The organism is Vibrio sp. Vb0349 (genome assembly GCF_033338975.1).
The window spans coordinates 108,724-166,394 of record NZ_JAWOTS010000007.1 but is presented as its reverse complement, the minus strand read 5'-3'; the positions used below and the strand labels follow the sequence as shown (position 1 = coordinate 166,394).

Here is a 57,671-nt window from a genome sequence, read left to right as displayed (position 1 = left end):
GAATAAGGATGTTAACTCTCAGCTAACTGGTATCAATAACGACATGAACAAAAACCAAGCTGAAACAAAATCCGCTCTAGATGCTCTCAAGGCTTCAGTTGATTTGAATACCGATACCGTTGTCGATAATGCAAACCATGTGGCTAATGCAATTAATGGTCAGTCCGATATGCTGTCTGATATTGGCAATAACACAAATCGCTTATTAACTTCTGCAAACAACCTTTTAAACAACGGCTTTGGTCAGCTATCTAATGACCTTGGCGACTTGGAATCAACTAACCAAAAGGGCTTTGGTGATGTTGTCGATGCTATTGAGGGGTTAGGTAAGCCTATGGTTGACGGTGGCGGCGGTGGTGATGCTGTATCTCTTTATTCGGCTACGCAATTACATAACTTAAATGCTGAAGTTAGTGCTCTTAGAAATGAGTATCAGGATTTATTAAACCAGTACCGCGCTTATTTTAATTTTACGTCTGATGTAAACGGCGGTGATTACAACGCTCATAACATCGAACTTACGGTTCGCGGCAATGTAGTTCGTCAACAGAATGCAGTTATGGCAGCGTTACAAGATAACGCCGGAATCATCGGAGCGGTGGTTTTGTTTGTATTTGGCTTGCTAGGGATAAGAGCAATCGGAGGGGCTTTCTAATGTATGAGTTTTTTCAATACATCACCAACATGGGCGACACCATTCTTAATTATTTTAATAACGCAGGTAGTTATTTTGATGCGGCTTTTGTGTGGCTCCAAGCATGGTGGATAAAAATGAAATTCATGGTGATGATTGAGTTTCTGCGTATCTCTTACTTGGTGGCGACAACATTATTAGATGAGATTGGTTTTAGCTCCCTATTCTCTGATTTGTTTAACTTGCTCCCCTCTGAGCTTCGTTATTGGGGGATATTATTTAAAGTGCCTGATGGAATGGCTATTTATGCGAATTGCGCCACTACTGCACTTGTAATGAGAATGTCGAGGTAGCAACAATGGCAATTAGTATTAGAACGGGTGGCAATGGCTCTTATAAATCCGCTTACACGGCATGGTTTGTTATTCTCCCTGCTCTCAAGGCTGGTCGTGTGGTTGTGACCAACTTTGAGGGTATGCAGCCATTAGAAGAAATTGAAAAGCGCTTGAATATTAAATTCCCTTCATCTGCTAAGTTGATTCGTATTTTCTCGCGCTCTGAAATTGGTATTGAACTTTGGCAGCATTTCTTCTGTTGGTGCCCTCTTAACGCTCTCATTGTTATTGATGAGTGTCAGGATATCTTTTCTAAAAACATCGGCTTTGATGGTCGAAAAATAAAATATCGCCCTTTAGAAGAATTTCTTCCAAACCTACCTAAAGGCTATAAGGAGTTTTTCGATTCTCGCCACGTTCCTGTCGATTTGAGTACGTTGCAATCGTGCGAGATAGACGATTTAGGCGTGGCTGAATACGACGAAAATGGTCGCATAATCTACCCGTTAACTTATAACGAGGGCTTTATGCGTCATCGAAAATACAACTGGGATATTGAGTTGCTCTCTCCCGACTGGCAACAGATAGATAGCTCAATCAAGGCGTGTGCTGAGCAAGCTTTCTTTCATAAAAATAGGGATGGTTTTTTCTTTGCTAAGCGTAAACCGTGGATATACAAACACCCTACCAATGTTACTAAGCCAGTTATTCCGCAAAAGAAAGACGCAAACTTATTCCCTCAAAAAATCCCTTTGGAAGCGCATCTACTTTATAAATCTACGGGTACGGGTGCGGCTACTAAATCAGGTGGCTTGAATACGCTGTTTCGCTCTCCGAAATTCTTTCTAGCCTTGTTCTTAATGATTGCTTGTCCGGTGTATTTTATTTATGGCGCTATGGATTTACTTATTGAAGATGAAAGTCAGGTTTCAACAGATGAACTTGAGACGAAAACTAACAGCCAAAATTTGGAATCTGTTCCGGCTGGACGGGCTTCGACGTCTGTTCAAGGGGATTCTGTTTTACCTAGCGGTGGGACTGCTAATTCGAGTAGTCAGCAAGGCGGCTCTCCTTTTGTTCCTGTAACGGATGTTCTCTATTTTGACGGGCTTCAATCTGCCTATCTGTCTGGTTTCCATAAGAAGACGATCATTAAACAGAAAAACGGAATCAACTTGAGAACGGCTAACTTTGATGTGGTGATTAACGCTTATACCGACGATGGGCTTTATTCAATTAATAAGCGCTATCTCGATGCTGTGGATGTCCAGTTTGAGCTCTTGGACGAATGCTTAATGGTTCTCAAACAAGGTGAGCTTAAAAGCCTTATAACGTGCGAACCATCTACTAATGACCGTGGTGGTCGTGATGTAGATTCCATTCAGACGGATGTCGCCAGTATTGGCTCTCTACGTGGTCAAGCGATGACTGAAAACTCTTTTTTGATGTGAGGTAAGGCTGTATGAATTTTATAGACAAGTTGCAAGGGATAAGCGCTGGATTCTTCGTGGTGGCTATGACTTCGCTGATTTGTATTACTGGGTTTGTCAGTTGGGCTACAGTGAGTTTAAAGGGGGCTGAGTTGCTCTTTTGGGTTTCTGCTTCCTTGGAGTTCTTAGATTTGCTTTGGATATTCTCTTTGGGGATTTTTCTCGGTTGGTATTTGTCTCCACAAAAACAGCCCCGCAGGGATAAGGAGTTGCGGAGCGACGACGGAGCACCAAGCCGCCCACTTAACTAAAGATAGCCTCCCCATCTAATCGGCGCGGTTAGCAACCCAAAATCACTTGGGTTCTGCCGCCCTCCTTTCCTGCTAGACCATTCAAAACGCCCAGGGCACTCCCAAGTGTCGGCTCTATCTCATCTCTCCCATAGTTCTCTAAATCAATCGAGTGTCGAGATTGATTTTCCTATTTGGCGGTTGCCCGACAATAAGTGACGACGACGAAGACTGAGGAGGAGGAGCGCAGCGGAGGGCAAACCCCCGTTCTGTATCACGGGGGTAAATTCCCCCGTAACTTAAGGCTTTGCACTGACCTAGACTACCTGCAAGCGTAGCGCGCCAGTGTTTGAGCGTTAGCGAGTTATAACCCGCATTCTTTCCATAACTTTGTATAAACCTTCTTACTTCCGGCTAGGGAAAAAGTCACCCTACGCTTTCCCTTAAAGAAGCTCACCTCGACTGATTTACCACTTACAATTTGCTGAAATAGCTCTTTTGGCGGGTTCCTTGAATAATACATGTCGTCATATTCTTTAGAGCCTCCTTTGATCGAGATATTATTTCCTCCATCTACTTTTAACTGTATGTTTGAAACTCCATGCCAAGAGTAAAAGCTAGGATGTTTCAACCCTATCATGGAGAAAGCTTTCTTATCTGTTCCAATGCCACAACCTATGTGAAATTGTGCTCTGTCACTTATCGTATATTCAGTTTTGAAATATGACCCACTTGCTGAACTCTGACCTGATGTGCCACTAAATCCTGCATAGCAAGGCGTAGATAAACTCACCGCTAGTAATAGTATTTTTTTCATTTATAAGCCCTTGACGCTTGTTATATGAAATTTATTGCCTTTTAAGTCCGGCTATACATCTAGCATATTTAACGAGTCTTGTAAGCGTTTCTGTGTCACTAGGTGATTGAATTTCAAGTAAAGCTATTCCAGTTAGGATCTCTTGAGGTGTAACTAGTTGTCCTGTAGGTAGTTCAAGCGTGTCTTTATGCATTTTGAAATTTTCCCAAGCTTCTGAGGTGGCTAGTTCCCTCCCCTTGGTCATTCTCATCAGTCGTTTGCATTCGGGTGGTATGGGCTTTCCCGAATCCCATAACTTGACCACCCTCACACTTTTAAAACATAGTTTTGCTGCTTCTTCTACGCTTAAACCACACTCAAATTCACGAAAAACGTAATTCTTGCTCATTTTTCGAAAGTTCGTCATATATACCCTGATAATCAAAAGGGTGTATATGTAATTGATATGAAACATTATTCAACATAACGTCGCATAATGCGCACTAGGGAGAGTGTAAACTCAAAGCAATAATGTCCGGTTTTAGCTACTTTAAAATGTCATCCTAAGATTAACAACATTGTTTGCTTTTGAAGCTTTAACCGAGGTTTCTGTGGACTTGCAATCGCTAGTTTGGTTTGTGGTTATGCTTACGAAGCAAATCAAATCTCTTATTGAAAATTGATGTGCGCTTAGTCCTCGACTTACTGGCGTGTTCTTCCGTAAGCACCTGAATCAATCTATGTATGGTGATGATGGCCAACTCACTGAATTTGCCATTCAACGGCATAACTGTTACTAACTTAAGCGCTACCAAACTAAAAAGCCTTTCATACTCGCCTCGTACAACAGCAAAAATCAGCTAAACGCTCTAATCGCTCCGCAACGAAATCTGCCAAAAATCACGAGCTCAGTTCACTCGCTCTTAATCAAGGCGTTCTGAAACATTTATAAGCCTGTGGTTATATGGAGGCGAATGTACTTTTCGGGGTATTTGTAACGATAGCGTTTTCCTTTCTTCAAGTTGGACTTAACGTACCTACACACTTTTTGGTCACCACTGCTGGTTACTCTTTTTATTACTGCGTTTTTACTTTTGTGCTCCATTTCTATCATGACGTCACAATAACCTTGATAGCCATCAAACTTATTGTCTACTTTCTTTTGAAGCTTAGTCTTAATCTTTTTAGCCAACAGGTTCGTTTCTGAATCGTCAGCAAAAACTGAATTACTTGCAAAGATCAATACCATTAAAGTTACAACGTATCTCATCGTTTTGGTCCGTTTATGTTGTTGATTGTTCGATGATAAGTAATTTTTCTGTAGATACGAAAATGGGACGCCACATTGCGTCCCATTTAACATGATGAAGTAACTGATATGTAATTAAGCGCGCTTCTTGCCTTTGTTTGCTTTGAAGCCCTGGTGCGGAAAAACGTTACGAATCCTCTGTTGAACTTTTTTGGGAATGCCTTTGGAAAAGCTTAAGCGCATTCCTGTTCGTTGGCTATACACCTTCATTTCACCAGTAAACGGGTTATGCTCACTAATATCCTGTAAGTTGTGTTTGAAAGAAGGAGGTAGATGCCCTTTTACGTTACTAATATGGCCATTATCGAACTTTACTTTTAACACCGGCCTATCGACTGCGATCAACCAAAAGATCACGATGGCTGCAATTAAGATTACATATAACATTTGGCACTCCCTATCCTAGCTAGATAGCAATTTACTCAAATCCTCTTTAATTGAGGTAACTTTTTGACTCGCTTTTTCACTTCTCGACGCTTCGGAAAGCAAATATTCAATTGCGTCAGATAACGTACAACCAAGTTCATTCGCTCTACTAGAAAGCTTTTCCCAAACTCGGTAATCTAAATCAATGGATTTCTTCTTTGTATGGACTTGCTCTGCATTGAAGTGACGTTTCCGTTTCGCTCGGATAGCCTGCTTGAGTTTATTATCTAACTCTTCTGACATGTGGTTTTCTATCCAAGCTAAGACAAGTGTAGGCTCGTGTTCAAGGCGTTTTAGTTCTGCGACCGCTGCATCTGCTTCGCTTGTATCAATATGTCGGGTAATCGCTTCACCATCTTTCCATTTTTTGATGAGATACTTCCATTTCCACCCACATTCTAGATTCTCAAGCTGTTGATATTTCATTTGTTCCGACCCATAAACATAACCTAGTGACAGCGTAACCCAGATGGTTTACTTGGGCAAATAAAACTCTTAGAAGTATCGATGTTGATCACTCATTTGTCTAAGTATTGTTCATTGAGAGTTGAATGCCGAGAGCAAACCAAATTGGTGCTAGGGTGTTATAGTCCGTTTCGTTATAATGTCGGCAAGATTGAATTACGATGAATTTTAATGAACCAACTTAATTGGCAAGACGTAACACCTTCACTTGAGCAGTACGAAGCACTTTTAAAGTCTGCACCTTCGTTACCAAAGAAGTCTTTTACTGATCTCCAACCGAGAATGTCGGCAACGATATCTCGTTTTTCAAAAATTTCCGGATTGACGCGAGTACTACTCATTAACTGCGTAGATAATTCTGTATATAGAGAGTTCATCAGTAAAGCTCTTCAGAGCCAGTCTAACGCTGCGATAGTTTTGTCGGAATCACTTGATGCCAAACGTTTATTTGACCGTTACAGTGTTGATGTAAGTGGTGATATTGCCTTCCAACCTGGTTTAATTTCACAGGCAGATAACGGTTACTTAATAGTACCGGCTAATCTAATTTTGGCTAACCCAGGGCTTTGGCCAAATATAAAGTCTGCAATTCAACAAAACCTTATCGAGCCACTGAACCTAAGCCCTACTCGTTTACCTACTTCAGTACCGCAAGCTAAAGCTTATGATGTAAAACTGATTGTAACAGGAGAAAGAAGTCAGTTAGCAGAGCTAGAATACATCGATGAAGACTTCTGTTCTGGCTTTGCCATGTATACGGAAGTTGAAGAAGATATTCATCTGTCAGAGCAGAATTTGACAGATTACTTTGGTTTAGTGAACTGGATATGTTCTCAATATCAGCTGCCTCACTTAACTGAATGTGGTTTTAGAAGATTGTTGCTAGCCGGTATGAGATTTACTGAAGATCAACATTATCTGCCTTTAGGAGTAATGTGGCACTCTCAACTTCTAACGCTTGCTAGCCAGTTCAGTGATGGCCACGCATTAGATTACAAGTCGTTAGATAAAGCGATTGACGATAAGTATTACCGAGAATCTTACCTTCCTCAGCGTGCCGTGTACGATATTTTAGATGGCCAAGTCATCATTGAGACAACTGGGGAACAAGTTGGTCAAATCAATGGCCTAACCGTTATTGATATGGCTGGGCACCCTGTCAGCTATGGTGAGCCTGCACGAATATCTTGTGTAATTCATTTTGGTGATGGCGATGTTTCCGATGTTGAGCGCAAAGCTGAGCTTGGAGGCAATCTACATGCAAAAGGCATGATGATTATGCAAGCTTTCTTGAGCTCTGCTCTGAAACTGGATGAACCACTGCCTTACTCAGCCTCCATCGTATTTGAACAGTCTTATAGTGAAGTTGATGGTGACAGCGCATCTCTTGCAGAACTTTGTTGCTTGGTAAGTGCTTTATCTGAATCTCCAATTAATCAACAAGTTGCGGTTACAGGAGCTGTTGATCAGTTTGGTCGAGTGCAAGCCGTCGGTGGCTTGAACGAAAAAATTGAAGGCTTTTATCAGGTTTGTAAACATCAAGGTTTTACAGGAAATCAAGGTGTTGTGATGCCAAAATCAAACCTTAAACACCTTGCATTACATAAAGATGTAATAGAAAGCATTAAAAATGGTGAGTTCCATATTTGGTCCGTTTCTACCGTAGATGAAGCTATTCCGATTGTAATGAATAAACCTTTTAGAGGTGAAGACGATAGCATTATTGGCAAAATAGCGGAACGTATTGAAAACTTTGAAAGACATGAGCATCCAGAAGGAATTGTGCAGCGCATCAAAAACTGGTTTGTCTAGTACTGATCGGAGTTGTTTAGCGTACACGTGTTCACTAAGATGCAGCTATCAAAAATTGGAGTAATTGATAATGCAAAACAAACGTGATTCTTATAACCGTGACGATCTACTTGCTTCTAGCCAAGGCGAACTGTTTGGGCCTGGTTACCCTCAGCTTCCTGCGCCAAACATGCTAATGATGGATCGTGTTACTAAAATGTCTGAGACTGAAGGCGATTTTGGTAAAGGTTTGATCTTGGCGGAATTGGATATTACTCCAGATTTGTGGTTCTTTGACTGCCACTTCCCTGGCGACCCTGTAATGCCGGGTTGTCTTGGCCTTGATGCGATGTGGCAACTTGTTGGTTTCTTCCTTGGCTGGGTTGGTGGCAAAGGAAAAGGTCGTGCTCTGGGTGTTGGCGAAGTGAAGTTTACAGGTCAGATCCTGCCAACAGCGAAAAAAGTGACGTACGAAATCCACATGAAACGCGTTGTAAACCGTAAGCTTGTGATGGGTTTGGCTGACGGTCGTGTATGTGTGGACGGCAAAGAAATCTACGTAGCAAAAGATTTGAAAGTTGGCTTGTTCCAAGACACTTCAAGCTTCTAATCACGATTTTAATCGATTTATTAAGGCTCCTATTTAAGAGCCTTTTTGTTATCGAGTGTTAACCTACTTCCCTATGTCCCTATAATGTAGAAAAGGCTCCGTAGAGCCCTTTCGAATCCTTCTTTTTGTATGTGGAGAGTTTATTTGTAGAGACCAGATTGTCTTTCATCTCTGGCATCACGCCAACCACCTAACCAATACGACCGAGCATCAACTTGTTGATATGGGCAAGCCTCTTGAGACCTTCCATTCAATCCAGCTTTGTAGCCTTGAGATTGAGCTCGTTCTAGGCGATCACGCTTTTGTCTCTTCATAGTTAATTCCTCATACAGGTCCATTTACTAACGTACAGCTGTTATTGTGAAACTTTGATGGAGTTTTTATGACTCCACTTATAAGAATCGATCAAAGTAGGCAATTTCTCAAGGCATAAAAAAAGCAGAGACTCAAATGTGTGAGCCTCTGCTTGATTTAAAAATTACTGACGATTTTTAACTATTTTCTACGGAACCCAAACAATCCAAGCATGGTCAAAGCTAACCAACCAAGGCCTGCACCTTGACGCTCTGTCGTCGTTGAGTCAATGCTTCGAGATACGATGTCGTCCTTAGTTGCGTCAGCAATAGGTACTAGTTTGACTGCTACAATTTGCTCTTCAGAGCTACATGTCGCATTGTTTGCTGTTGTACTATAACCACCTGCACATTTCATAGCAGTACCAGAGATCACACCTGCATCATTGATATCAGTTGCGTCGATAATACGGAACTGATTGTTTTGTTCAGAGTAATCACCGCCGTTAGTCAAACTGTCTAGGAACCAAGCTTTTCCATTGAATAATGTTGCAGCACGTTCACTAGTCTCGCCACCTACGCTATATGGATAGATAAAACCGCGCTTACGACGTGGCTTGCCATCGTCTTCACGAGTCGTTTCTGCATCAAGTTGCCCGACGATTTCATTGTAAGAGTTGATACCGCCCATCTTACCGCCCGCACCGCTAAAGAAAATGCCAGTAGTTGGGTAAAAAGCGCTAATAGAATCCTTACGAACATCATCTACGATAAAGAGACGATTCGGAGCAGAGCCCGTTGGCATTAAGTATCCGCCCGAACGTTTTGCTTCACCAATAGCAACAAAATTAGAGTTAACGTCGGTTAATCGTGAGTTTGTATGAACCGTATCATCACCCTCGCGCTGTCTAGCTCCTACAACAACTTTGTTTTTCCAAGTTGCGTTTTCAACGCTACCTTCGGCTTCTAGAGTTCCGACAAAAACAGTCGCATTCAGGTAGTTATCATCACTGTAAGTGTTGTAACCTACGCCATAGACCGTAGTTCCATCAGTGACAAGGTCACGCATGCTCCCTTGAGCTAACCTTTCTCCATCTTTAGATGTGCCACTTGGCCAAGCCAATTCACTGACGGTTCCGCTTTGATCCCAAATCGCTGCTTTTGATGTGTGGTGAGATCCATTGGTATTGCTTGCTGTTCGAGAAACACTGCCAACAGTAAAATTGCCGTCTGTGCTCCAAGCATGGCTTTGCACAACACTTGCGTCACCATCGCCAGTAAGAATATTTGGCTCTACTGGTGCAACTACGGTATTTCGTGTTTCTAATGTAGAAGTATTTTCTGTGCTAACTTTACTCTGATTACCGACAGCTGCACCATCCTCGGTAAGCTGGTTGATAACATTGTTATATTCATTTTTATAAGCAGCAGAATCTTCTTCTATGAACGCTAACGCATTAGAAGTAAAGTCTTTACTACGTTCTTTATTCCACGGCGTCCAGTTTACTGAAGCCCAAGAGTCACAGGTGGAATAGCGAAGCTGGTTGTAACAGTAACGCTCAAAGTCTTTGAGTTCTTGGATGTAATAAAAGCCAGCGTCTAATCCGAATGGGATTTCTTCACGATAGCTGTTCCCATCCACGGCTTGTGTCGCTGAAATCGGTGTAGTGCGAGTTTCCATTGCAAGTTTAAACTGCTCTGGCGTGCAGTTTGCTGCTGCATCAAAGCAGCCTAAAGCGAAAGGTGAACCTGTTGAAGGATCTGTACCTGCGTCGCCCTGTTGAATTGCAACCCCGTAAGCCGTTTGGTAGTCACCGTTTGAACCATGATCCTGAGGTGAAACCTCAACAACTTGATACAATGCCGCCTGTGCGTTCATTGTGGTACCAACCATCATTGCAATGGCGGTCAATTTGAATTTATTACTACAATTCATTGAATTCTTAACTATCCTGTTGCATTGCTTCGAGTTCTTCCCATCTCTCGAATGCGATTTCCAACTCCTGCTCTAGTGCAGCAAGCTGTTCCAATACCGGCTGAGTTTGCTCTACAGGTTTAGCAAAGAACTCTGGATCGTTCACTTGCTCCTGAAGGCTCTCGATATCCGACTCTAATTGTTCAAGTTTAGCTGGTAGAGCCTCTAATTCTCTTTGCAGCTTATACGATAACTTCTTCGAATTGTTCTTAGGTTGCGTAGTTTTGGGAGTTTCCTCAACCACTTTCTCTTTCTTCGTTGGTTTTTCAACCTGACTGCGCGAAGCAAGAACTTGGTCACGCTGCTGTTTAGCATCATGATAACCACCAACGAACTCTTCGATTATACCGTTACCCTCAAAAATCCAGCTGGTTGTTACTGTGTTGTCTACGAACTCACGGTCGTGACTCACTAACAATAATGTACCCTGATAATTGGCAAGCATTTCTTCTAAAAGTTCCAACGTTTCGATATCCAAATCGTTAGTTGGTTCATCAAGAATAAGTAAGTTGTTTGGTTTCAACAAGATACGGGCTAGCAATAATCGGTTTTTCTCACCACCAGAAAGTGCCTTAACCGGGGTTCTGGCGCGCTTAGGTGCAAATAAGAAGTCTTGAAGGTAACTCAGCGCATGACGCTGACGCCCCCCAACCATTACTTCTTGTTTCCCATCCGCTAAGTTATCGATCACTGTCTTTTCTGGATCCAAAATCTCTCGGTACTGATCAAAGTACGCGACTTCTAATTTTGTTCCGCAGTGTAAACGACCAGACTGCGCTTCCAATTGCCCTAATAGCAATTTAAGTACCGTACTCTTACCGCAGCCATTTGGTCCGATAAGTGCAATACGGTCACCACGCATGATGTTAAAGCTAAAGTCGTCGACAATTGTCTTGCCTTCGTAAGCAAAAGATACATTTTCTGCTTCAAATACAATCTTACCTGAACGAGAAGCATCATCGATGTTTAGGTTAACTTTACCTTGAACTTCACGACGGTCACGACGCTCTTCACGAAGTTTTTTAAGGGCTCGAACACGGCCTTCATTACGAGTACGACGTGCTTTAATGCCTTGACGAATCCACACTTCTTCCTGCGCTAGTTTCTTATCGAACTCAGCATTTTGCATTTCTTCGACGCGAAGCATTTCTTCTTTGTCATTCAAATACTGTTCGTAATTACCAGGGAAAGAAGCTAATTGACCGCGATCTAAGTCAACGATGCGTGTCGCCATCGACTTGATGAATGCACGGTCGTGAGAAATAAAGATGATCGAGCCTTTGAAGTCTTTTAAGAAGTTCTCTAACCATTCGATCGTTGTCACATCGAGATGGTTTGTTGGTTCATCAAGAAGCAATACATCAGGATCACAAACCAGCGCACGAGCTAAAGCAGCTTTACGTTGCCAGCCACCGGATAGATCGGTCAGTTTGGTTTCTGGGCTTAGTTTTAAAGCGCCAAGTACGTTCTTAACACGGTCATCAAAGCGCCAAGCGTTAGAATGATCAAGTTGCTCTTGAACTTTCGCCAAACGGTTAATGTTCTTCTCACTTGGGTCTTGAGCAACAAGATCGAGAAGATCGTGATAGATCTTCAATTGTTCGCCGATTTCAGCCAAACCGCCAGATACGTATTCGTAAACCGTACCCTCTTGATTGCGCGGTGGATCTTGTTCAAGCCGAGAAACTACTACGTCTTGAGTTATTTGAATCTTGCCATCATCCAACAAAATGTCGCCGGCAAGCACTTTCATTAACGTAGACTTACCTGCTCCGTTACGACCAACTAAACAAACGCGTTCGTTTTCTTGAAGAGCGAACTCCGCTTTGTCTAGCAATGGGTGGTCACCAAATGCAAGTTGTGCGTTATGAATGGTAAGTAATGCCATTATTATCCAACCAATGTGTGAGTTGTTCTAAGTCAAACGGCCAGTTCAACTCAGAATCTTGATATTTTAATACGGGTATTGTGACGCCGTAACGAGAAAATAGTACATCATCGAACGCAATATCAATGATATCTGTTTGCTCGGCCAAACCGACTTGGTCTACTAGAGCAAATGCCATCTCACAAAGATGGCATCCCTCCGTGCTATACAATATCAGCACGTATTAATCCTTTTGTTTATACTACGCGTGCGTTACTAGCCAACAGTTATGAATCTGTTTATTACGCGCAAAATCTAATGGTAACGTTTGAGAAGAAATATTCTGAGCCTTCAAACCCAATTCAGCGAGTGATTCTTCATCCATCTTGAAGTGACGTTTGTTATTTGAAAATACGATTGTGCCTTCACTTCTCAGTAAACGTTTGAGGTTCTTCATTAGCTTAATGTGGTCACGTTGTACATCGAATGATGTTTCCATACGCTTAGAGTTAGAGAACGTAGGTGGGTCAATAAAGATCAAGTCGTACTCACTTTTTGCGTTTTCTAGCCATTGCAAACAGTCCGCTTGTTCATATTTATGTTGGCGCCCTACACAGCCATTAAGCTGCATATTGTCTTTCGCCCAGTTCAAGTAGGTGTTTGACATATCGACAGTTGTAGTGGAACGCGCACCACCAACTGCAGCGTGCACTGTTGCACTACCAGTGTAAGCAAACAAGTTAAGGAAATCTTTACCCTGTGCCATTTCGCCAAGACGACGACGAGTGATCTTATGATCCAAGAACAGGCCTGTGTCTAGGTAGTCATGAAGGTTCACGATCAGCTTCACACCGTACTCGTTTACTTCGAGCGTCTCTGATACCTGACCTAATTTTTGGTACTGGCTTCGACCTTTCTGCTTCTCACGAACTTTCAGTACAACTTTGTTCGCTTCGACACCGGTCACCTGAATCGTTGCACGGATAATGTCCGTTAGACGACGCTTGGCTTTTTCTTCAGGGATGTTCTTAGGTGCTGCGTACTCTTGAATCACAATTTGATCGCCGTACACGTCGATCGCTACGTTATATTCTGGAAGGTCTGCATCGTAGATACGATAGCAGTCTAGTTTCTCTTTACGAGCCCACTTGCCAATCTTGCCAATGTTTTTCTTCAAACGGTTTGAGAAGTCTGGTGCGATTTGAACGTTAGTATCTGCACCTTTAACTTCATCAGCGCTGCGCTCGGCAATGCTGTAGTTCTTTTGGTGACACGGTAACGCACCATTGTTCAATTTAAACTGTTTATCAGCGCGCATACGAAGGCAACTCAAGAGCTCGTCTGAGCTAGAGAAGATAGATGCTTTACATCCGCCAAACTCAGATTTTAGCTGTCCACCGAATGCGGTATAGAGCGCAATCAGCCCCGGCTCAGTTCCTAGACGCTCACCGTAAGGTGGGTTTGAAACGATAACACCGTGTTCAAATCCTGCGGGACGAGTAATAGTTGCAGCATCACCTTGCGCAAACTCAATCAACTCTTCAACACCTGCTCTGCGGGCGTTTTCTTGAGCGACTTTTAATACTTTGGGGTCGTTATCGAATCCAAAAAACTTAGCGTCAACTTTCTTGACACCTCGTCTAGCTTGAACATTAGCCTCTGATTTAATCTCAGCCCAGGTCTCCGGTTCAAAGTCTTCCAAAACTTCGAAGCCCCATTGTTTGCGCTTAACGCCAGGTGCCATGTTGGCTGCCATCATTGCCGCTTCAATAAGCAAAGTACCAGAACCACACATTGGATCGAGTAATGGTTGATGCCCATCCCAGCCACAACGCATGATAATCGCAGAAGCAAGCGTTTCACGTAATGGCGCACGACCCGATTCTGGTCGATAACCACGCTGATGAAGACCACTACCTACCATGTCTACCCCAAGCAACGCTTTATCTTTATGCAAACGAACGTGAATACGAATATCTGGGCGTTCTTTGCTGATATTAGGACGTGGCAAGCCTTTGTTCTCAAAGCAATCTACGATGCCATCTTTGACCTTCATAGCTCCGTATTGGCTATTTCTAATCTCACGGTTTGTGCCGTTAAAGTCCACAACAAAGCGTTTAGAGCTATGAAATTGGTTAACCCAGTTAATAGTGGAAGTGGATAGATACAAGTCCATGTCGTTGTTACACGTGAACTCAGATAAAACACGTACAAATCGAGACGCTAAACGGCTCCACAAACAACAGCGATAAACCTGTTCGTTTGTCGCTTTAAATTTTACGCCTGCCTGTACTGGTTTCGCATTTTCAATGCCTAGTTTAGTCAGTTCTTCAACAAGCAAATTTTCCATGCCATTTGAAGTTACCGCGAGATATTGATTCATAGTGTTCTTTCGCTGATAAAAAATGGCTTCAATTATACCTGACTTTACGATCAATGCCTCGTTTTTAAAGGTATTTTCCCACCCGTTAGTTCAAATCATCACCACTCAAATGATCTAAAACTTTCAACATCTTTAGTTTGAATGTTTTTCATTCATGAACGTATTTTGTTTCCTTTAGAAGAAGTGAATACTTATTTACATGCATTTTGGTATATACCAGTCGGGATTGGTTGATGTAAATTACTTACAAATACCCTTTATAGGGGAATAAATAGGGTTGTTTTAGGCGCTAGGTTGCCTAATTAAAGGAGTAATCAAATTGAAATAAGTAAAATAAAAGTGACCAGCTTCATGTTTTCATGCATAGAAAATAAACAGTTTCATGGTCTTTCGGATTGGAGTGTCAGAGGAAAGGACAAAAAAAATCGACCCAATAAGGTCGATTAAGGCAAACAAAGGAACGAAATAAAGAAAAATTAAACAGCTTTAACCCACCATTGCCATAGGGGTCATTGCAAAGAGGTGGTTTGCACAAGCCATGCGATCATGCATTACTTTAATCGGCTGCCCAAATTGAAGCGCCTTATTGCCATCAAGAACAAAGGCTTCTTGGTTAACATAAGCACATAAGCTCGATGTTTCGCCTGGTTCTAGAACGATGAACATACCATCAGAATATTGATTTGTGAGAAAGACCATGTCCCCTTCTTGAGGTTCATAATCAGAGGACTGTGCATCGAAGAACCAGCTCTTAGGCTGTACAGGTTTATGAAAACGCTTTGCAGCAACACAATACAGTGTTAATTCAGCTTGGCGATATTCACTGATATCGAGACAGCGAATGCGCTCATTAAACGTTTGAAATGCGCTGGCGTCATCAACGGTAAATTCACTGTTTGAGAAGGCACAGTTAACCAACAATTTTCGGGATAGATTGGTTTGGAAAATCATTTCCTCCCCCAGATCCAGCATTAAGCAAGCTTTTTGCTCGTCAAAATACCAATTCCATTTGTCGCTGGGTTTAAGCATTATTCCGTTCTCTCTTGACTAGTTAAATCAGTGGTAAAGAGGTAAGACGCTTAATTACCTACTCGTGATTTTTAAATTCTACAAACGAACGGATAAAAAAAAAGAGGAAACAAAGTCCTCTTTTTTATGTAACAGGTACTGATTTTTCAGTAGTTTTTGATGTATATGTTAAAGATTCTTAACAATATCACGTACGAGACCTGGGCCGTGGTAAATAAAGCCAGTGTAGACTTGAACAAGTTTAGCGCCTGCCATGATCTTTTCTTTGGCTGCAACATAGGAATCTACACCACCAACACCGATAATTGGAAGTTTGTCTCCAAGCTCTTCATGAAGCTTACGTACGACCTCCGTAGAGCGTGATTGCACAGGGCGACCACTCAAGCCACCTGCCTCATTGGCGTGTCTCATCCCTTCTACGATCGTGCGATCCAAAGTTGTGTTAGTCGCGATCACACCATCTATATTGTTTTTCAATAAAGAATCGCAGATTTGGCAGATTTCATCGTCACTTAAATCTGGCGCAATCTTTAATGCTAACGGGACATACTTGTTGTACTTCTCTGATAACTCCGCTTGTTTCGCTTTTAATTCGGAAAGCAGTTCATCAAGCGCTTCACCATATTGAAGTGAACGAAGACCTGGAGTGTTTGGCGATGAGATGTTTACTGCAATATAGCCAGCATACTCATACACTTTTTCCATACAAATCAGGTAGTCCTCTGCCCCTTTCTCAATTGGCGTATCTTTATTTTTACCGATATTAATTCCGAGAACACAATTGAATTTTGCTCGTTTAACATTCTCGATCAAATTATCAACGCCTAGGTTATTAAAGCCCATGCGGTTGATGATCCCTTCTGCTTCCACTAAACGGAATAAGCGTGGTTTATCATTACCTGGTTGTGGTCGTGGCGTTACAGTGCCGACTTCGACAAAGCCAAAGCCCATGGCATCAAATGCTTCAATACATTCGCCGTTTTTATCTAAACCAGCCGCAAGACCAACAGGGTTACGGAATGTTAGACCCATACACTCAACTGGACGAGTTGGTAACTGTTGGCGGTAAAAGAGATCAAGTGGTGTGCCGTTAAAGCGTTGGAAGTTCTTGATTGCAAGATCATGTGCCTTCTCGGCATCGAGTTGGAAAAAGCCAGTTCTGGCTAGACGGTAAAGCATTGTGCCTCCGAAAGAAAAAAGCCCCGTATAAACGGGACAATATTATTTACCGTTTTTCATCGTAATTCAATGAAAATGAACGTAATAAGTAAAAACCTATATCTTTATAAGATTTTTAAATATAAAACAAACAATTACAATCAAGTTTCTGCGATAAAAATCGTAACTAACCGCTTAAAAGCAATCGATTTCACTCTGTTTTAATTTCAATTCAATGTGACAATGTAACTATTTTCGTTCCAAATGTGAATAATAGATAATAAAAAGCCCCGTTAAATAACGAGGCTTTTACTTATGACTTGATTATTCCACTACTCTTTCGATGAGCAGTTGAGGTTTAAAAGTACTAGCTCTCGAAGTGCTACAGAGAACTTAGCAAATTCGTGTACTGAGCCAACTTTGAACTCGTTTAAGATACTCTCCCAGCGGTGCAACGATTGCTCGTTAGTTTCAATCCAATCTTCTAACGCAGCCATCACGTCAAGCTCTTCGGTTGAGCAGCCACAAGTCAGTACCTGAGCGGTAAGTTGACGTTGTTGCCAGTCCAGATCTTCACGGAATGCCGCTCTTGCAAGTGCTTGCCAGTTGTTATCAACGGCTTGGCTATTAATTTGCTTCAAGAACCAATGCAACGATAAACGGTCACCCAAGTTAAAGTAGAGTTTCGATGCTTGCTCAACCGTTTTACCTGTTTCACTTGCTACTGATGAAATATCCAGTGCAGATTGTAAGCTTGATAAGCGGGCAACTTGGTGAGCGAGTTTCTCTTCAACCCCTTTCTCTATCCAACCTTGAGCCAACTCATTGTGTTCTTCAACTTCAGACTCAACTAACATAGTGTCTAGGGTTTCAGTGATAACATTGACATCTTGCTTGTAGATAGCAATCAACTCACCGACCGTGCATTTGCCGCTACGGTTACGAAGCAACCAGCGTGCAATTCGACGCAGTGCTCGGCGCACGTAAAACATAATTTCGTATTGAGCTTGCGCTGTCGCAACGTTATCAAGTTTGCGAGTTTGCTTGAGGATTTCTTCTAAATCAAAGATTTCTCTAGCCGCACTGTAAGCGTTGGCAATATCGACAACACTTGCACCAGTTTCTTCTTGCAAACGAGTAACGAAGTTACAGCCCATTTCATTAACCATCTGGTTAGCCAATGCTGTAGCGATAATTTCAGCTCGCAGTGGGTGATTAACCATTTGATCTTTATAGTTACGTCGTAACGCACTTGGGAAATATTCAACAAGTTGTTTTGCATGGAATTCATCATTTGCGATTTCATCCGTAACAAGTTGCTGTTTAAGTACCATTTTACCGTAGGCAACTAATACTGATAGCTCAGGGCGAGTCAGACCTAGTCCCTGTTTTTCACGCTCGATTAGCGTTTCATCATCAGGAATGTATTCGAGAGCACGATCCAAGTACCCTGCTTTCTCCATAGTGTGGATGAATCGAATTTGCTCCTTAACAATGCCAACACCTTGCTGTTCAGTAACAGAGATCGACTCCGACTGACGGTAAGCATCATCCAAGACAATTTCACCCACTTCGTCTTCCATAGACTCTAGAATTTGGTTACGTTGCTTAACCGTAAGATCGCCATTTGAAACCAGTCCATTGAGGAAGATCTTGATGTTGACTTCATTATCCGAACAGTCAACGCCACCTACGTTATCAACGAAGTCCGTGTTCACTCGACCGCCAGTTAGTGCGTATTCGATACGACCAAGCTGAGTCATACCCAAGTTACCACCTTCGCCAACCACTTTGGCTCTTAAGTCACGGCCGTCAATGCGCAGCATGTCGTTAGCACGGTCGCCAACATCTGTATGAGTTTCTGTCGATGATTTAACGTAAGTGCCGATACCACCATTCCAAAGCAGATCGACTTTCATTTTCAAGATCATCTTTATCAGATCGTTAGGCGCTAAAGATGCTTTCTTAGTACCTAACATTTTCTGAATTTCTGGCGTCAACTGGATCGATTTTGATCGACGAGAGAAGATGCCACCACCTTGAGAGATCAAGTCTTTGTTGTAATCTTCCCAGCTTGATCTTGGCAGATTAAACAAGCGGTTACGCTCTTCCCAGCTGCTGGCTGAATCTGGATTTGGATCAATAAAGATATGCATGTGGTTAAACGCAGCTTGCAATCGAATATGCTTCGATAACAGCATACCGTTACCGAACACGTCACCTGCCATATCACCTACACCGATTGCAGTAAAATCAGTGGTCTGACAGTTGATGCCCATTTCACGGAAGTGACGTTTAACAGATTCCCAACCACCTTTTGCGGTGATACCCATTGCTTTGTGATCGTAACCGTTTGAACCACCTGAAGCGAATGCGTCACCTAGCCAGAAGTTGTATTCTGCAGAAACAGAGTTTGCCAAATCTGAGAAGGTTGCTGTGCCTTTATCGGCAGCCACTACTAGATATGGGTCATCTTCATCGTGACGAACAACGTTTTGTGGTGGTACCACCTCTCCTTCAATGATGTTATCTGACACATCTAGCAGTGCACGGATAAAGCGTTTGTAACAACGCTGACCTTCCGCAAAAATTTCATCACGAGTGGTGAGAGATGGCTGGCGTTTACAAACGAAGCCGCCTTTTGCACCCACTGGTACAATTACAGTGTTCTTAACCTGTTGCGCTTTTACTAAGCCAAGAATCTCCGTACGGAAGTCTTCTTGACGATCTGACCAACGCAAACCACCACGAGCCACTTTTCCACCACGAAGGTGAACACCTTCAATATCTGGTGCGTAAACAAAGATCTCGAATGCAGGTACAGGCTGCGGAATCTCAGGAATATCGCTTGGCTTCATTTTCAAAGATAACCAAGGCTTAGGCTGCTTATTCTCGTCTACTTGGTAGTAGTTGGTACGAAGCGTCGCCATGATCATTTCAATATAACGACGAATAATACGATCATCATCCAAGCTCTCTACACGATCCAACTGCTCTGTTAGCTTTTTAATTAGATCGTTTTGGCCTTTCTCGCTGCCTTTGTGTTTCGGATCAAATCGCTTGGTGAACAGCTTGACTAGACCTGTCGCTAAGTCTGGGTAGTGGCTTAGCGTGTCTTCGATGTACTGCTGACTGAATGGGAAGCCTACTTGGCGCATGTATCGTGCGTAAGCACGAAGAATGGAAATCTCACGGCCAGATAACGACGCACCTAATAACAATCGGTTGAAACCATCACTTTCAAGATTACCCGCCCAAATGGCAGCAAATGCTTGTTGGAAACGATCACGAGCTTCACGAAGGTCAACGGTTTTCTCGCTCTTATGCAGCATAGAGAAGTCAAGGATCCAGAAAGTCTGCCCGTTGTTTTTCTCGATCTCATATGGCGATTCGCCAATCACACGCAAACCAAGGTTTTCCAACATCGGCATTACGTCAGAAAGGTGAATTGGTTCATCGCGATGGTATAACTTTAAGCGGACAGCTTTGGAATCTGCACCCTCTTCTTGAGGTCGGTAGAACAACATGCCAAGTTTATTATCATCACTTAACGCTTCTAAGCGCTCGATATCTGCAACCGCAGAACCTGGCATCATGTCCTCTTTGTATGAGCGAGGGAACGCACTCATATATTCTTTTGAAAGAGGAAGGCCTTTACTTTCACCAAAGTTAGCAATGATGGATTCTTTTAGTCTGTCATCCCAAGAGGTAGAAACTTCCATTAGATTTTGCTCGATCTTTTTCACGTCTACGTCAATGTTGTTATTGTCTACACGAACAATGTAATGTGTTCTCGCTAGTGGGCTTTCTGAGAAGTACGTTGTAAATTCAACCTCTTGCTCGCAACCAAAGTACTGCTTAAGAATGCGTTGAGTTTGACGACGCAATTCTGTGTTGTAACGATCTTTAGTGACATAAACCATGCAACTGAAGAAACGACCAAATGGGTCTTTACGAACAAACAAACGCAGCAAGTCACGATCTTGCATTTGTACAACACCCATTCCCACCTCAAGCAGTTCTTCTTCATTAGCTTGAAGCAACTCGTCGCGTGGGTAGTTTTCTAAGATATTGTGCAATGCTTTGTATGAGTATGATCCGTGACGGTATCCACTTGCTTCAAGGATACGGTCAACTTTTTCACGGATCAGAGGAATACTTTGTACCGCTTGGTTGTAAACAGCGGAGGTATATAAACCAGTAAAGCGATGCTCACCTATTACTTTACCGTTTTTATCAAACTTTTTAATACCGATGTAATCAGTATAAGCTGGACGGTGGATACGAGATGCTTTGTTACCTTTGGTGATGATCAGAGCGTATGGTTTTTTCGCTTCTAATCGCGCTGAATCTGATAATTCAGAGAGCTTGACGCTACGCACGCGCTTGTCATCAGCAAACAGACCTAGTCCTTTTTCTTTAGCAGGAACAAGTTCGGTATCACCATTGACCTCTTTTAAGTCATAATCTTTATAACCCATAAAGGTAAAGTTATGATCTTCTAACCAACGAAGAAATGCGATCGTTTCATCCATACGATCAGTTTGGATAGAAACACGATCTTTATTTTTCTCAAGTTCATCAGTAACAAACTTAAGCTTATCAACCATCTGCTTCCAGTCATCAACGACTAAGCGAGTATCAGATAGAATTCTTAACAGCTCTTCTTTAAGCGCTTGCATCTCGTCTTTACTAGTAAGGCGGTCTACCTCTATGTGGAAAAGTGATTGAAGAACACCACCCTCACCGTTTACGTCTGTAACTTGGCCTTTTTTATCACGCTGAATCTGTGTTGGGTTATTCAACATTAGGTGACAAACAAGATCCAAACGTGCTAAAGCCATTTTGACTGAGTCCACTAAGAATGGACTATCTGGAACAACAATTTCTACGATTGTGTGTGTGGATTGCCAGCCTTGACGACTTACGGTCGGGTTAAATACTCGAACCGAAATCTCTTCTGGTTTTTTTTCATTGATATGGTGCCAAAGGCTAACGACAGCACCATAAAGGTCGGATTCGTTTCGCTGAATTAGATCATCATCAGCAATGTTACTGAATAAGTGTTGAGCAAGTTTAGTTACAAGCGTTTGGTGAGAAAGCTCGAGTTTGTCTTGAATCAGTTGGTAAACCTTTTCAAGCAGAACCGGCACTACATTTTCACGCGCGGTCATATTCACACTCCACATTAGAATTGTTGTTTTGTAGGGGGACTTAGTAGCTAGGTTGTTACCTTAGAAACTAAGCATAGGTAATGCATGTGCCCATTGTAAAAGCATAATTACAAATGTTTAACAACTAATCGTAGTGGTAAGAGGTGAAATGTCCGATTCTGTGACTAAGATTCCTATTTAACTCTCTGCAAATACAATACATCACAGAGTTTCTAACTTAAGAAACTTATTATTTTGGTCAGTTGTTAGTCTAAACTGGCCTCTAACGCCCAATTGACTAAGAAATGGTCTAAATCTCGCGGCGGGTAACTGCAAACGCAAACCGTTGTGTGTGACAACTTGAACAACACTTGCCGCACCAGAATAATGAGATAAAAACGTTTGATATGAAATGTTGAGATTGAAGTAGTAATAGTTCATGAAGTGAAAACTAAGTGACATAAACAAATAAGGTGGCCTTAATGACCACCCTATTGTGTTGTTTACTATTCGTCTAGTGCTTTAGTCACTTTTTCGAATAGATCTTTAGCAAGATTATCCATTGCTTTGAGCTTTTCAAGTTCTGCACGAATCATTGCTTGGCGAGCTTCATCGTATTTACGGAACTTAAGCAAAGGATCAATCATTCGAGAAGCTACTTGTGGGTTCGAATCATTTAGTTGGCGAAGAATTTCACCGGCAAACTGGTAACCTACACCGGATTTATCATGGAAACGTACAGGGTTCGCACTTAAGAACGAGCCAATTAAGCTGCGCGTACGGTTCGGATTTTTCAAACTAAATGCTTCGTGGTTCATGGTTGCTTTTACTTTTTCAAGAGCATCCTCTGCAGGATTGCTACCTTGCAGTGCAAACCACTTATCCATAACCAAACCATCGTGCTTCCATTTATCGCTGTAATCAGCCATAAGTGCTTCACGACACTCGAGCTGAGCGTTATTTGCAGCACTCATCGCAGCAATCGTATCTGTCATGTTATTTGCAGATGCGTATTGTGCGTTGACTAAATCATTACCTTTTTCCGTATATGCTAGGTACTGAAGGCAACGGTTACGTAAAGCACGCTTGCCAATTGCAGCATGGTCGATCGTATACTCTGTTTGCTTAAGCGTGTGATAAGTCGCACTTAGCTCATCTTCTAATTCCTTAGAAAGTGACACTGTAATGCTGTTTAGCACTTTGTCTACGGCATCGATATCAATTTGCTGGTACCAACCAGTAATCTCATTGATTGAAGGCATAGAGAAAACTTGAGCAATGAAAGCTGGCTCAAGCGTTTCATCCAACAGCACACCGCGGAAAGCATCTATCACACCTTCAGAAAGTGATACTTCTTGTCCCGCTTGAACATTTTTCACATTCTGACGAATGTATTTAGCCAATAGCATTTGGCTAGCGTCCCATCGAGCAAAATCGTTCGTTGCGTGCTTCATCAAGAAGACTAACTCGTCATCGCTGTAATCGTATTCTAATTTGACTGGTGCCGAGAATTCACGCAACAAAGATGGCACTGGCTGTTCTTCGACATTTTCAAATACGAACGTTTGCTTATCTTGTTTAATATCCAGCACGTTATGAACAGATTCACCGTTAATCACCAGTGGGATAACTCGACCTTTCGAATCATACAACTCGATATCGAACGGAATATGCAGCGCTTGTTTTTCTGCTTGGTCTTGCGTCGGCTCCGTAAATTGCTCTACCGTTAGTGCGTAAGTTTTTGCATCAGCGTTGTATTCGCTATTTACGCGTAGCGTTGGTGTACCCGATTGGCTGTACCACAAACGGAACTGTTTTAAATCAACACCGGTGGCATCTTCCATTGCAGAAACAAAGTCTTCACACGTCGCGGCGGTACCATCGTGACGTTCAAAATAAAGTTTCATTCCTTTTTGGAAGCCCTCTTCGCCAAGGAGTGTATGGTACATGCGAATAACTTCGCTGCCCTTTTCATACACCGTTAGCGTGTAGAAGTTATTCATCTCAATGACTTTGTCAGGACGAATCGGGTGAGACATTGGGCTTGCATCTTCCGCAAATTGAGGACCACGAATAATACGTACGTTATCAATACGGTTATCAGCACGAGAACCTAAGTCAGAAGAGAATTCTTGGTCACGGAATACGGTTAAGCCTTCTTTTAGACTTAGTTGGAACCAGTCACGACAAGTGACACGGTTGCCAGTCCAGTTGTGGAAGTACTCATGACCGATCACAGCTTCGATACCTAAATAGTCACGATCTGTCGCAGTTTGATCGTTCGCCAGAACATATTTTGAGTTAAAAATGTTCAAGCCTTTGTTTTCCATTGCACCCATGTTGAAGAAATCAACAGCAACGATCATATAAATATCCAGATCGTATTCCAGGCCAAAGCGTTCCTCATCCCACTTCATCGAGTTGATCAAAGATGTCATCGCATGACCTGCACGATCTAAGTTACCTTTATCAACAAAGATTTCTAAATCAACACTGCGACCTGACATCGTTGTATATTTGTCACGCAATACATCAAAGTCGCCTGCAACAAGGGCGAACAAGTAAGCTGGTTTTGGATGCGGATCCTGCCATTGAACCCAATGACGACCGTTCTCTGCATCACCTTCTGCAATTCGGTTACCATTGCTCAGCAAATATGGGTAAGCCGCTTTATCTGCGATCACTTTTGTTGTGTATTTTGCTAGAACATCCGGACGGTCTAGATAGTACGTGATACGGCGGAAGCCCTCAGCCTCACACTGAGTACAAAATGCGCCGCCTGATTTGTACAAACCTTCGAGTGCTGTATTCGCTTCAGGATCAATTTTGGTGACGATTTCAAGTTCAAACTCGGATGGAAGATCGGTCAGTACCAGCGATGACTCCTTCACATCGTGATGAGCCCAATCCTCACCATTTACTTTTACAGCGCGTAGCTCAAGCCCTTCGCCATCGAGTTCTAGCGTTGTTGTATCGCCTTTTTGAGCAACTTTTGATACCGCCGTAACGATTGTGTCATTGTCATATAGATCAAAAGTAAGATCGATATCAGTAATCGCATGAGATGGCTCTTTATAATCTTTACGATATTTGGCCAGGGGAGCTTGAGACATGAGCATAAATCCTTGTATGTCGAACAACAAAAATACCAGACTGCATGATCAAAAATGCAGTTCTGGTATCACTATATAAGCTATTTGTAGGGGTTGTGGTATCAGAATACAAGTCTTTCCATCAAAAAACGGAGCTTTTAGTGCTCTAGCTCCGTTTTTTGATTAACATTTAAACAACATTAATGACTTACCGTACGCACGCGTAATTTGGCGCATGTTAAAGGCATCATGGCGTAACTCTATTGAGTACGGCGTACATATCACCATTGGAATCTTCGATCGTTAGCTCATTCTTGTTGAGCTTATACGTGGTTCCATGCTCGCCATTTTCATACAACAGAACCAGAAACTCATCTTCTGTGTAAAACACACCTTGTTTGATGGACTCATCCCCTTCTTCGTTCGAAACCCTAAACATGAACACGAAATCAGGTTGAAGTATCAAATCCATCTGATTAATGTTGTTTGCCACAAGACCGTCGCCAGATACGTGAGAGCTAGACCAAATACCTGCAAGTGAATTGGATAATCCCTTAGTGAATGTTACACCATTAAGATCAAGCGTATTATGGTTGTTGCGATAGGCATAAATTTGAGGCTCGTCGGTGTTTAAACCAAGAACGATGGTGTCTTCATTTGCGTTATACAGCCCTTCCCAATGGTCAACGGAATAGTCTTTCTTTTGAATATCAATAGAAAAGCTGTAGTCCGAACCTAATGAGAGTTTGATCGCGCGAAAGTTTTCAGCCGACTCTTCGGGGTTTGGGTTCATTAAATACCAGTCTCCGATGAGAAACGGCGTGTCAAAGTGACTTAATTCATCTTCTCTGGTGTTTTCTCCACCAACCACACTAAAGCAGCAAAAGCTAAGTAAAATAAAGAACCACTTCATATCGGCATCCTTATCGTTTTCTTTTAGCTTAGCCAGTAGTCTTCACTTTCGCGAAATTTTAGATGTAGATCACGTAAATTATTGGGGGAAAATAAGCGAATATCTTGCTCGATATCGAGACAGCGGAAGACAAAAAGGCATAAAAAAAGAGTGAATCTGAAAGACTCACTCTTTTTATTCTAAATTGCCAGTTATTATGACTGATTTTCCTGCTTAAGTAGATCGACCATAATCGCGACAGACTCATCTAAATAAACATCAGGAGCCTCGTAGTCTTTTGGTATGTCATCCAATGTTTTGAATGCTTTTTTACCCAAAGCAACTTGACGTTCATTTATGCGTTGTAATCGAAGGGCTTCCGCTTTATCCGATTCAGCTTTACGAACTTTTTCGTTCAAAGACAAAGTATTATCGTCTTTTTCTTTACGATATTTCTCGATGTCTTCATTGATAAAGCGGAACTCCATTTCATCAGAAATACGCTTGTTATGAAGAGCAGTAAGTTTTTCAACTAAGGCGTCGTTACTTGGAAACGTTTGATATTGTGCTTTATCAATCTGATCCCAAGGTAAAGCATTGTCTTCAACACTTTCACCTGTTTCAGAAGCCTCAATTGGCGTTGGGTACGAAATATCTGGTGCAACACCACGATTTTGCGTACTTCCACCGTCAATACGATAAAACTTCTGAATCGTGTACTGAACATAACCTAGCTCTTTATCGAAAAGATCGTAAATATGATTCAGTGAACGATGTTGCTGAACTGTACCTTTACCGAAAGAGTTTTCACCTAAGATGATTGCACGATTATAATCTTGCATTGCCGCTGCAAAAATTTCAGATGCTGAAGCACTGTAGCGGTTAATCAATACCGTCAATGGGCCATCATAACTCACTTTTCCATCGGTATCGGCATTCACCTTGATGCGGCCATAGCTGTCACGAACTTGAACTACAGGACCTTCTTTAATGAATAAACCTGTCAATGCCGTCGCTTCTGTTAGCGCACCACCACCATTGTTACGTAGATCAACGATTACGCCGTCAACGTTTTTGGTTTTCAACTCAGATAGTAATTTATCGGTGTCTTTCGATAAGCCGACGTAGAAACTTGGTACTTCTAAAATACCAATCTTCTTACCGTCTTTTTCGATGATTTCTGACTTAACCGCACGATCTTCTAAGCGAACTTTGTCACGAACAATTGTGACAATGTAACTCTTAGCATCGTTACCTTCTGGCAAGATCTGTAGATTAACCTTTGTGCCTTTAGGGCCTTTGATTAACTGAACAACATCATCCAGACGCCAACCGATCACGTCGACAATTTCTTCACCGTCTTGTCCAACACCAGTGATTCGGTCCCCTTCACCAAGTTGCTTACTCTTTGAGGCCGGACCGCCAACAACAAGTGAACGAATTACTGTGTAATCGTCTGTCATTTGCAAAACGGCGCCGATGCCTTCTAGAGAAAGATTCATTTCCGATTGGAATTGCTCGGCATTACGTGGAGAAAGGTAGCTTGTATGAGGGTCAACCTGTCGCGCGAAGGCATTCATATACAACTGAAATGCGTCTTCATTGTTGGTCTGTGTGATGCGCTTCATCGCGTTGTTATAACGCTTCTCTAAAACTTCTTTAATCTCTGGCCACTCTTTGCCAGTCAGTTTCAGATTTAACGCGTCATATTTCACACGCTTGCGCCACAACTCGTTGAGCTCTGCTTCGTCTTTTGGCCATGCGGCCTCAGAGCGGTCTAACTCTATCTCGTCATCGGTATCAAACTTGATCTCTTCATCGAGTAGAGTTAACGCATAAGCAAAACGATCGAAACGCTTCTGCATTGAGAGGTTGTAAACATCAAAAGCAATTTGGTTGTTGCCCGATTTAAGCTGATCATCAAGCTCGACTGACCAATTTTTAAATGAGTTGATGTCTGCTTGAGTGAAAATATTTCTATTGTAATCAAGCAACTCTACATAGCGTTCAAAGATCGCTTTAGAGAAATCATCATTGAGGCTGAAGTGCTTATAATGAGAGCGGGTAAATCGCGAGGTGACTCGTTTGCTAGCTGTTTCATGCTGAACTTCAGGAGAAAGAACCGGCAGGTCATCTTTATGTAGTTTGGCTTCAAGAGCCTGAGCTGATGCTGCTAGCCATAAGCTAGCAGCAATCAGGGTCACTTTTGAACGGCAATTCATGCGTAGGAGTATCTCCTTTATGCGCGCAAGTGCTCCGCTTTCACAACCATTTGTAGGCCGTTAGCAAGTTGAACACGTACATCATCCTTATTGATTTCAACAATGGTCGCTGCCATGTTTCCTTTGCCCATGTTCACGTTAACTGCGTTACCTACTGTGATTTCATCAGCATTTAGAGCGCGCGTTTCTACAGGCTTAGTTGGTTTTTGTACTTTTGGTTTATTAGTACGACGAGGCTGTTGAGGCTTTTTAGCCGCAGGTTTCGCTTTCGCCTTACCCTCTTCACGAGCTTTTTGTGCTTGTTCTTTACGACGAGCCTGAACTTTCGCCTTGCTTTCTGCAAGTGTCGCTTTCGCGTGTTCAACGTGCTCTTCTTCTAGCTCACCACAAGGGTTGCCATCTAGGTCTACACGTACTGCACCTGGTTTTACACCGTGTAGGTAACGCCATGATGAAGTGTACTGTCTTAACGCTGCACGAAGCTGTGTTTTGCTTACTTTTTCGTCTTCATTTAGACGTTCCGCAAGATCTTGAAAAATACCAATTTTCAGAGGTTTTGCTTCACCTTCTAAAGTAAAGCACTTAGGGAAACATTCAGCAATATATGCAATAACTTCTTTGCTGTTTTTTAACTTTTCAGTCATGAGGGGTCCTGATTTGAGCGGATTTCCGCGAGCATTAAGAAAAAATATTCTCGTATTATAGTGACATGCCAAGGAAAAACCACACTCGAAGGCTAATTTATGCGTCGTTCGCGTGTGAATTAAGCAGCTTTTCTACTTCAACCATGAAATGAGTGAGACCTTCTTCGTCTGTTTCATTAAATCGGCCAATACTTGGACTATCAATATCAAGTACACCAACCACCTTTCCATTAATAGAAAATGGAATCACAATTTCTGAATTGCTCGCTGCATCGCACGCAATATGCCCCTCAAATTCGTGAACGTCGTATACTCTTTGTATAGTATTAGTTTGTGCAGCAGTACCGCAGACGCCTCGACCCATTGGGATACGAACACAAGCTGGTTTTCCTTGGAACGGACCAAGAATAAGCTCTTCACCTTTTGTTAGGTAAAAGCCTGCCCAGTTAAGATCGTCAAGTTCCATGAAAAGCAATGAGCTCAAGTTTGCTAGGTTCGCAATAAAGTCTGGTTCAGACTCAATTAGAGCAACAGCTTGTTTGGTTAGTCTTTGGTATTGTTCTAAGTTCATATTAACTTCCTACTTACTATAAAAGCTTCCATTCTCAATGTATGGCGCTAAAATGCAGCCCTACTTTATAATAGGACTTATTCTCAATTACAATGCTTCTGAAAAATGACACTATTAGCCGTTCTTGGTTGATAACACAAGTAAAAAAGCACAAGTCCAAGCTGATCATAGCGAACTTGATAGCGGTGCTTGCAACCTTGATTAGTGTTCCAATTCCCCTCCTCATGCCTTTGATGGTTGATGAGGTCTTATTGGACCAACCTGCAAAAGGCTTAGATGCCATGAATGCCATTCTCCCTGAAGCGTGGCACACTCCGACAGGCTATATTTTCTTCACCCTGTTCTTGGTTGTTCTTATGCGAGCTGCGAGCCAAGGATTAAATATCCTTCAAAGCCGACAATTTACGCTTGTTTCAAAAACCATCACGTTTGAGATGCGCAGTAAAATGATCGACAAACTCGGCCGTATCAGCATCCGACAATACGAGACCAAAGGTAGCGGAGGAATCAACGCACACCTTATCACTGACATTGAGACCATTGATAAATTTATTGGTTCTACGTTAGCAAAATTCGTTATCAGTTTTCTGACTGTTATTGGTACTGCTATCGTTCTACTTTGGCTCGATTGGCGACTTGGTCTGTTTATCCTGTTAGTTAACCCTATTGTCATTTACTTCTCACGTAAACTAGGCAGTATGGTTAAACATCTGAAACGGAAGGAAAATCATTCTTTTGAAATTTTCCAAAACCGTTTAGTTGAAACATTAGATGGAATCTACCAACTACGCGCGGCCAATAAAGAGCGAGAATTTCTCCAGCAACTCAAAGACAGTGCGAACCAAGTTCGCGTTGATGCAGACAAGTATGCTTGGCAATCTGAAGCGGCTGGTCGCGTTTCTTTTCTTCTCTTTTTGATCGGCTTTGAATTATTCAGAGCTGTCGCAATGTTAATGGTCATGTTCAGTGACCTTACTATTGGCCAAATATTTGCCGTTTTTGGTTACCTATGGTTCATGCTTTCTCCTGTTCAAGAGTTGCTTGGGATTCAGTTTTCTTGGTACAGCGCTAAAGCCGCATTAAAACGCATCAACGACTTATTAGAGTTAGAAGAAGAGCAGAGACCGGTTCCTAAGGTAAATCCTTTCAAAGAAGGTAGAGAAGTTGATGTTAAAGTAGAAAACATTAATTTCTCTTACAATAATGAAAACAAAGTCCTAGATAATCTTTCTTTACATATGCCGGCAGGAAAGAAAGTGGCGTTGGTTGGTGCAAGCGGCGGTGGTAAGTCAACCTTGATACAATTACTTATTGGGGTTTACCGTCAAAACTCCGGTAGCATTCGCTTTAATGATGAATTAACAGAAGATATTGGTTTTGAAGTAATTCGCGACAAAATTGCCGTGGTATTACAGCAACCTATACTATTTAACGATACCTTGAGGCATAATCTAACGCTTGGTGGGAATTTTGACGAAATGTCACTTTGGCGTGCGCTTGAAGTGGCTCAGCTGCATGATGTTATTTCTCAACTGAACCACGGCTTGGATACTCAAGTTGGTCGTAATGGCATTCGTTTGTCAGGAGGTCAACGACAACGGCTTGCCATTGCTAGAATGGTGCTGAGTAATCCTCAATTTGTTATTTTAGACGAAGCCACGTCTGCGCTAGATACCGCTACTGAAGCGGCTTTACACAAAGCACTGACCGAGTTCTTACGTGGTAGAACAACATTAATCGTTGCGCACCGACTATCCGCTGTGAAACAAGCCGATTTGATCTACGTGCTTGAAGATGGGAAAGTGACGCAAACAGGTACTCATGGTGAGTTAGTTGAGCAAGAAGGCTTATATCAAACCTTATATGGGGGCATACAGTCCCACGCTTAAATCGTTCAAGCTAGAGAGGTCGTTATGACCTCTCTGTCTAAGCACGCCATGCAACCCAATAACGTACGTTTGTGCCAAGGTTGTGAATTGCCTGTCGACATCGTCGACTTACCCCATGGCAAAAATGCACACTGCCCTCGTTGTGGTACACAATTATATCGCGGAGGTAGCCCTAGCCTCTCTGGTAATCTAGCCGTCGCGATAACCTGTATCCTACTATTTATTCCATCGCACTTTTTTAACTTTATTAGCATCCGACTCTTTGGTGTGATGATTCCGGCAACCCTGCCTTCAGGGATGATCACATTGATGGAAGAAGGATTTGTTCTTCTTTCATTGCTCATTCTATTTTGTAGCTCTCTAGCGCCACTGACGGTTTGTGTTTCAGTGGTAACGGCGCATATTTCTTTACATCAACGATGGTTCCGTGGGCTTCGTATCTCACTGTGGCTAATTCAACATTTGAAGCATTGGGTTATGTTGGATGTGTTCTTAGTTAGCATCGCCATTTCCTGTTTTAAACTCCAAGATTATTCCGACATTTTCGTCGGCCCAGGGTTAATTGGTCTGGTTCTTTTGCAGATATTTACCGTTTTGTTAGTTTCAAGAATCAGCGTGCGTCGTTATTGGGAAGCTTGGAAACCAGAAAGTTTATATGCTTTTGAGCATAAAGATGTGCATTGCCATGAATGCCACTTGTCCCAGCCTGAAGGTGACCATTGCCAGCGTTGTCATCACGAGTTATATCATCGCAAGCCAAACTCCATTCAGAAAACATGGGCTTACCTCATCGCAGCAACGGTCGCCATCTTCCCCGCTAACCTGATCCCTATTTCCATCTTGCTTACCAATGGTAAGCGTTTGGAGGACACTATTTTTTCAGGCGTGGCTGGTTTGGTAAAAAGCGGCATGTATGGAATCGCTGCGATCATTTTTGTTGCCAGTATCGTTGTCCCGGTGATTAAAATACTTGGGCTCGCCTACATCATGCTTTGCATCCAATTCAAACGTTCGGTGTTTAAGAGACAACGAATGATGGTTTACTTTGTTGTTAAATGGATCGGTAAATGGTCTGTGATGGATTTGTTTGTTATTTCTATCATGATGACGTTAGTCGATCGTGGTCAGATACTGGATTTCACACCAGGATATGGCGCGGTAGCATTTGGTGTTGTCGTTGTATTGACCATGCTTGCAGCAGAAAGTATTGATCCAAGGCTAATCTGGGACCAAACAAGCCCAAAACAATCAGAAAAAGAGTCAATGAATGAGTGATCAGAACAGTTCTCAAACGTCATACGTACCAGATGTAAAGCGGAGTAAAGGCATATCTCCTCTTTGGCTGTTGCCAATTTTGACCATGGTCTTAGCTGGCTGGCTTGTTGTGAAGTCGATACACGATGCAGGACAACGAGTGCAAATCTATTTTTCTGATGCCGCTGGTCTGGTCGCCGGCCGAACCACTATCCGTTACCAAGGATTAGAAGTCGGCATGGTAAGAGACATTAACCTCACCGAAGATCTCGGCAGTATTTATGTCGATGCTGATATCTATCCTGAAGCTGCAAAGTTACTGAACGATAAAACACGCTTTTGGTTAGTAAAACCAACAGCTAGCCTAACGGGAGTTTCCGGACTGGATGCGCTCGTCTCAGGTAACTACATCTCGATTCAACCCGGAGATGGTCAAGAGTTTGAGACAACATTCCATGCGTTAGATTCTGCCCCAACAGATTTACGCGTTTCCCAAGGTTTGAATATTAAGCTCAAAAGCCGTGATTTAGGTGGTGTATCGGTTGGCTCTCAAATTGTTTATAAGAAAATCCCAATCGGTGAAGTGTACAGTTACCAGCTAGATGAAGATGCAAAATCTATCACTATTCAGGCCAACATTCAGGATCAATACCGACATATCATTAACAACCGCAGTCGATTCTGGAACGTCAGTGGAATTGGTGCCAGCATCGGTTTTGAAGGTGTCGATGTAAGACTAGAAAGCATGAGTGCCCTCCTAGGTGGCGCCATCGCCGTCGACTCTCCGGATGATGGTGAGCCTGTAGAAGAGAACACCGAGTTCCGTTTGTATAAAGATTTGAAAACTGCTGGTCGAGGCATCGCGGTTAAAATCGTCCTACCTGATGACAGCAAGATAAGCGGAGAAGGCGCTCCAATTATGTATCGCGGAATCGAAATTGGCCAAGTTACGGACTTGAGCCTTTCCGAAGGTCGAGAAGTGATATTGGCGTCAGCGGCAATTCAACCCGCTTTTAGTGACATGCTGACGACAGGTACTCGATTTGTTTTAGAAGAAGCAAAAGTGTCCCTTTCTGGTGTTGAAAACATTGCTAATTTAGTGCGAGGAAACTTCTTAACGATCGTGCCGGGCGCGGGTGAACGCTCTCGCCGCTTTACTGCCATTCGTAAAAACGTGTTTAACCAACAGCAAGAAAAGTCCATCGCGATTCGGTTGGTGTCCGACAATTCGTTTGGCCTAGATAGCGGTGCCAATGTACTTTATAAAGGCATCGTTGTTGGTTCAATCATCAAAGTGGGCCTAGTTAAGGAAGATAAAAAATCACAACACGAAGTATTTATGGATGTATTGATTGACCATGAATACAAACATCTGATCAAATCAAACAATCGTTTTTATGTAACCGGCAGTGCATCAGCAGAGTTAACTGAATCCGGGCTCAGCGTTACCGTTCCTCCAGCAAAGCAGTTGTTAACCGGGTCAATTAGTTTTGTGAGCGAAGGCAAGCAGGATATTCAAAAAGAGTATCAACTGTTCCAAAATGAATCATTGGCTGAATTGGCGCAGTACAATCAAAGTGGCTCTAGGGCGCTAACACTATTTGCTTCTGAATTGCCGCCGATTTCCAAAGGCAGTCCTCTACTCTATCGTAATCTTCCAGTTGGTAACGTCTCCGATTTCCAACTAGTTGACGGCGGAGTACTAATTAAGGCTACTATCGAAAACCGCTTCGCTTATCTTGTAACGCCACAAACCGTTTTTTGGAATCGTTCAGGGATTGAGATAGATGCATCATTAGCTGGCGTCAGTGTGAAAGCACACCCTTTGAAGTCGTTAATCGAAGGTGGCATCGCTTTTGACTCCGTGCCAGGCGTTGAAAACAAAATCGGAGAAAACTGGAAGCTGTATTCTGATCAAAAAACCGCTCGCAAGTTTGGGCGCGTCATTGCTTTAGAAACCGACGGTTCGCAAGAGATTGCTAAAGGAATGCCGATTGAATATCAAGGTGTTAAAGTTGGTGAAATCACTCTGGTTGTACCGAATTTTCGTCGTAACATGGTTGAAGTCACTGCAAGAATCCTACCTGAATACGTAGAAAACATTGCGGTTGAAGGCTCACATTTTTGGCTAACTGAACCAGAAATTGGTTTAGGTGGCGTTAAAAACCTCGGGGCGTTGGTGTCGAAATCCATCAGTGTTGAACCAGGTAAAGGTAAAGCTAAATTTGATTTTCAATTAGAAAATAGTTCAGAACGCGTGCATGGAATCATGTTTACGTTACAAAGTGAACAAAGAGGCTCAGTACAAGTCGGTACCCCTATTCTTTACCGCCAGATGGAAGTTGGCCAAGTGACCGACGTAAGCCTAGGAGAATTTGCTGATCGCATCGTCACGACTATCAAAATACAGCCTGAATACGCTTACCTCGTTCGTCAAAACAGTGTGTTCTGGAATGTTTCAGGAGTAGATGTTTCCATCGGGCTTACCGGCGCTAACATCAAAGCGGGAACCTTTGATAGTTTAGTTCGCGGAGGAATTGCGTTTTCAACGCCAGAGCAATCGACTATTCCACCAGCGGCAAAGAGTGGGCAATCTTTCTTTTTGTATCCACAAGCTGAAGAAGGTTGGACTCAATGGCGTACAGCGATTCCTAAGCCGTAGAATAACGCTCAATTCACGTACAATTGAAGTTTGATCACTTTAAAAGAGCAGCAATCGCTGCTCTTTTTTAATGCTCGGCCCTTGTCACTATTCGTTTCTGCTTCGCTTTCGTATATTATTTGCCACAAATTCTGCAAACGAGATCCCACATTGCATCCTAATGTTTACATCCCAGACGCGTTTCTGGAAAAAATCCAAACGATCCTTCCTGCTCACCTCAACATGGAAGACTTTATCGCGTCTTGCCAAAAGCCACTGCGCAAAAGTATTCGAGTTAATACGTTGAAGATCAGCGTTGAAGCGTTTCTAGAACGAGCAGAAACAAAAGGCTGGAAGCTTTCTCCTGTGCCTTGGTGTGACACAGGTTTTTGGATTGAAGCGGATGAGTCAGTTGTACCATTAGGCAACACAGCAGAACACATGTCTGGCTTATTCTACATTCAAGAAGCCAGTTCGATGATGCCGGTATCTGCTCTGTTTATGAATGATGAATCTTACGATGCCGTGTTAGATACCGCAGCCGCTCCAGGCTCAAAAACCACTCAAATTGCAGCTTTAATGAACAACGAAGGTGTACTTGTGGCCAATGAATACGCCGCAAGTCGTGTAAAAGTACTGCACGCTAATGTGGAACGTTGTGGGGTACGTAACGCCGCACTAAGTAACTTCGATGGACGCGTTTTTGGCGGTTGGCTACCAGAACAATTTGATGCGGTTTTGCTCGACGCGCCTTGCTCTGGAGAAGGCACCGTTCGCAAAGACGAAGATGCGATGAAAAACTGGACGCAAGCTTCCGTACTCGACATCGCTGACACACAGAAAGATCTTATTGAAAGCGCCTTCCATGCATTAAAGCCCGGTGGTGTGATGGTTTACTCAACATGTACGCTCAGTACAGAAGAAAACCAACAAGTTTGTCATCACTTGAAAGAAACCTTTGGGGATGCTGTAGAGTTTGAAAGCCTTGAGAACTTGTTTGAAAACGCAGAGGCAGCTCTAACTGAAGAAGGCTTTTTGCATATTTTCCCGCAGGTCTACGACTGTGAAGGGTTCTTTGTTGCAAGAATTCGCAAACTGGCTGCTGTTGAGGCGCCAGAAGTCAAAAAGCGCATGGGGAAATTCCCCTTTGCTAAAACTTCAAAAAAAGAATCGACAGAAATTGCTCAACAACTCCAAAGCGCGTTAGGTATTAAACTTCCAAATGACAGTTCTGTATGGCTTCGCGATAAAGATGTCTGGCTGTTCCCTAATGCTTTAGAACCGATGATCGGCGAATTACGCTTCTCCCGTATGGGTATAAAGATCGCGGAAGCCCATAAAAATGGCTACCGTTGGCAGCATCAGGTGGCAACGGCATTAGCGACGGGCTCTGAGGCAAACGCCATCGAGCTAACCATTGAAGAAGCGCGCGAATGGTACATGGGGCGTGATGTTCGCCCACAAACGATTCCTGAGGGAATGAAAACAGGTAAAGGCGAAGTGCTTGTCACCTATCAAGGCGCAGTCATTGGCCTTGGAAAATGGGTAAGCAACCGAATAAAGAATGGCCTCCCTCGCGAATTAGTACGAGATAAGAACTTATTTTAAAGAAGTAGCGAATCATAAATAAATGAAAAGCCATCGTATTTGCGATGGCTTTTTAATTCGTAAGTATGAAAGCAAGTGGGCTCGCTAGCGATCCGGACACGCTGTACTAAACTAGTTGTATCAAAGTAATGCTTTGATGTGGCATTTCTCTCTATGTTCACCAACAAAATTATTGTTGGACAAGTTTAGCGCAGGCTCTGCGGAGCCGTTTCCCCTAGGCCCAAAAAAAGGAAAAGTTTGGGCCGTTTTTTTGGCTGTAGTTCCACTATACGTGAGTTTGGACTACGCTAGACGAATACCGTCTTTCTCAATGACAATTTTACCCTGCTTGTATAAGCCACCGATGGTCTTTTTATAAGTCCCTTTACTTGTGCGGAAAGCATCAAAAATCGCTTCAGGAGAAGACTTGTCATTCAAAGGCAAAAATCCGCCTTTCTTCTCTAGCAAGTCAAGGATCTTACTAGAAAGATCGTCCATTTTCGCCACACCGACTTTTTGTAGAGCAAGGTCGATTTTGCCATCTTCACGAATGTGCTTAATAAAGCCTTTCAGCTTTTTACCGATGTAAAGCTTACCAAAAACATCCGATGGGAAAATCATGCCCCAATGCTTACCATTAACGATAGCTTTATAACCAAGTTGACTACGCTCTGCGATGATCAAATCAACTTGCTCGTTAACTTCATAATTCGCTGGAGTTTTATCTAACCATTTATTGAACTTAGTCGTACCAACAATGCGACCTGACGCTTTGTCGGTATAAACATACACTAAAATGGTTTGTCCGGCAGAGAAGCGAGTGCGTTGCTCACTAAAAGGAATCAGTAAGTCCTTTTCTTTGATGCCCCAATTTACAAAAGCACCTGTCGCATTCACACCCTCAATCTTCATTAAACCCCATTCACCCACTTGGGCAATTGGTCTTTCAATGGTCGCAGCAAGTTGGCTTTCTGAATCGAAGTACAGAAATACGTCTACATGCTCACCAATTTCAGTACCCTCTGGTACATACTTACTAGGTAGTAGAACAGAACCGTAATCATCGCCATCCAGAAATACGCCAAAATCAGCCTTTTTAATGACTTCTAAGCTGTTAATTTGACCAATTTTAATCATTGATTTTGTCTCTTTTTAAATTTACGTGGAATTATACCTAAACTAACAAGAAAATCAGAGAGAAAAGCATAGTGCTCTGTTATGCTGTTGTCGTTCAGCTATATGCCCCAGTCACTCTTTTAGCACTCTTATACTTACCTGCTCAACGGAACGCATAAGTTAAGAATGCTTTAGCAAAGTCAGGAGCTTTCTTTGGTCACCGTCGATAAACAAGACTCAATAACATTAAAAATCAGTCATGCACTCGCAAAGAGCAAAAGTGTCGACCTAGATATTTACTTTTTTATACCTGGTGAGCTTGGTTTAAACGCCGATATCATCAGTGAATCCGAATTTTATTACACCTCAATCACACAGCAACGATCTTATTACAGTACTGAAATCCTTCTTCCGCTAGTACACAGTCGACTTGCCAAACGTGGACGCCTGTCGAATCAGCAATACCGAGTAAGTTTGAGTTTGTTCGCTTACCAATACGTTATCGCACTAGACAAAGCGGTAGCAAGTTTAAACAAGCATGAGAACAACTCCGTAACGGAAGATGAAGTGGACGAAGTTATCGAGCTCACGCTTGAGATCTTAAAGCGCTTGCGGCGTTCTATTCCTTATGAAGAGAACTTAAAACGCTACTACGTTAACATCGATAACTATCTGTCTTGGTATACCGAGCAAAAGTTCCTGTCACTGGTGGCCCATCTACCACGTGAAGGCGACTATGGCACGATCAAAAAGCGTCTGATCACGCTATGTGAGAAAGAGCAAGCCCATCGTAAACTCAACAAATACAACTCATCAAGAGTCGTTGAAGACGTTACTCGCTTATCTAACAAAATGCGCTTGCTAAGGCGATTGATTGAACACCCTATCGTGCTTCGTGAAGAAACCATATCGATGGGTAACAACATCAAGCGTGCAATCAAAGGCATTGCAACCGGTTTAGTGATGATTGTCGTGACCTCAACCGTGATTCTCGCTCGCGATTATCTGGGGGAAATTTCTGCCTCATTCATTATCGCGATGTCTTTTATTTACGCTTTACGAGAAATCTTTAAAGATGATTTACGCGATGCCATGTGGCGATGGATCCGTAAAGGCAAGCCAAAATGGCGTAAGAAGTACGTTGATCCAACGACGAAAAAAGTGGTTGGCAAAAAATTGGAGTGGCTCGATTATCGTACCTTAAGTAGCTTGCCGGATAAGATTCAAAGAATACGTAAAAAGCGCGTCGTGCAACGTGAAGAGCAGATTCTTCATTATCACGAGAAAACCGAAATGGCGACCTCTCTTTTCTTGAGTGGTTACGAACAAACGAGAGAAACATTGAACATCAGTTTGCGCCCTATCATCCGCTTGATGGATAAAAGCTCAAACCGAGTTTACCGTTTAAATGAAGGTCAAGTAACCAAAGAGTCAGTAGAGAAACGTCATTTGCTCAATGTGATTGTCAAAGAGGACAACCACACCGATGAGCCTGTTTATTACCGCTGGAAAGTGGTCTTAAATCGCTCCAAAATCGTCTCTATCGAGAAGATTGAACTCAATTAAGCCAACGCCTTTAAACAAACGAGCCACAAACCACTAAGCAGCCTCTTTTCTTTGTTGGGCTGCTTTTTTTATCGAAAGAGTAAGCGAGAATTCAGCCATTGGCTCGTCACCATGTAAGTTAGGACACAGCGCGACAATTTTTACGTCACGATTTACTCGTTCACCTGTTGCCAAGGTGTGCTCGAGCATCTCATCAATGACATGACCATCGTTACAAACAAAGTGCACATCGGCTTCCGGGCGCTTTAAAAACTCGGCTTTCACACCTTTAAATGCTAGCGAGATCGCTTCTCCCTTTTCTTGCGCTTTACTCATAGCAAGAAAACCACCAGCAACATCAGCGCCAACGGCTAAAGCGCCGAAATACATGCTATTCAGGTGGTTCTTCGTTCTTCTGCGCAATGGGATACGAACCTCAACATGCTTGCTATCTATCGCAATGATTTTAGGGTGGCAAAGCCAAATCAGCGGCACTTTCGAAAAGCCAAACAGATTTAGATACAAATTCGCACGACGTAGAGCTGATAACATTTTGGTCTCCTTACCAATCTAGTCAGACCAGTTAATCAACGAAAGAAATAGATGTCAAAGAAATGTTAACAAAAGCTCGATCTCACGAGTTATTTAACCCTCATGAAGTGACGGCGTCACCCGTGAGGTATGAAGTTTATCGCAGTTACTTAGATTACCTTACAGCGAGATAGATAAAATGGTTATAAATTCAAATGTATATATATTGATTTAATGATCAAGTTTTGTCATTTATTCATAAGTCATTTAAATGAATACCTACACCTTTGTATACAATTCGGTATTTCCTGGCGAAGATTCCCGTGAAACGGTTTATTCCTGCCTGTAATTCCGTTATCTTTACCCCTTCGCAATAGAGAATAAAGCTATAACATGCCTATAAAAACAGATGAATTGAGAACCCAGCCTTTGGGTCCAATGCCTACCCCAGCAGAGCTAGGTAGTGTACATCCTATTACGGATGACGTTGCAGACCGTATCGCTCAATCTCGTCGTCAGATTGAAAACATTTTATCGGGTGAAGACAATCGCCTTCTTGCGATTGTAGGTCCGTGTTCTGTTCACGACACTGAAGCTGCCATTGATTACGCCACTCGCCTGAGTGAAATCCAAGACAAGTACAAAGACGAGCTATTTATCGTGATGCGTACTTACTTTGAAAAGCCTCGTACAGTAGTTGGTTGGAAAGGTTTGATTACGGACCCTAACCTAGATGGTTCTTACGCACTTGAAGCTGGTCTTCATAAAGCTCGTAAACTACTACTGGATATCAACAAGCTTGGTCTTGCGACTGCTACTGAGTTTCTTGATATGATCACCGGCCAATACATCGCGGATTTGATCACTTGGGGCGCGATTGGTGCTCGCACAACGGAATCACAAATTCACCGTGAAATGGCGTCGGCACTATCTTGCCCAGTTGGTTTCAAAAATGGCACAAATGGCAACGTAAAAATTGCAATTGATGCAATTCGCGCATCGAAAGCATCGCATTACTTCTACTCGCCAGATAAGAACGGTCGAATGACGGTTTACCGCACAAGTGGCAACCCTTACGGTCATATTATTCTGCGCGGTGGAGAAAAAGGCCCTAACTTTGATGAAGCATCAGTCAAACAAGCATGTGATGCTTTAGCTGAGTTTGGATTGCCACAACGTTTGGTTGTGGATTTCAGCCATGCAAACTGTCAGAAGCAACACAGAAAACAAATCGACGTAGCTCAGGACATTTGTAACCAAATTAATTCAGGCAGCACTCGTATTGCGGGTATCATGGCTGAAAGCTTTATTCTTGAAGGCAATCAGCCAATGACTGACATCAATAACCTAACGTATGGTCAGTCTATTACAGATCCATGCCTAGGTTGGGAAGACACTGCTACAATGCTAGATATGCTGGCAAGCGCTGTTAAGTCCCGAAAGTCCCTATAACAAAATAATCAAGGAATCTTCATGCCATCGTTTGATATTGTTTCTGAAATCGATACGGTTGAACTACGTAACGCCGTTGATAACGCTAACCGTGAATTGTCTACTCGTTTCGATTTCCGCAACGTAAATGCGAGCTTTGAGCTAGTAGAAGAAAACGTAAAAATGTCTGCGGAAGGTGACTTCCAACTTAAGCAAATGCGCGACATTTTACGCGGCCACTTAGCGAAGCGTAACATTGACGCGAACGCAATGGATGCACAAGACCCAGACGTTACTGGTAAAAACTGGCACCAAACTCTGCTTTTCCGTCAAGGTATTGATACTCCAACGGCGAAAAAAGTAGTGAAACTTATCAAAGACGCAAAGTTAAAAGTACAAGCTTCTATTCAAGGCGACAAAGTACGTGTTACTGGTAAGAAACGCGACGACCTGCAAGCGACAATGGCAGCGATTCGTGAAGCAGAGATGGGTATCCCATTCCAGTTTAACAACTTCCGTGATTAATCAATCTGAGAAGTAAGTAAAAACGCCAGCGCATAATCCGCTGGCGTTTTTTATTGGCTTTTGTGTAACGAACTACGTATCCACTTTTAGCATTTGGCATTGCTAGATAACCAAGTCCTGCCCTTGCAGCAATACGAATTCGCTCGTTCCTTGTGGTATGAACACGCAAATTCGAAGCTTTTCAGCTTTAGCCTTGGCCAGCATATCCGAAAGCTCAGCAGCGCTCGAGAAAGCTTCTCTTTCTGCATCTCTGCGTATTAGTTCTAACACATTCGCTTCACATCGAGTTGAGTACAGAGCCAGCTCCGCTTGTTGCATATAGCGTACGGCTTTTATTGGCAACATCTCAACATCTTTCCCAACATGTATCCAAGTACAACTTCCCTTTTCATCTAAAGGTGTTGCCATGGTCGCTTGGTAAATTGCTTCTAACTCACGATTATCTCGCGCGTTTTCCACCTCGGGATTCGAGAAAAATTGCTCCCAAAACTTGCGGCGTAAATCGACGCTAGGCAGTGCCTCTTTAATTGAGTTTCGCTTTGAGTTAGCAAAATCCGCCATCAACCCCATGTTTTGTGGCAGTATCGATTCAAGCTTTTCACGGATGTTTCGAATTAAAACTGGCGAAGCTCCACCACTAGAGATAGCGATTTGGATGCGGCCACGATTAATCATTGACGGCGTGATGAAATCACAATAAGGCTTATCATCCACAACGTTAACCAAGATGCCTAGCTCTTTGGCATCTTTGTACACTTGGTGATTTAGCTCAGGATTGTCTGTCGTCGCCCACACTTGAACAAAGTTTTTAGTGACAATGTCACTCGAATAGAAACGTTGTACCCAGCGCAGTTGATGCTCAGAAGCAAGCTTAGACAGAAAATCAACCAACGTCGGAGAAACGATAGTCACATCCGCCCCAGCCTTTAGCAACGCTTCCACCTTTCGGCTTGCCACCTCACCGCCACCCACGACGAGAACGGGTTTATTAATTAAATCTAAGAACAGAGGAAAATATCGCATTTCAATCCATGATTACTCTAATTAGCTGTTGTAGACCATGCTACCAAAAATGGGGCAAGCTCATCACCCTGTTTCGGTATCACAAATAATTTTTGTTTGAATTTTTACTGAACTTCACCTTGCTCAGCTAATGACAGTTTTAATAACAACTTTTTATTCTTTTGTATTGTTCACTCTTCTATTGATTGTTCTGATGCACCAAATTGTCCATGAATTGCACTATTTACAAACAATTAACATTTCGTCATTCTAAATCTCAAGGCACTTTGTAAGTTCTCTCAAAACTTCATTTAAATTATATATTTGAGAATTAACAGATCCTTTCCTACGCTTATAACTGGTTGATCTATCGAATGCCGTTTCTTCGAAAATCAATCACGTAGGACGATAACTCTAACGAATTGGACACGTTATTTCAGGTCACTCCTGATTAAACATGGATCATACAGGAAGGATACAAATGGCAAATAAACTCACAGTTCTTGCTTCCGTCGTAGCGGCTTCTACTGCGATGATGGCAACATCAGCTCAAGCAGCAGACACTACTCTGGACAAAGTCACAAAACAAGGTTTTCTTACTTGTGGCGTAAGTACCGGTCTACCTGGTTTCTCTAACCCTAACTCAAAAGGCGAATGGGAAGGTATCGACGTAGAATATTGCCAAGCACTGGCTGCAGCCGTTCTTGGGGATAAAACGAAAGTTAAATATGTACCCCTAACCGCAAAAGAACGTTTCACTGCGCTTCAATCTGGTGAGATTGATGTGCTTTCCCGTAACACGACCTGGACTCTCCACCGTGACACTGCACTGGGCCTAAACTTCGTAGGTGTGAACTACTACGACGGTCAAGGCTTTATGGTGAAGAAGGAACTTGGTATATCAAGTGCTAAAGAGCTTGATGGTGCGTCGGTATGTGTTCAATCAGGTACAACAACCGAGCTAAACCTTGCAGATTATTTCCGCAACCAAGGCATGGCGTACAAACCAGTGGTATTCGACACAGCTGCGCAAACTTCGAAAGGTTTTGATGCGGGACGCTGTGACGTATTAACAACTGACCAATCTGGCCTTTATGCACTGCGTTTGAATTTGAAAGATCCGTCCTCTGCGGCCGTTCTTCCAGAAATCATCTCTAAAGAGCCACTAGGTCCAGTCGTTCGTCAAGGCGATGATCAATGGTTTAACATCGCTAAGTGGACATTGTCTGCGATGATTAACGCTGAGGAATACGGTATTAGTTCGAAGAATGCGGATGAAATGCTGAAGTCAACAGATCCAAACATCAAACGTATCCTCGGTGTTGATGGCCCTAAAGGCAAAGGTTTGGGTATTCGTGACGATTGGGGCTACCAAGTTATCAAACAAGTTGGTAATTATGGTGAAAGCTTCGAACGTACAGTCGGTACTGGTTCGCCGTTAGAAATCTCTCGTGGCGTTAATGCGCTATGGAATGCAGGCGGCTTTATGTACGCGCCACCAATCCGATAGAAAGAGTTAATCAGGGCGGTTCATGCCGCCCTTTTTCTTGATTATATCTCACTGTATGAGTAAGGATCGCTCATTGGATGGCGAAAAGCGCTCGCTTTGTGGAACGGCTTTAAAGGTTCGTAAGCCACTAGACATGAGAGCGTTATTCTTTAGCCAGCAAGGACGAAACTTCGTTATACAGGCCGATATCTATAACTAAGGTTTGAGGTTATCGCTGTATGAAACCGACACAAGATGCATCGCCAAGTACGATGTCCAAACCAAGCGGAAGCAAGAGCCTGATTTATAATCCTGCCTTTCGTTCTGCTATTTTCCAGATCATTGCCATTGCTGCACTGGTATTTTTCTTTTACACGATTGTAAACAACGCTCTCAATAACTTAGATGCTCGTGGTATTGCAACGGGCTTCGGTTTTCTGAATCAAGAAGCCGGGTTTGGTATTGGGTTAACATTAATTGAATACGATGAAACGTACTCTTACGGTAGAACATTTATCATCGGCCTTCTTAATACGGCGTTAGTCTCCGTATTAGGTATTATTCTGGCTACTGTGATTGGCTTTACCATGGGGGTTGCCCGCCTTTCTTCTAACTGGTTAGTTAGTCGTTTAGCGGCAGTTTATATCGAAACTTTCCGAAATATCCCCCTTCTTCTGCAAATATTCTTCTGGTATTTCGCTGTTCTTCAAGCATTACCCTCACCACGCCAAAGCTTAAGTCTTGGTGAAGCTATTTTCCTGAACGTTCGTGGCTTATATTTCCCTGCACCGACTATGGAACCTGGCAGTAGCTACGTTATTGCCGCGTTAATCTTCGGGGTAATCGCAAGCTTATTAATTAATGTATGGGCGAATAATAAGCAACGTCTCACCGGGCAACAAACCCCAATGGGAAGAATAGTTTTGGGTTTAGTTGTTGGCCTTCCATTGGTTGTGTACTTCCTTGCTGGTATGCCAATTTCACTGAATTATCCTGAACTAAAAGGGTTTAACTTCCGAGGTGGTATTAGCATTATTCCTGAATTGGCTGCGCTACTTTTGGCATTGAGTGTTTATACAGCTTCTTTCATTGCTGAGATTGTGCGCTCTGGTATTAATGCGGTTAGCCATGGTCAAACCGAAGCAGCGATGTCGCTAGGCTTACCACGCTCGAAAACTTTAAAGCTTGTTGTCATTCCTCAAGCGTTACGAATTATTATTCCACCTTTAACCAGTCAATATCTCAACCTCACCAAAAACTCATCGTTAGCGATGGCGATTGGTTACCCAGATCTTGTCTCTGTGTTTGCTGGTACTACCCTGAACCAAACGGGACAAGCGATTGAGATCATTGCGATGACGATGGGCGTGTACTTGACATTAAGTCTGATTACGTCTGCATTAATGAACTTGTATAACCGTAAAGTCGCGCTGGTGGAGAGATAATATGAGTACTCATCAATTTCAACCGGATCTCCCACCACCCGCCAATACTGTAGGCTTCGTTGGTTGGATGCGGAAAAATCTATTTAATGGCCCTATCAATTCCATTGTTACTGTCATTCTTGCGTATATTGTCGTAACTGCAATATGGTATATCGTGGATTGGGCGTTTATTAACGCAGACTGGATTGGCTCAACGCGTGACGACTGTAGCCGAGATGGTGCTTGCTGGGTATTTATCAGCGTGCGCTGGGAGCAGTTCATGTATGGTTTTTATCCAGAGTCCGAACTATGGCGCCCTCGCCTTTTCTATATCACATTGGCCATATTTACTGTTTTACTCGCGTATGAGAAGACACCGAAACGGATGTGGATTTGGCTTTTCTTCGTAAACATCTACCCATTCATCATCGCTGGACTTTTATACGGTGGTGTCTTTGGACTAGAAGTGGTCGATACACACAAATGGGGTGGACTACTCGTTACGCTCATTATTGCGTTAGTTGGTATCGTAGTTTCACTGCCAATTGGTGTGGTGCTTGCGCTTGGTAGACGTTCAGAGATGCCGATCATTCGCAGCATTTGTACCGTCTACATTGAAGTTTGGCGTGGCGTTCCGCTTATTACGGTTTTGTTCATGGCTTCGGTTATGCTTCCATTGTTTATGTCTGAAGGTTCAGAGACAGATAAACTGATTCGCGCCCTTATCGGTGTGGTTATGTTTGCCTCCGCTTACATGGCAGAAGTGGTACGCGGTGGTCTACAAGCCATTCCGAAAGGTCAATATGAAGCCGCTGATGCGCTTGGGTTAAGTTACTGGAAAAAGACTGGGCTGATTATCTTGCCACAGGCGCTAAAGATTACTATTCCTTCTATCGTGAACACCTTCATCGGTTTGTTTAAAGACACCAGTTTAGTACTCATCATTGGCATGTTTGACGTACTCGGTATAGGACAAGCAGCAAATACCGACCCTGAATGGTTAGGTTTTGCTACAGAAAGTTATGTATTTGTCGCGTTAGTGTTTTGGGTATTTTGTTTTGGCATGTCACGCTATTCGATATGGCTTGAAAACAAACTTCATACCGGTCACAAACGATAACTCATCAAGATCAAGGACGTATTATGACGCAACAACAAGACTACATGATCCAATTGAAGGACATGAATAAATGGTATGGTGAGTTTCACGTACTAAAAAATATTAACCTCGACGTTAAGCGCGGCGAGAAAATCGTTATCTGTGGTCCATCAGGGTCGGGAAAATCAACGATGATTCGCTGTATTAACCGTCTTGAAGAGCACCAAGCAGGCAGCATTTACGTCTCTGGTACGGAATTAACTGAAGACTTAAAGAACATTGAAGCAGTACGCCGAGAAGTGGGCATGTGCTTTCAACACTTTAATCTCTTCCCTCATTTAACCGTACTGGAAAACTGTACGCTCGCGCCTATCTGGGTGAAGAAGATGCCAAAAGATGAGGCAGAAGCGGTTGCGATGAAATATCTGGAACGTGTAAAAATTCCAGACCAAGCGGAGAAGTATCCCGGTCAGCTGTCTGGTGGCCAGCAACAACGTGTGGCGATTGCTCGCTCTTTGTGTATGAACCCTAAAGTCATGCTTTTTGATGAGCCAACATCTGCACTCGACCCGGAAATGGTTCGCGAAGTACTGGATGTAATGGTCGAACTCGCCGAGGAAGGCATGACTATGCTTTGTGTGACACATGAAATGGGCTTTGCTAAAGAGGTTGCCGATCGCGTGATATTCATGGACGCAGGAGAGATCATCGAAGAAAACAACCCGGTCGACTTCTTTGAGAATCCTCAATCGGATAGGACCCAAAACTTCCTAGCGCAAATCTTACACCACTAAGATTTAGCCGAATCGACATAAAAAAGCACTGGTTTCTATGAAGCCAGTGCTTTTGTTACTAAATTCAGAAATCTGTGTGAGAATCAACATAGCTATGCTAGGCAGTAATATTGTGTTACAAGTTGCCAAATACATAACATCTTATTTCCATTATCATTTTATCTAGGATATGCATGAAAAGGGCTTGATTTTTTGAACTTTCAGCCCCATAAATGTACCAATAGTAAACTCCCTTATTGAGGATAATTATGAACAGTCCAATGTTTACTCGTTCAACAAGTGTTCCTAATACACTAGAAACTAACAAAGTACTGAAAAACACTTACTTCCTACTGTCGATGACACTGATGACCAGTGCTATCGCAGCAGTCGCGACTATGGCAATGCAAATTTCACCAATCATGGCAATTGTGATGCAGCTTGCAGCGATTGGTATTTTGTTCTTTGTTATGCCAAAGGCAATCAACTCATCATCTGGTATCGTTTGGACATTCGTTTTCACGACTCTAATGGGTGGTGCTTTAGGTCCAATGCTTAACTACTACGCATCAATTCCAAACGGTCCTACTATCATTGCTCAAGCTCTAGGTTTGACTGGTATGGTGTTCCTTGGCCTATCGGCTTACACCATTTCAAGCAAGAAAGATTTCTCTTTCATGCGCAACTTCCTGATGGCAGGTTTGATCATTGTGATCGTTGCAGCGCTGATTAACATCTTCGTTGGTTCAACAATGGCTCACCTAGTAATCAGCAGTGTTTCTGCACTCGTGTTCTCTGGTTTCATCCTATTCGATACAAGTCGTATCGTTCGTGGCGAAGAGACAAACTACATCAGTGCAACAATTTCGATGTACCTAAACATCCTTAACTTGTTCACTAGTCTACTAAGCATTCTAGGTATTATGAATGACGATTAATCGTTTCTCGTTAAGTAGAATAAAAAAGCCCGAAGGTAATTCCTTCGGGCTTTTTCTTTGTGTGCAATTCAGTGTATTACGCCTGCTCTACAGACAACTCAATAACTTCGTCAGCTTCTGGATTTTCTCTAAAGCGTCTCACTTTGATCGTTTCCTCTCCTAACATGATTTGCTTGGCGATTCGGTGCATACCGTCAAAAACACGATAGTCACTGGTTAAGATTACCGGATACGACAAATCAGCATTGTTGATTCGTTGGCAATGTTTTGCAATTTCACGGCAGGTTGGCCGTGGCCCTTCATGACTAAACCAAGTCACTTCATTTGGGCCTTTTATATCATCAATCGCAATTTCTTCTACAGGTAAGGATTCTGCAAGTTGCCAAATTCGCTCGATGGACCAAGTGGATTTTACATTGTCATTAATCTCAATGTAACGTTGTTTAGACATGACTAACTCCTTGTCATCATTGTTGTTTCTAACCTGAATACAGGCTTTCATTAATCCAATGAGAATATCGGTCTATGAAAACAAACACAACGTTTAAGCTATTAATTCTCAAACAATCGCTATATCGCTTGTATGAGCGCTTTATAATCACCTCTCTCAGTTTGTAAACTGATTTCAGGGTATAACTTGTCTTAATTCAAACCGCGACTTCGCAATCGCTCATCGACTGATGACAAGAAGCAAAATACTCCAAACGCAACCCACCAATAACCGAACATCTTGAGCGCGGGCAACCAGACTACTGATTTACCAGCTACGCTAAAAAATATGTAGGCCGACATCATCGGTGTCACTAACATGACTCCCCAAGTCAAAAAAAGTAACGGCCCATAGATGTACTGCAACCAAGCATACTTCGGTTTTATAGGATTATGTTTTACAAATCCCGTCAGACATAGAAAAGAGAAAATGCTAAAACATGCTTGCAGTACCGCCCATCCAATGGAAACGAAAAGATTCGACCACTCCATACACTCCTGAATTGCTCCGTGTTGTTGTTAAGCATGGGTGAACATAACGATTTTTTTCAATTTATTCTTTTGATTTAAAACTAGGTTATATTCGTTGTGATCGACTTATCTAAAACAATAAATATAACTGACAAATCAATCACACCAAGAGAATTGCATAACAATGCAAAACCACCGATATCAACCCCGAAAATTTTCTAACAACACGAATAAAAAAACAAATTTATGCTTAAAATATAATTTAAGAGTATTCAGTTATAGGCCACTACTTTGTACGCTTTTGCTTCGCTCGGCACTACTTCGAGATTCTTTTGTTGAGAACATTCTCGGCTGTCGCTAATCTATAAACATCCATGTTTACTTAACGGATAAAACGTTATGTTCGTTTACAACGGCAAAGAAATTGAAACGGATGCTCAAGGCTACTTATTGGATCATACTCAATGGGAAGAAGGTATGATTGAGCTTTTAGCAAAAGAAGAAGACATCGAGCTTACGGATGCTCATTTGGAAGTTGTGCATTTTGTGCGAGACTTTTATGAAGAGTTTAATACCTCCCCTGCAGTGCGTATGCTTGTGAAAGCGATGGAAAAAGCGCACGGCCCAGAAAAAGGTAACAGTAAGTATCTATTCAAGCTGTTTAAAAAGGGGCCAGCCAAACAAGCAACCAAATTAGCCGGCCTACCAAAGCCAGCTAAATGCTTGTAGATTCATAAAATTTTAAAACCGCGTAACGGCTTATACGACGCAGGTCCCTGCATCACATGCTCTACTGTTGCCGTTCGCGGTCCTTCTTGTAACCATTCCGAAAACGCAACTATTTGCGCGTCTGTTCCACACGCCATCACTTCAACATCACCATTGTTTAGGTTCTTCGCATAACCTGTTAACCCTAGCTTCAATCCTTGATGGGAAGTATGGTAACGAAAGCCCACGCCTTGAACATGACCTTTTACTATAAATCTCTCACACTTTACGTTCATCTTTGTACCGCTTCTTTTTACTGAGTGATATATTCTTTTCGTCTATTCACCCCACTAAGGATAGTGGGTTTTTGCACGGTTATTATAATTATGAAAGAAATTCCATTCCGCTGGATTGATAAGTATCTCATTCACTTAAAGATTCAAGAAAAGTTCTATTTGCTCTTCGTTCTCCCTCTTCTTGCTTTAGTCATTCTCACTCTCGTCCTTAATAGCGCGGCTAATACACTGATCTCAAGTATGTACCAAGAAGAGCTCATGCTTATGAAAGGTCTGATAGAGGCAGGCAACCTTTCTCAATCTCAAGTAGCAAGCCTCATAGCGGGTTCAGAAACCGTTTCTATTGGCTCTGGTTCGCAATCCGTGTCTGTTTTAAATGGTGCGTACAGTTTGGTTGCGAACCATGAACTTTCTTTATGGACTGCCCTATCAACGACTCAAGTGAGCATCATCTGTGTGAGCTTGTTTATTCTCGCTCTTGGCGTTTACTACATCATGACGTTTATTGGCGGCGCGATGTTCACGATGAACAAAGCATTAAACACCCTTGCGGGTGGCGACTTAACCGCGAGAATGAACTTCTTCCCTGTTCGCGACGAGTTTAGTGAAATTGCTATTACGATAGACAAAGTTGCAGAACGAGAGCAACAAATGGTGCTGTCGATTCAAGAGTCTGTGGCGTTAATGCAACAAATTAGCTCAGACCTGAATCAATCGATTCATCACAGTTCAGATATTTCAGCGACTCAGCAGGAACACCTCAACTCTCTTGCGAGTGCAACTGAACAGATGGCATCAACGATTCGAGAAGTCGCGACACTAGCTCACGATTCAAGCACGCAAACCGATGATGCGCGAAACGTGGCTCAGTCTGGACAAGTGAAAGTTGAGAATACGCTTCACTCGATTTCGAACCTTTCTAATGAGATTCAATCTGCGTCTCAAGCCGTTGCCGAGTTAGATGCCAATGCAGCACAAATTGATGAAGTCGTGACAACCATCAATGGGATCTCCGAGCAAACCAACCTACTTGCTCTGAACGCGGCTATTGAAGCTGCACGTGCTGGAGAACAAGGTCGTGGATTTGCGGTCGTTGCGGATGAGGTTCGCGCTCTTGCGGGACGCACTCAGCAAGCGACAGTTGAAATCCAAACGATGATTGAATCGTTACAGCGTAACAGCCAGTCGCTTACTAAGCTGATGGAAGTGACAGTTAATAATGCAAATGAGGGACAAAACCTCATGACGGAAGTGAATCACGAAATCGGCTCTTTGGCAGATAAAAATCAAACTATCTCCGACAGTAGCATTCAAATTGCAACAGCAGCTGAAGAGCAAGGTGTAGTCGCGGACAATATCGCCTCAAGCGTTGAAGAAATTCGAGTTCAAGCAGATAACGTGTGCAATATGATAAGCACGACTTCACAAAACGTTGATCAACTGCGTAAGCAAAGCGACACAATGGAAGCTCTACTTACTGGACTTAAAGCATAGCAACGGAATCTGTTACAGCAAATTCAAATAAAAGGGTCACTTTAGTGACCTTTTTTGTATTTAAAAGTCACTACAATGTACTGGATTGCCGAGGGATATTGCTTTTACCATTCACATCCCGGACAATACGCCCCTTTCAAAATTCAACAAGAGCTAATGAAATGACAGCTGCTATCTATTTGGTTAAAGGTCGTGAGAAATCGGTCAAGCGCAAGCACCCTTGGATCTTCTCTCGAGGCATCAAAAAAGTTGAGGGCGAACCTGCTCTTGGCGAAACGGTTGATGTATTCACTCACGACGGTAAATGGCTAGCTAAGGCGGCATATTCGCCAGCTTCACAAATTCGTGCTCGTATTTGGAGTTTTGATAAAGAAGAAATCGACACCGCGTTTTTCGTTAGACGACTTAAAGACGCACAACTTCTTCGTGAAGACATTATCGAACGTGATGGCCTTACGGGTTATCGCCTTATCGCAGCAGAGTCTGACGGCTTACCAGGCGTTACGATCGACCGTTACCAAAATTTCTTTGTGTGCCAACTTCTCAGTGCTGGCGCAGAACACAATAAGCAGGCTATTGTTGACGCTCTGGTTGAGTGCTTCCCTGATTGTAATGTGTACGAGCGCTCTGACGTGGCCGTTCGTAAAAAAGAAGGTTTAAAAGAGATCACGGGCGTCTTGCACGGCGAAGAGCCACCTCAATCGGTCGTCATCGAAGAAAATGGCGTAAAGATTAGTGTAGATATCGTTGGCGGACACAAAACAGGTTTCTACCTAGATCAACGTGATAGTCGCCAGCAAGCGATGAAATATATGAAAGGCAAAGAAGTTCTTAACTGCTTCTCTTACACAGGTGGCTTCGGACTTTACGCTCTAAAAGGTGATGCAAAGCGTGTGATTAACGCTGACGTGTCTCAACCTGCTTTAGATACCGCAAAATTCAACGCAGAGCTAAACGATTTTGATATTTCGAAGAAGCGTGCCGTGTTCCTAAATGCAGACGTGTTTAAGCTACTTCGTGAGTATCGTGATCAAGGAACTCAGTTCGATGTGGTTATTATGGACCCACCGAAGTTCGCAGAGAGCAAAGCACAACTAAACGGTGCATGTCGTGGTTACAAAGACATCAACATGCTTGCAATGCAAATTCTAAAACCGGGCGGCACGCTACTGACCTACTCGTGCTCTGGCTTGATGGATCAAGTTCTGTTCCAGAAAATCATCGCTGATGCAGCCGTAGACGCTAACCGCCAAGTAAAGTTTGTGGAGCGTTTTGAACAAGCCGCTGACCACCCAACCGATACAGCATATCCAGAAGGTTTCTACTTAAAAGGTTTTGCATGTAAAGTGCTTTAATTATTGCCTGAACTTACTGCATTACTAAATGAAAAACGGAGCTTTCGCTCCGTTTTTCATTTTGAATCATTTACTCTCGTAATTGTTCAAGATTAGAAATCAAACTATTGGCGATATCAGAAGCAGAAGCTCCGTCAAAATTAACCTCCAACTGTTGTCCATCTTTATTGATGGTCAGAGTTGAGTTACCTCCACTTTCAGTCACCGCCACCGTGATATCATCCACGCTTCCGTGATAATCGCCAGAGCCGAGATCATCAAGTAATGTGGAAATATCAGTACCACTCATATCATCAAATACATCGGTAAAATCGAGCTGATCCCCGTCACTGAAATCCGTCACGGTGTCAGTTGCGGATTGCATCTCTGTCCACTTGAAGATGTCATCACCTCCGCCACCAGTCAAAATATCATTACCTAGACCACCAATTAGAATATCATTACCATCGGTGCCTACAAGAACATCATCTTGGTCTGTTCCCATGATGATATTAGGCTCTTGCTGTAACGAAGCAGTCTGTGTACCGAAAGCGGTCACTGTTTCAAAAGAGACATTGTTAAAATCAATATCAACGGTTGCAGTGGTATCGCTTTCTAAACCATCTGAGTCAATCGCTTTGTAATCAAACGAGTCGTTTACATTATTAAAACTTGTAATCTGAGTACCAACTAGAGTAAAGCTGGCTTTATCACTTGAACTGTCTGTTTCAGGGAACAAGCGAATCTCATCAAAACTGCCATTACTTAGCGATATGTCAGCGTAACCTTCTTGATTACCAGTAAATACGATGTCACTGGTGTGTATGGTTTGTATATCAACAAGAGTATCGCCCATATAAAAATATGCTTGAATCCAAGCGCCGCCACTGTTAAACCTATCATTCAAGCTTGCTAGGTTTAACCTTGCTTCTTTAGCTTCAAGCCCTTCATCTAATTCAATGGCAATGAACTCACTCGTACTAATTTCATCCCCTTGGCCAGTTTCGCCCGGTGACACTACAACTAAACCTACCTGCTGAGCGGCAAAGTCAACCTTGATTTGAGCATTATTGATAAAGTCACCATTACCATCAATGGTTCCTCCAAAGAAACTTAAACCGTTAACATCGACTGAATCGGCAATGAAGTCTTTAGAAAATTCATCGAGTAAATCTTGGGAATCAAAGCTTTGCTCATCAAAGAAATCTTCCGTTAGTGCATATCTGACTTCCGTAGTTTCTGGAATCACATCACCAATGTCCAATATGACTTCATTGTTCTGATCATCCAAGTAATAGAGATAGCCATAGTCTGGAAGCGTCGTGACACAGATGCTCGTTTCTTTATCATCTTGAAGATCAAAGTCATCTTCAAAGTCTTGCGCATGTGGTGCAAAGTCAATTAAAGCGTCTCCTCCCACACTAAGGTCAACCGAAATGCCAAAGTCTTCTACTGTCGGAGGTGTATTGTCATCATCAATAATCGTACCAAGGCCTGACGCTGCAGGTGATTGCCCTTGAATCGAACCAGTTAAAACAAAGTTTTCTGAAGATTCATAAATCTGGTCTTCAACAGTGTTTACCGTAACACTAAAGTTAGTATCACTCGCAGGTACCGAGACATCAAACGTTCCATCAGGGTTTACCGCAATAACTTCCGTCGTGTTATCAGCATAAGTAATGGTCACACTCGTAGCGTTAAAATCATCTCCAGCGACAGCGGTTCCGTCTAAGAGAGACATACTAACCATAATCGCAACCGCACTTGCATTACTCAGTGTAACGTTAAATTTCGCATCGTTACCTTCCACCACTTGAATATCCGTAATTTCAGTGACAGTTGGTATGTCTGCATCATCGTTAATCGTTACGGTACCGACAGCAGCAGTTGTTTGCACAGCAGTGGCACCGGATAATGTAAAGTTCTCATCACCCTCATAAATATCATCGTTTAACGTCACCATAGTAACGCTAAATGTTGTGTCTAACGCTGGTACAATGACATCAAACGTACCATCTGGGTTCACTGAAACAACGTCGGTACTACTATCAGCGTAGGTAACGGTTACTGTCGTATTTGTATAATCCGAACCTCCTTCAGCTGTCCCATTTGCTAATGTCATATTAACAACGGTGTTTGTGGTACTTGCATTGCTTAAAGTGACTTCAAGCGTTGCCAGCTCACCCTCACTAACTATGGCATCCGTAATCGCTGCTACAGTCGGGCGGTCATCATCAGGATCTGGTCCTGGGCCACTACCATCATCAACAATAGTACCGGTACCAATCACAGAGCCAACTTGGTTATCAGTGTTACCTGATAACGTAAAGGTTTCAGGTCCTTCGAATAAGTCATCATCTGTTGTACTTACAGAAACACTATAAGTCGTATCATTTGCGGGCACATCGACAATAAAGCTGCCATCTGGATTCACCGTAACGACTTCTATGCCGCCACTCTCATAAGTAATTGTTACTGAAGTATCGGTGTAATCCACACCGCCTTCTGCTGAACCGTCAGTCAGCATCATATTGACAGTGGTGTTGGTGGTGCTTTCATTACTCAACGTTACATCTAGTGTTGCAATATCACCTTCGTTTACCGTTGTAGAGGTAATCGCTGCAACTGTTGGGCGATCGTCATCTGGATCAGGTCCTGGCCCCGAACCATCATCAAGAAGAGTCCCTGTACCCATTGCAGATGTAATTTGAGTGGCAGTTTTACCCGAGAGTGTTAAAGTCTCTGCGCCTTCGAATAGGTCATCATCAATAGTATTGACTGTGACGCTGAATGAGACGTCGTTCGCGGGAACTGAAACATCAAATGTTCCGTTTGCGTTGACAGTAATGACATCTGTTGAGTTATCCGCATAGGTAACTGTAACCGATGTATTGATGTAGTCTATGCCCCCCTCTGCGCTACCATCAGCGAGCACCATATTGACCAAACTTTCACTATCACTAGGGTTACTTAAAGTAACATCAAAAATGATAGGTTCACCTTCATTAACCACTTCACTAGAAATAGAGGCAACGCTGACTGTATCGTTATCAAGAATCGTTACCGTGCCTGTAACCGGAATTGTTTGTATCTCGGTCTGTCCAATTAATGTGAAATTTTCATCGCTTTCGAACAGCTCATCGTCGGTGGTACTTATCACAACGTCAAAGGTCATATCACCAGCTGGTACGGACACATTAAATGTACCATCAGGGTTCACAGGGATAACGTCTGATGAACTATCTGCATAGGTAACAGTAACAGACGATTTGGTGTAATCTACCCCTCCCTCTGCTGTGCCATCATTAAGTGCCAGATTAACAAGAGTATCCGTAGTGCTTAGGTTACTCAAAGTGACAAGCAACGTAGCAGACTCACCTTCGTTTACGGTTGTATCACTAATTGCCGCAACAACCGGACGGTCATCATCCGGATCGGGACCTGGACCACTACCGTCATCCACTATCGTCGACGTACCCGTATCACTGCCTTGCACCGCACCAATGCCAGTCACCGTCACACTGAAGTCTTCAGGGCCTTCATAAACGGCGTCATCAATGGAAGCGATACGCACATCAAACTCAGTTTGCCCAGCTGGCACCGTTACTACGCCATCGTTTGGCACTGCAACCCAACCGGAGCCTGTGTTGTATTCTAAGGTGCCTAAGTCTCCAACTTCGGTGTCACCTAAGTTCAGGCCTAGCTCGACTTGAACTGTAGACTCGGAGGCGTTCGATAGCGTCACTTTGAAGTTCGCAGTCTCACCCTCATTGATGGTGCCAGCATCGGTAATAGTCACATTCGGGCGGTCATCATCCGGATCAGGGCCAGGACCCGTGCCATCATCCACTATCGTTGCCATACCTGTATCGCTGCCTTGCACCGCGCCAATACCAGTTACTGTCACACTGAAATCTTCAGGGCCTTCATAAACGGCATCATCAATAGAAGCAATGCGCACATCAAACTCGGTTTGCCCTGCTCGCACCGTCACCACACCGTCATTTGGTACTGCAACCCAACCGCTTCCCGTATTGTATTCTAAGGTGCCCAAGTCACCGGCTTCGGTGTCACCTAAGTTGAGGCCTAGCTCGACTTGAACTGTAGACTCGGAGGCGTTCGACAACGTCACTTTGAAATTCGCTGTCTCACCCTCATTGATGGTGCCAGCATCAGAGATGGTCACATTCGGACGGTCATCATCCGGATCGGGGCCAGGACCACTGCCGTCATCCACTATCGTCGCCGTCCCCGTATCACTGCCTTGCAC

The 57,671-nt window shown here is 42.9% G+C and carries 46 protein-coding genes (1 of these 46 running past the window's edge); 21 read left to right on the top strand and 25 right to left on the bottom strand.

Annotation, left to right across the window (positions count from 1 at the left end; genetic code table 11):
* The 4 genes in view from R7Q47_RS11155 to R7Q47_RS11140 are tightly spaced (at most 11 nt apart) and all read left to right on the top strand, a layout consistent with a single transcriptional unit that may run on beyond the window.
* Positions 1–655, top strand: the 3' end of a protein-coding gene (locus R7Q47_RS11155) for a chemotaxis protein (RefSeq protein WP_318088980.1). The gene continues 830 nt to the left of window position 1, outside the view; only the last 655 of its 1,485 coding nucleotides appear in the window; the start codon falls outside the window, past its left edge; the stop codon is at positions 653–655.
* Positions 655–987 carry a DUF2523 family protein gene (locus R7Q47_RS11150; protein ID WP_318088979.1) on the top strand — a complete coding sequence of 111 codons (333 nt, stop codon included), beginning with the start codon at positions 655–657 and terminating at the stop codon, positions 985–987. The genes R7Q47_RS11155 and R7Q47_RS11150 overlap by 1 nt, the downstream gene beginning before the upstream one ends.
* Positions 988–992: 5 nt before the next feature.
* Positions 993–2,420: a zonular occludens toxin domain-containing protein gene (locus tag R7Q47_RS11145; protein WP_318088978.1), complete on the top strand. Its 1,428-nt coding sequence runs from the start codon at positions 993–995 to the stop codon at positions 2,418–2,420.
* An 11-nt stretch (positions 2,421–2,431) separates the two neighbouring features.
* Complete coding sequence (locus R7Q47_RS11140) at positions 2,432–2,710, top strand: hypothetical protein (RefSeq protein WP_237285095.1); 279 nt, start codon at positions 2,432–2,434, stop codon at positions 2,708–2,710.
* 343 nt (positions 2,711–3,053) lie between these two features.
* Here the strand turns inward: R7Q47_RS11140 and R7Q47_RS11135 are convergent, their stop codons facing one another.
* The 5 genes from R7Q47_RS11135 to matP form a co-directional block, all read right to left on the bottom strand.
* Positions 3,054–3,506 carry a hypothetical protein gene (locus R7Q47_RS11135; RefSeq protein ID WP_270051975.1) on the bottom strand — a complete coding sequence of 151 codons (453 nt, stop codon included), beginning with the start codon at positions 3,504–3,506 and terminating at the stop codon, positions 3,054–3,056.
* Between the two features lie 31 nt (positions 3,507–3,537).
* A complete protein-coding gene (locus R7Q47_RS11130) occupies positions 3,538–3,912 on the bottom strand; it encodes a phage protein (RefSeq protein ID WP_029851182.1) in 375 nt (124 codons plus the stop codon).
* A gap of 519 nt (positions 3,913–4,431) precedes the next feature.
* Positions 4,432–4,755, bottom strand: a complete 324-nt coding sequence (locus R7Q47_RS11125) for a hypothetical protein (protein ID WP_025766620.1) — start codon at positions 4,753–4,755, stop codon at positions 4,432–4,434.
* Positions 4,756–4,869: 114 nt separating this feature from the next.
* Positions 4,870–5,181, bottom strand: coding sequence for a DUF3634 family protein (locus tag R7Q47_RS11120; protein ID WP_005377468.1), 312 nt, complete (start codon positions 5,179–5,181; stop codon positions 4,870–4,872).
* A gap of 15 nt (positions 5,182–5,196) precedes the next feature.
* The gene (matP, locus tag R7Q47_RS11115; RefSeq protein ID WP_005396497.1) at positions 5,197–5,646 is read right to left on the bottom strand and encodes a macrodomain Ter protein MatP; all 450 of its coding nucleotides are present in this window, start codon (positions 5,644–5,646) and stop codon (positions 5,197–5,199) included.
* 210 nt (positions 5,647–5,856) lie between these two features.
* On the opposite strand from matP, the gene R7Q47_RS11110 reads away from it, so the two are divergent.
* A complete protein-coding gene (locus R7Q47_RS11110) occupies positions 5,857–7,497 on the top strand; it encodes a Lon protease family protein (RefSeq protein ID WP_064353939.1) in 1,641 nt (546 codons plus the stop codon).
* A 70-nt stretch (positions 7,498–7,567) separates the two neighbouring features.
* On the top strand, positions 7,568–8,086 hold the full coding sequence (gene fabA / locus R7Q47_RS11105) for a bifunctional 3-hydroxydecanoyl-ACP dehydratase/trans-2-decenoyl-ACP isomerase (RefSeq protein WP_005390081.1): 519 nt from the start codon (positions 7,568–7,570) through the stop codon (positions 8,084–8,086).
* A gap of 140 nt (positions 8,087–8,226) precedes the next feature.
* Here the strand turns inward: fabA and rmf are convergent, their stop codons facing one another.
* The 14 genes from rmf to R7Q47_RS11035 form a co-directional block, all read right to left on the bottom strand.
* Positions 8,227–8,400, bottom strand: coding sequence for a ribosome modulation factor (gene rmf / locus R7Q47_RS11100; protein WP_005377453.1), 174 nt, complete (start codon positions 8,398–8,400; stop codon positions 8,227–8,229).
* 181 nt (positions 8,401–8,581) lie between these two features.
* Positions 8,582–10,315, bottom strand: a complete 1,734-nt coding sequence (locus R7Q47_RS11095) for a DUF3466 family protein (RefSeq protein WP_064353940.1) — start codon at positions 10,313–10,315, stop codon at positions 8,582–8,584.
* Between the two features lie 7 nt (positions 10,316–10,322).
* A complete protein-coding gene (locus tag R7Q47_RS11090; protein WP_005377449.1) occupies positions 10,323–12,242 on the bottom strand; it encodes an ABC transporter ATP-binding protein in 1,920 nt (639 codons plus the stop codon).
* Entirely contained in the window at positions 12,220–12,462 is a 243-nt protein-coding gene (locus tag R7Q47_RS11085) for a glutaredoxin family protein (protein ID WP_017821808.1), read from the bottom strand. The genes R7Q47_RS11090 and R7Q47_RS11085 overlap by 23 nt, the downstream gene beginning before the upstream one ends.
* A gap of 21 nt (positions 12,463–12,483) precedes the next feature.
* A complete protein-coding gene (gene rlmKL, locus R7Q47_RS11080) occupies positions 12,484–14,604 on the bottom strand; it encodes a bifunctional 23S rRNA (guanine(2069)-N(7))-methyltransferase RlmK/23S rRNA (guanine(2445)-N(2))-methyltransferase RlmL (protein ID WP_062730585.1) in 2,121 nt (706 codons plus the stop codon).
* Between the two features lie 486 nt (positions 14,605–15,090).
* On the bottom strand, positions 15,091–15,633 hold the full coding sequence (locus tag R7Q47_RS11075) for a cell division protein ZapC (RefSeq protein ID WP_005377444.1): 543 nt from the start codon (positions 15,631–15,633) through the stop codon (positions 15,091–15,093).
* A gap of 168 nt (positions 15,634–15,801) precedes the next feature.
* A complete protein-coding gene (gene pyrD, locus R7Q47_RS11070; RefSeq protein ID WP_005377443.1) occupies positions 15,802–16,812 on the bottom strand; it encodes a quinone-dependent dihydroorotate dehydrogenase in 1,011 nt (336 codons plus the stop codon).
* A gap of 311 nt (positions 16,813–17,123) precedes the next feature.
* A complete protein-coding gene (locus R7Q47_RS11065) occupies positions 17,124–21,965 on the bottom strand; it encodes an NAD-glutamate dehydrogenase (protein WP_064368429.1) in 4,842 nt (1,613 codons plus the stop codon).
* 201 nt (positions 21,966–22,166) lie between these two features.
* Positions 22,167–22,385 carry a DUF2835 domain-containing protein gene (locus R7Q47_RS11060; RefSeq protein WP_005377440.1) on the bottom strand — a complete coding sequence of 73 codons (219 nt, stop codon included), beginning with the start codon at positions 22,383–22,385 and terminating at the stop codon, positions 22,167–22,169.
* A 65-nt stretch (positions 22,386–22,450) separates the two neighbouring features.
* Entirely contained in the window at positions 22,451–25,057 is a 2,607-nt protein-coding gene (pepN, locus tag R7Q47_RS11055) for an aminopeptidase N (RefSeq protein WP_154204564.1), read from the bottom strand.
* 226 nt (positions 25,058–25,283) lie between these two features.
* Entirely contained in the window at positions 25,284–25,949 is a 666-nt protein-coding gene (locus tag R7Q47_RS11050; RefSeq protein ID WP_062730582.1) for a hypothetical protein, read from the bottom strand.
* A gap of 194 nt (positions 25,950–26,143) precedes the next feature.
* Complete coding sequence (prc, locus tag R7Q47_RS11045; RefSeq protein WP_154204563.1) at positions 26,144–28,150, bottom strand: carboxy terminal-processing peptidase; 2,007 nt, start codon at positions 28,148–28,150, stop codon at positions 26,144–26,146.
* Between the two features lie 17 nt (positions 28,151–28,167).
* A complete protein-coding gene (gene proQ, locus R7Q47_RS11040; protein WP_005377435.1) occupies positions 28,168–28,794 on the bottom strand; it encodes an RNA chaperone ProQ in 627 nt (208 codons plus the stop codon).
* A 97-nt stretch (positions 28,795–28,891) separates the two neighbouring features.
* Positions 28,892–29,365 carry a GAF domain-containing protein gene (locus R7Q47_RS11035; protein WP_017634278.1) on the bottom strand — a complete coding sequence of 158 codons (474 nt, stop codon included), beginning with the start codon at positions 29,363–29,365 and terminating at the stop codon, positions 28,892–28,894.
* Positions 29,366–29,457: 92 nt separating this feature from the next.
* Between R7Q47_RS11035 and R7Q47_RS11030 the strand changes: the two genes are divergently transcribed.
* The 4 genes from R7Q47_RS11030 to rsmF all read left to right on the top strand — a co-directional run bounded on the left by R7Q47_RS11030 (position 29,458) and on the right by rsmF (position 36,757).
* Positions 29,458–31,254, top strand: a complete 1,797-nt coding sequence (locus tag R7Q47_RS11030; protein ID WP_005377431.1) for an ABC transporter ATP-binding protein — start codon at positions 29,458–29,460, stop codon at positions 31,252–31,254.
* Positions 31,255–31,278: 24 nt separating this feature from the next.
* Positions 31,279–32,529 carry a paraquat-inducible protein A gene (locus tag R7Q47_RS11025; RefSeq protein ID WP_005377429.1) on the top strand — a complete coding sequence of 417 codons (1,251 nt, stop codon included), beginning with the start codon at positions 31,279–31,281 and terminating at the stop codon, positions 32,527–32,529.
* Complete coding sequence (locus R7Q47_RS11020) at positions 32,522–35,170, top strand: MlaD family protein (protein WP_017634276.1); 2,649 nt, start codon at positions 32,522–32,524, stop codon at positions 35,168–35,170. The genes R7Q47_RS11025 and R7Q47_RS11020 overlap by 8 nt, the downstream gene beginning before the upstream one ends.
* Positions 35,171–35,320: 150 nt before the next feature.
* A complete protein-coding gene (rsmF, locus tag R7Q47_RS11015) occupies positions 35,321–36,757 on the top strand; it encodes a 16S rRNA (cytosine(1407)-C(5))-methyltransferase RsmF (protein ID WP_248486608.1) in 1,437 nt (478 codons plus the stop codon).
* A gap of 282 nt (positions 36,758–37,039) precedes the next feature.
* Here rsmF and R7Q47_RS11010 read toward each other — a convergent pair whose 3' ends face one another.
* The gene (locus R7Q47_RS11010; RefSeq protein ID WP_017633794.1) at positions 37,040–37,873 is read right to left on the bottom strand and encodes a S1 RNA-binding domain-containing protein; all 834 of its coding nucleotides are present in this window, start codon (positions 37,871–37,873) and stop codon (positions 37,040–37,042) included.
* A 192-nt stretch (positions 37,874–38,065) separates the two neighbouring features.
* Here R7Q47_RS11010 and R7Q47_RS11005 point away from each other — a divergent pair, with 192 nt between their 5' ends.
* Complete coding sequence (locus tag R7Q47_RS11005; RefSeq protein ID WP_248486610.1) at positions 38,066–39,418, top strand: hypothetical protein; 1,353 nt, start codon at positions 38,066–38,068, stop codon at positions 39,416–39,418.
* A 33-nt stretch (positions 39,419–39,451) separates the two neighbouring features.
* On the opposite strand, the gene R7Q47_RS11000 is transcribed toward R7Q47_RS11005, so the two are convergent.
* The gene (locus R7Q47_RS11000) at positions 39,452–39,949 is read right to left on the bottom strand and encodes a DUF4442 domain-containing protein (protein WP_005377418.1); all 498 of its coding nucleotides are present in this window, start codon (positions 39,947–39,949) and stop codon (positions 39,452–39,454) included.
* Between the two features lie 372 nt (positions 39,950–40,321).
* Between R7Q47_RS11000 and R7Q47_RS10995 the strand changes: the two genes are divergently transcribed.
* Complete coding sequence (locus tag R7Q47_RS10995) at positions 40,322–41,380, top strand: 3-deoxy-7-phosphoheptulonate synthase (RefSeq protein WP_318088975.1); 1,059 nt, start codon at positions 40,322–40,324, stop codon at positions 41,378–41,380.
* Positions 41,381–41,401: 21 nt separating this feature from the next.
* Complete coding sequence (locus R7Q47_RS10990) at positions 41,402–41,884, top strand: YajQ family cyclic di-GMP-binding protein (protein ID WP_005377415.1); 483 nt, start codon at positions 41,402–41,404, stop codon at positions 41,882–41,884.
* A gap of 102 nt (positions 41,885–41,986) precedes the next feature.
* On the opposite strand, the gene R7Q47_RS10985 is transcribed toward R7Q47_RS10990, so the two are convergent.
* Positions 41,987–42,907, bottom strand: coding sequence for a bifunctional precorrin-2 dehydrogenase/sirohydrochlorin ferrochelatase (locus R7Q47_RS10985; RefSeq protein WP_033905330.1), 921 nt, complete (start codon positions 42,905–42,907; stop codon positions 41,987–41,989).
* A gap of 460 nt (positions 42,908–43,367) precedes the next feature.
* Here R7Q47_RS10985 and R7Q47_RS10980 point away from each other — a divergent pair, with 460 nt between their 5' ends.
* The 5 genes from R7Q47_RS10980 to R7Q47_RS10960 all read left to right on the top strand — a co-directional run bounded on the left by R7Q47_RS10980 (position 43,368) and on the right by R7Q47_RS10960 (position 48,609).
* Positions 43,368–44,396, top strand: coding sequence for an amino acid ABC transporter substrate-binding protein (locus R7Q47_RS10980; RefSeq protein WP_005377403.1), 1,029 nt, complete (start codon positions 43,368–43,370; stop codon positions 44,394–44,396).
* A gap of 218 nt (positions 44,397–44,614) precedes the next feature.
* Positions 44,615–45,820, top strand: coding sequence for an amino acid ABC transporter permease (locus R7Q47_RS10975; RefSeq protein WP_005377402.1), 1,206 nt, complete (start codon positions 44,615–44,617; stop codon positions 45,818–45,820).
* A gap of 1 nt (position 45,821) precedes the next feature.
* Positions 45,822–46,919, top strand: a complete 1,098-nt coding sequence (locus tag R7Q47_RS10970; RefSeq protein ID WP_005389988.1) for an amino acid ABC transporter permease — start codon at positions 45,822–45,824, stop codon at positions 46,917–46,919.
* Positions 46,920–46,942: 23 nt separating this feature from the next.
* Positions 46,943–47,692 (top strand): amino acid ABC transporter ATP-binding protein, encoded by a 750-nt coding sequence (locus tag R7Q47_RS10965; protein ID WP_005377400.1) that lies wholly within the window; start codon positions 46,943–46,945, stop codon positions 47,690–47,692.
* Positions 47,693–47,940: 248 nt separating this feature from the next.
* Positions 47,941–48,609 carry a Bax inhibitor-1/YccA family protein gene (locus R7Q47_RS10960; RefSeq protein WP_005494926.1) on the top strand — a complete coding sequence of 223 codons (669 nt, stop codon included), beginning with the start codon at positions 47,941–47,943 and terminating at the stop codon, positions 48,607–48,609.
* Positions 48,610–48,685: 76 nt separating this feature from the next.
* Here the strand turns inward: R7Q47_RS10960 and R7Q47_RS10955 are convergent, their stop codons facing one another.
* Positions 48,686–49,060 carry a chromosome partitioning protein ParB gene (locus tag R7Q47_RS10955; protein WP_047102337.1) on the bottom strand — a complete coding sequence of 125 codons (375 nt, stop codon included), beginning with the start codon at positions 49,058–49,060 and terminating at the stop codon, positions 48,686–48,688.
* A gap of 908 nt (positions 49,061–49,968) precedes the next feature.
* Between R7Q47_RS10955 and R7Q47_RS10950 the strand changes: the two genes are divergently transcribed.
* Positions 49,969–50,298, top strand: coding sequence for a TusE/DsrC/DsvC family sulfur relay protein (locus R7Q47_RS10950; RefSeq protein WP_005377396.1), 330 nt, complete (start codon positions 49,969–49,971; stop codon positions 50,296–50,298).
* Between the two features lie 2 nt (positions 50,299–50,300).
* Here R7Q47_RS10950 and yccX read toward each other — a convergent pair whose 3' ends face one another.
* Positions 50,301–50,573, bottom strand: coding sequence for an acylphosphatase (yccX, locus tag R7Q47_RS10945; protein WP_248486612.1), 273 nt, complete (start codon positions 50,571–50,573; stop codon positions 50,301–50,303).
* 90 nt (positions 50,574–50,663) lie between these two features.
* Between yccX and R7Q47_RS10940 the strand changes: the two genes are divergently transcribed.
* The gene (locus R7Q47_RS10940) at positions 50,664–52,067 is read left to right on the top strand and encodes a methyl-accepting chemotaxis protein (RefSeq protein ID WP_017821867.1); all 1,404 of its coding nucleotides are present in this window, start codon (positions 50,664–50,666) and stop codon (positions 52,065–52,067) included.
* 161 nt (positions 52,068–52,228) lie between these two features.
* On the top strand, positions 52,229–53,422 hold the full coding sequence (locus R7Q47_RS10935) for a class I SAM-dependent methyltransferase (protein WP_248486615.1): 1,194 nt from the start codon (positions 52,229–52,231) through the stop codon (positions 53,420–53,422).
* A 70-nt stretch (positions 53,423–53,492) separates the two neighbouring features.
* On the opposite strand, the gene R7Q47_RS10930 is transcribed toward R7Q47_RS10935, so the two are convergent.
* A partial coding sequence (locus R7Q47_RS10930) for a Calx-beta domain-containing protein (RefSeq protein ID WP_318088974.1) occupies positions 53,493–57,671 on the bottom strand: 4,179 nt, incomplete at its 5' end.

Excerpts from the sequence above, each read along its gene's own strand:
- R7Q47_RS11150 (WP_318088979.1), top strand. The coding sequence starts at position 655 with ATGTATGAGTTTTTTCAATACATCACCAACATGGGCGACACCATTCTT.
- R7Q47_RS11145 (WP_318088978.1), top strand. The coding sequence starts at position 993 with ATGGCAATTAGTATTAGAACGGGTGGCAATGGCTCTTATAAATCCGCT.
- R7Q47_RS11140 (WP_237285095.1), top strand. The coding sequence starts at position 2,432 with ATGAATTTTATAGACAAGTTGCAAGGGATAAGCGCTGGATTCTTCGTG.
- R7Q47_RS11135 (WP_270051975.1), bottom strand. The coding sequence starts at position 3,506 with ATGAAAAAAATACTATTACTAGCGGTGAGTTTATCTACGCCTTGCTAT.
- R7Q47_RS11130 (WP_029851182.1), bottom strand. The coding sequence starts at position 3,912 with ATGACGAACTTTCGAAAAATGAGCAAGAATTACGTTTTTCGTGAATTT.
- R7Q47_RS11125 (WP_025766620.1), bottom strand. The coding sequence starts at position 4,755 with ATGAGATACGTTGTAACTTTAATGGTATTGATCTTTGCAAGTAATTCA.
- R7Q47_RS11120 (WP_005377468.1), bottom strand. The coding sequence starts at position 5,181 with ATGTTATATGTAATCTTAATTGCAGCCATCGTGATCTTTTGGTTGATC.
- matP (WP_005396497.1), bottom strand. The coding sequence starts at position 5,646 with ATGAAATATCAACAGCTTGAGAATCTAGAATGTGGGTGGAAATGGAAG.
- R7Q47_RS11110 (WP_064353939.1), top strand. The coding sequence starts at position 5,857 with ATGAACCAACTTAATTGGCAAGACGTAACACCTTCACTTGAGCAGTAC.
- fabA (WP_005390081.1), top strand. The coding sequence starts at position 7,568 with ATGCAAAACAAACGTGATTCTTATAACCGTGACGATCTACTTGCTTCT.
- rmf (WP_005377453.1), bottom strand. The coding sequence starts at position 8,400 with ATGAAGAGACAAAAGCGTGATCGCCTAGAACGAGCTCAATCTCAAGGC.
- R7Q47_RS11095 (WP_064353940.1), bottom strand. The coding sequence starts at position 10,315 with ATGAATTGTAGTAATAAATTCAAATTGACCGCCATTGCAATGATGGTT.
- R7Q47_RS11090 (WP_005377449.1), bottom strand. The coding sequence starts at position 12,242 with ATGGCATTACTTACCATTCATAACGCACAACTTGCATTTGGTGACCAC.
- rlmKL (WP_062730585.1), bottom strand. The coding sequence starts at position 14,604 with ATGAATCAATATCTCGCGGTAACTTCAAATGGCATGGAAAATTTGCTT.
- R7Q47_RS11075 (WP_005377444.1), bottom strand. The coding sequence starts at position 15,633 with ATGCTTAAACCCAGCGACAAATGGAATTGGTATTTTGACGAGCAAAAA.
- pyrD (WP_005377443.1), bottom strand. The coding sequence starts at position 16,812 with ATGCTTTACCGTCTAGCCAGAACTGGCTTTTTCCAACTCGATGCCGAG.
- R7Q47_RS11065 (WP_064368429.1), bottom strand. The coding sequence starts at position 21,965 with ATGACCGCGCGTGAAAATGTAGTGCCGGTTCTGCTTGAAAAGGTTTAC.
- R7Q47_RS11060 (WP_005377440.1), bottom strand. The coding sequence starts at position 22,385 with ATGAACTATTACTACTTCAATCTCAACATTTCATATCAAACGTTTTTA.
- pepN (WP_154204564.1), bottom strand. The coding sequence starts at position 25,057 with ATGTCTCAAGCTCCCCTGGCCAAATATCGTAAAGATTATAAAGAGCCA.
- R7Q47_RS11050 (WP_062730582.1), bottom strand. The coding sequence starts at position 25,949 with ATGAAGTGGTTCTTTATTTTACTTAGCTTTTGCTGCTTTAGTGTGGTT.
- prc (WP_154204563.1), bottom strand. The coding sequence starts at position 28,150 with ATGAATTGCCGTTCAAAAGTGACCCTGATTGCTGCTAGCTTATGGCTA.
- proQ (WP_005377435.1), bottom strand. The coding sequence starts at position 28,794 with ATGACTGAAAAGTTAAAAAACAGCAAAGAAGTTATTGCATATATTGCT.
- R7Q47_RS11035 (WP_017634278.1), bottom strand. The coding sequence starts at position 29,365 with ATGAACTTAGAACAATACCAAAGACTAACCAAACAAGCTGTTGCTCTA.
- R7Q47_RS11030 (WP_005377431.1), top strand. The coding sequence starts at position 29,458 with ATGCTTCTGAAAAATGACACTATTAGCCGTTCTTGGTTGATAACACAA.
- R7Q47_RS11025 (WP_005377429.1), top strand. The coding sequence starts at position 31,279 with ATGACCTCTCTGTCTAAGCACGCCATGCAACCCAATAACGTACGTTTG.
- R7Q47_RS11020 (WP_017634276.1), top strand. The coding sequence starts at position 32,522 with ATGAGTGATCAGAACAGTTCTCAAACGTCATACGTACCAGATGTAAAG.
- R7Q47_RS11010 (WP_017633794.1), bottom strand. The coding sequence starts at position 37,873 with ATGATTAAAATTGGTCAAATTAACAGCTTAGAAGTCATTAAAAAGGCT.
- R7Q47_RS11000 (WP_005377418.1), bottom strand. The coding sequence starts at position 39,949 with ATGTTATCAGCTCTACGTCGTGCGAATTTGTATCTAAATCTGTTTGGC.
- R7Q47_RS10995 (WP_318088975.1), top strand. The coding sequence starts at position 40,322 with ATGCCTATAAAAACAGATGAATTGAGAACCCAGCCTTTGGGTCCAATG.
- R7Q47_RS10990 (WP_005377415.1), top strand. The coding sequence starts at position 41,402 with ATGCCATCGTTTGATATTGTTTCTGAAATCGATACGGTTGAACTACGT.
- R7Q47_RS10985 (WP_033905330.1), bottom strand. The coding sequence starts at position 42,907 with ATGCGATATTTTCCTCTGTTCTTAGATTTAATTAATAAACCCGTTCTC.
- R7Q47_RS10980 (WP_005377403.1), top strand. The coding sequence starts at position 43,368 with ATGGCAAATAAACTCACAGTTCTTGCTTCCGTCGTAGCGGCTTCTACT.
- R7Q47_RS10975 (WP_005377402.1), top strand. The coding sequence starts at position 44,615 with ATGAAACCGACACAAGATGCATCGCCAAGTACGATGTCCAAACCAAGC.
- R7Q47_RS10970 (WP_005389988.1), top strand. The coding sequence starts at position 45,822 with ATGAGTACTCATCAATTTCAACCGGATCTCCCACCACCCGCCAATACT.
- R7Q47_RS10965 (WP_005377400.1), top strand. The coding sequence starts at position 46,943 with ATGACGCAACAACAAGACTACATGATCCAATTGAAGGACATGAATAAA.
- R7Q47_RS10960 (WP_005494926.1), top strand. The coding sequence starts at position 47,941 with ATGAACAGTCCAATGTTTACTCGTTCAACAAGTGTTCCTAATACACTA.
- R7Q47_RS10955 (WP_047102337.1), bottom strand. The coding sequence starts at position 49,060 with ATGTCTAAACAACGTTACATTGAGATTAATGACAATGTAAAATCCACT.
- R7Q47_RS10950 (WP_005377396.1), top strand. The coding sequence starts at position 49,969 with ATGTTCGTTTACAACGGCAAAGAAATTGAAACGGATGCTCAAGGCTAC.
- yccX (WP_248486612.1), bottom strand. The coding sequence starts at position 50,573 with ATGAACGTAAAGTGTGAGAGATTTATAGTAAAAGGTCATGTTCAAGGC.
- R7Q47_RS10940 (WP_017821867.1), top strand. The coding sequence starts at position 50,664 with ATGAAAGAAATTCCATTCCGCTGGATTGATAAGTATCTCATTCACTTA.
- R7Q47_RS10935 (WP_248486615.1), top strand. The coding sequence starts at position 52,229 with ATGACAGCTGCTATCTATTTGGTTAAAGGTCGTGAGAAATCGGTCAAG.